At 62.1% G+C, this 56520-nt stretch carries 57 protein-coding genes (2 of these 57 only partly in view); 13 read left to right on the top strand and 44 right to left on the bottom strand.

Annotated features, from left to right (window positions below):
* Positions 1–295: the 5' portion of an ATP-binding cassette domain-containing protein gene (locus LQK84_RS10330; RefSeq protein WP_230828610.1), read on the bottom strand. 593 nt of this gene lie to the left of the window's left edge; 295 of the gene's 888 nt are visible here — the first part of the coding sequence; it begins with the start codon at positions 293–295; its stop codon lies beyond the left edge, outside the window.
* Positions 296–384: 89 nt separating this feature from the next.
* Here LQK84_RS10330 and LQK84_RS10325 point away from each other — a divergent pair, with 89 nt between their 5' ends.
* On the top strand, positions 385–1347 hold the full coding sequence (locus LQK84_RS10325) for a zinc ABC transporter substrate-binding protein (protein ID WP_330166405.1): 963 nt from the start codon (positions 385–387) through the stop codon (positions 1345–1347).
* Positions 1348–1446: 99 nt separating this feature from the next.
* Positions 1447–3372 carry an O-linked N-acetylglucosamine transferase, SPINDLY family protein gene (locus LQK84_RS10320; protein ID WP_230828609.1) on the top strand — a complete coding sequence of 642 codons (1926 nt, stop codon included), beginning with the start codon at positions 1447–1449 and terminating at the stop codon, positions 3370–3372.
* A gap of 167 nt (positions 3373–3539) precedes the next feature.
* Here the strand turns inward: LQK84_RS10320 and LQK84_RS10315 are convergent, their stop codons facing one another.
* From LQK84_RS10315 to LQK84_RS10275, 9 genes are all read right to left on the bottom strand, one after another.
* The gene (locus tag LQK84_RS10315) at positions 3540–5156 is read right to left on the bottom strand and encodes a glycoside hydrolase family 43 protein (protein WP_230828608.1); all 1617 of its coding nucleotides are present in this window, start codon (positions 5154–5156) and stop codon (positions 3540–3542) included.
* On the bottom strand, positions 5153–6205 hold the full coding sequence (mgrA, locus tag LQK84_RS10310) for an L-glyceraldehyde 3-phosphate reductase (protein ID WP_230828607.1): 1053 nt from the start codon (positions 6203–6205) through the stop codon (positions 5153–5155). The genes LQK84_RS10315 and mgrA overlap by 4 nt, the downstream gene beginning before the upstream one ends.
* A gap of 74 nt (positions 6206–6279) precedes the next feature.
* Positions 6280–7419, bottom strand: coding sequence for a Gfo/Idh/MocA family protein (locus LQK84_RS10305; RefSeq protein ID WP_230828606.1), 1140 nt, complete (start codon positions 7417–7419; stop codon positions 6280–6282).
* Positions 7420–7429: 10 nt separating this feature from the next.
* Positions 7430–8194 (bottom strand): sugar phosphate isomerase/epimerase family protein, encoded by a 765-nt coding sequence (locus LQK84_RS10300; protein WP_230828605.1) that lies wholly within the window; start codon positions 8192–8194, stop codon positions 7430–7432.
* A 91-nt stretch (positions 8195–8285) separates the two neighbouring features.
* Complete coding sequence (locus tag LQK84_RS10295; RefSeq protein WP_230828604.1) at positions 8286–10748, bottom strand: beta-mannosidase; 2463 nt, start codon at positions 10746–10748, stop codon at positions 8286–8288.
* Between the two features lie 70 nt (positions 10749–10818).
* Positions 10819–11904, bottom strand: coding sequence for an ABC transporter ATP-binding protein (locus tag LQK84_RS10290; protein ID WP_230828603.1), 1086 nt, complete (start codon positions 11902–11904; stop codon positions 10819–10821).
* Between the two features lie 4 nt (positions 11905–11908).
* A complete protein-coding gene (locus LQK84_RS10285; RefSeq protein WP_230828602.1) occupies positions 11909–12850 on the bottom strand; it encodes a carbohydrate ABC transporter permease in 942 nt (313 codons plus the stop codon).
* Positions 12843–13745: a carbohydrate ABC transporter permease gene (locus LQK84_RS10280; protein ID WP_230828601.1), complete on the bottom strand. Its 903-nt coding sequence runs from the start codon at positions 13743–13745 to the stop codon at positions 12843–12845. Before LQK84_RS10280 ends, LQK84_RS10285 begins: the two co-directional genes overlap by 8 nt.
* A 154-nt stretch (positions 13746–13899) precedes the next feature.
* Positions 13900–15135 (bottom strand): ABC transporter substrate-binding protein, encoded by a 1236-nt coding sequence (locus LQK84_RS10275; RefSeq protein WP_230828600.1) that lies wholly within the window; start codon positions 15133–15135, stop codon positions 13900–13902.
* Between the two features lie 436 nt (positions 15136–15571).
* Here LQK84_RS10275 and LQK84_RS10270 point away from each other — a divergent pair, with 436 nt between their 5' ends.
* Positions 15572–16624, top strand: coding sequence for a LacI family transcriptional regulator (locus LQK84_RS10270; protein ID WP_442966945.1), 1053 nt, complete (start codon positions 15572–15574; stop codon positions 16622–16624).
* A gap of 4 nt (positions 16625–16628) precedes the next feature.
* Here the strand turns inward: LQK84_RS10270 and LQK84_RS10265 are convergent, their stop codons facing one another.
* The 10 genes from LQK84_RS10265 to ccoN form a co-directional block, all read right to left on the bottom strand.
* A complete protein-coding gene (locus tag LQK84_RS10265) occupies positions 16629–17480 on the bottom strand; it encodes an MBL fold metallo-hydrolase (RefSeq protein WP_230828598.1) in 852 nt (283 codons plus the stop codon).
* Positions 17473–18894, bottom strand: coding sequence for an NADP-dependent phosphogluconate dehydrogenase (gene gndA, locus LQK84_RS10260; RefSeq protein ID WP_230828597.1), 1422 nt, complete (start codon positions 18892–18894; stop codon positions 17473–17475). The genes LQK84_RS10265 and gndA overlap by 8 nt, the downstream gene beginning before the upstream one ends.
* Before the next feature lie 76 nt (positions 18895–18970).
* Positions 18971–19126 (bottom strand): cbb3-type cytochrome oxidase assembly protein CcoS, encoded by a 156-nt coding sequence (gene ccoS / locus LQK84_RS10255; protein ID WP_230828596.1) that lies wholly within the window; start codon positions 19124–19126, stop codon positions 18971–18973.
* Complete coding sequence (locus tag LQK84_RS10250) at positions 19123–21414, bottom strand: cation-translocating P-type ATPase (protein WP_230828595.1); 2292 nt, start codon at positions 21412–21414, stop codon at positions 19123–19125. Before LQK84_RS10250 ends, ccoS begins: the two co-directional genes overlap by 4 nt.
* A 24-nt stretch (positions 21415–21438) precedes the next feature.
* Positions 21439–21936 carry a FixH family protein gene (locus tag LQK84_RS10245; protein WP_230828594.1) on the bottom strand — a complete coding sequence of 166 codons (498 nt, stop codon included), beginning with the start codon at positions 21934–21936 and terminating at the stop codon, positions 21439–21441.
* Positions 21936–23552, bottom strand: a complete 1617-nt coding sequence (ccoG, locus tag LQK84_RS10240) for a cytochrome c oxidase accessory protein CcoG (protein ID WP_230828593.1) — start codon at positions 23550–23552, stop codon at positions 21936–21938. The genes LQK84_RS10245 and ccoG overlap by 1 nt, the downstream gene beginning before the upstream one ends.
* 212 nt (positions 23553–23764) lie before the next feature.
* A complete protein-coding gene (ccoP, locus tag LQK84_RS10235) occupies positions 23765–24628 on the bottom strand; it encodes a cytochrome-c oxidase, cbb3-type subunit III (RefSeq protein ID WP_230828592.1) in 864 nt (287 codons plus the stop codon).
* Between the two features lie 3 nt (positions 24629–24631).
* A complete protein-coding gene (locus LQK84_RS10230; RefSeq protein WP_230828591.1) occupies positions 24632–24784 on the bottom strand; it encodes a cbb3-type cytochrome c oxidase subunit 3 in 153 nt (50 codons plus the stop codon).
* 12 nt (positions 24785–24796) lie between these two features.
* A complete protein-coding gene (ccoO, locus tag LQK84_RS10225) occupies positions 24797–25528 on the bottom strand; it encodes a cytochrome-c oxidase, cbb3-type subunit II (RefSeq protein WP_230828590.1) in 732 nt (243 codons plus the stop codon).
* A gap of 12 nt (positions 25529–25540) precedes the next feature.
* Positions 25541–27163: a cytochrome-c oxidase, cbb3-type subunit I gene (gene ccoN, locus LQK84_RS10220; protein ID WP_230828589.1), complete on the bottom strand. Its 1623-nt coding sequence runs from the start codon at positions 27161–27163 to the stop codon at positions 25541–25543.
* 195 nt (positions 27164–27358) lie between these two features.
* Here ccoN and LQK84_RS10215 point away from each other — a divergent pair, with 195 nt between their 5' ends.
* The 3 genes from LQK84_RS10215 to LQK84_RS10205 all read left to right on the top strand — a co-directional run bounded on the left by LQK84_RS10215 (position 27359) and on the right by LQK84_RS10205 (position 28622).
* A complete protein-coding gene (locus LQK84_RS10215; RefSeq protein WP_230828588.1) occupies positions 27359–27859 on the top strand; it encodes a hemerythrin domain-containing protein in 501 nt (166 codons plus the stop codon).
* Between the two features lie 98 nt (positions 27860–27957).
* Positions 27958–28296: a type II toxin-antitoxin system RelE/ParE family toxin gene (locus LQK84_RS10210; protein WP_230828587.1), complete on the top strand. Its 339-nt coding sequence runs from the start codon at positions 27958–27960 to the stop codon at positions 28294–28296.
* 44 nt (positions 28297–28340) lie between these two features.
* Positions 28341–28622, top strand: coding sequence for an addiction module antidote protein (locus LQK84_RS10205; RefSeq protein WP_230828586.1), 282 nt, complete (start codon positions 28341–28343; stop codon positions 28620–28622).
* 43 nt (positions 28623–28665) lie between these two features.
* Here the strand turns inward: LQK84_RS10205 and LQK84_RS10200 are convergent, their stop codons facing one another.
* From LQK84_RS10200 to hemN, 8 genes are all read right to left on the bottom strand, one after another.
* Entirely contained in the window at positions 28666–29604 is a 939-nt protein-coding gene (locus tag LQK84_RS10200) for a glutaminase (protein ID WP_230828585.1), read from the bottom strand.
* Positions 29605–29740: 136 nt separating this feature from the next.
* Positions 29741–30691, bottom strand: a complete 951-nt coding sequence (locus LQK84_RS10195; RefSeq protein WP_230828584.1) for a lipid A biosynthesis lauroyl acyltransferase — start codon at positions 30689–30691, stop codon at positions 29741–29743.
* A 4-nt stretch (positions 30692–30695) separates the two neighbouring features.
* Positions 30696–31724, bottom strand: a complete 1029-nt coding sequence (locus LQK84_RS10190; protein WP_230828583.1) for a zinc-binding dehydrogenase — start codon at positions 31722–31724, stop codon at positions 30696–30698.
* A gap of 52 nt (positions 31725–31776) precedes the next feature.
* Positions 31777–33060: a beta-ketoacyl-ACP synthase gene (locus LQK84_RS10185; protein ID WP_230828582.1), complete on the bottom strand. Its 1284-nt coding sequence runs from the start codon at positions 33058–33060 to the stop codon at positions 31777–31779.
* 12 nt (positions 33061–33072) lie between these two features.
* Positions 33073–34263: a beta-ketoacyl-ACP synthase gene (locus LQK84_RS10180; protein WP_230828581.1), complete on the bottom strand. Its 1191-nt coding sequence runs from the start codon at positions 34261–34263 to the stop codon at positions 33073–33075.
* Between the two features lie 11 nt (positions 34264–34274).
* On the bottom strand, positions 34275–34751 hold the full coding sequence (locus tag LQK84_RS10175; RefSeq protein ID WP_230828580.1) for a 3-hydroxyacyl-ACP dehydratase FabZ family protein: 477 nt from the start codon (positions 34749–34751) through the stop codon (positions 34275–34277).
* 58 nt (positions 34752–34809) lie between these two features.
* A complete protein-coding gene (locus tag LQK84_RS10170) occupies positions 34810–35094 on the bottom strand; it encodes an acyl carrier protein (RefSeq protein ID WP_181366801.1) in 285 nt (94 codons plus the stop codon).
* Between the two features lie 106 nt (positions 35095–35200).
* Positions 35201–36550: an oxygen-independent coproporphyrinogen III oxidase gene (hemN, locus tag LQK84_RS10165; RefSeq protein ID WP_230828579.1), complete on the bottom strand. Its 1350-nt coding sequence runs from the start codon at positions 36548–36550 to the stop codon at positions 35201–35203.
* A 218-nt stretch (positions 36551–36768) separates the two neighbouring features.
* On the opposite strand from hemN, the gene LQK84_RS10160 reads away from it, so the two are divergent.
* Complete coding sequence (locus LQK84_RS10160; RefSeq protein WP_230828644.1) at positions 36769–37494, top strand: Crp/Fnr family transcriptional regulator; 726 nt, start codon at positions 36769–36771, stop codon at positions 37492–37494.
* 34 nt (positions 37495–37528) lie between these two features.
* Here LQK84_RS10160 and LQK84_RS10155 read toward each other — a convergent pair whose 3' ends face one another.
* The 5 genes from LQK84_RS10155 to cobA form a co-directional block, all read right to left on the bottom strand.
* The gene (locus tag LQK84_RS10155) at positions 37529–37960 is read right to left on the bottom strand and encodes a L,D-transpeptidase (RefSeq protein ID WP_230828578.1); all 432 of its coding nucleotides are present in this window, start codon (positions 37958–37960) and stop codon (positions 37529–37531) included.
* Positions 37961–38085: 125 nt separating this feature from the next.
* Positions 38086–39066, bottom strand: coding sequence for an adenosylcobinamide-phosphate synthase CbiB (gene cbiB / locus LQK84_RS10150; RefSeq protein WP_230828577.1), 981 nt, complete (start codon positions 39064–39066; stop codon positions 38086–38088).
* Positions 39063–40061 carry a threonine-phosphate decarboxylase CobD gene (gene cobD / locus LQK84_RS10145; protein ID WP_230828576.1) on the bottom strand — a complete coding sequence of 333 codons (999 nt, stop codon included), beginning with the start codon at positions 40059–40061 and terminating at the stop codon, positions 39063–39065. The genes cbiB and cobD overlap by 4 nt, the downstream gene beginning before the upstream one ends.
* Complete coding sequence (locus LQK84_RS10140) at positions 40058–41359, bottom strand: cobyrinate a,c-diamide synthase (RefSeq protein ID WP_230828575.1); 1302 nt, start codon at positions 41357–41359, stop codon at positions 40058–40060. Before LQK84_RS10140 ends, cobD begins: the two co-directional genes overlap by 4 nt.
* The gene (cobA, locus tag LQK84_RS10135; protein ID WP_230828574.1) at positions 41356–42195 is read right to left on the bottom strand and encodes a uroporphyrinogen-III C-methyltransferase; all 840 of its coding nucleotides are present in this window, start codon (positions 42193–42195) and stop codon (positions 41356–41358) included. The genes LQK84_RS10140 and cobA overlap by 4 nt, the downstream gene beginning before the upstream one ends.
* 92 nt (positions 42196–42287) lie before the next feature.
* On the opposite strand from cobA, the gene LQK84_RS10130 reads away from it, so the two are divergent.
* The 3 genes from LQK84_RS10130 to LQK84_RS10120 all read left to right on the top strand — a co-directional run bounded on the left by LQK84_RS10130 (position 42288) and on the right by LQK84_RS10120 (position 44733).
* Positions 42288–43391: a cobalt-precorrin-5B (C(1))-methyltransferase gene (locus LQK84_RS10130; protein ID WP_230828573.1), complete on the top strand. Its 1104-nt coding sequence runs from the start codon at positions 42288–42290 to the stop codon at positions 43389–43391.
* Positions 43381–44073: a cobalt-precorrin-6A reductase gene (locus LQK84_RS10125; RefSeq protein WP_230828572.1), complete on the top strand. Its 693-nt coding sequence runs from the start codon at positions 43381–43383 to the stop codon at positions 44071–44073. The genes LQK84_RS10130 and LQK84_RS10125 overlap by 11 nt, the downstream gene beginning before the upstream one ends.
* 144 nt (positions 44074–44217) lie before the next feature.
* Entirely contained in the window at positions 44218–44733 is a 516-nt protein-coding gene (locus LQK84_RS10120; protein WP_230828571.1) for a hypothetical protein, read from the top strand.
* Between the two features lie 519 nt (positions 44734–45252).
* Here the strand turns inward: LQK84_RS10120 and LQK84_RS10115 are convergent.
* From LQK84_RS10115 to LQK84_RS10065, 11 genes are all read right to left on the bottom strand, one after another.
* On the bottom strand, positions 45253–45567 hold the full coding sequence (locus LQK84_RS10115; RefSeq protein WP_230828570.1) for a BrnA antitoxin family protein: 315 nt from the start codon (positions 45565–45567) through the stop codon (positions 45253–45255).
* The gene (locus LQK84_RS10110; RefSeq protein WP_230828569.1) at positions 45548–45811 is read right to left on the bottom strand and encodes a BrnT family toxin; all 264 of its coding nucleotides are present in this window, start codon (positions 45809–45811) and stop codon (positions 45548–45550) included. The genes LQK84_RS10115 and LQK84_RS10110 overlap by 20 nt, the downstream gene beginning before the upstream one ends.
* Positions 45812–45869: 58 nt before the next feature.
* Positions 45870–46829, bottom strand: coding sequence for a nucleoside hydrolase (locus LQK84_RS10105; protein WP_230828568.1), 960 nt, complete (start codon positions 46827–46829; stop codon positions 45870–45872).
* A 36-nt stretch (positions 46830–46865) separates the two neighbouring features.
* Positions 46866–47105: a DUF1905 domain-containing protein gene (locus tag LQK84_RS10100; protein WP_230828567.1), complete on the bottom strand. Its 240-nt coding sequence runs from the start codon at positions 47103–47105 to the stop codon at positions 46866–46868.
* Entirely contained in the window at positions 47086–47541 is a 456-nt protein-coding gene (locus tag LQK84_RS10095) for a GFA family protein (protein WP_230828566.1), read from the bottom strand. Before LQK84_RS10095 ends, LQK84_RS10100 begins: the two co-directional genes overlap by 20 nt.
* Before the next feature lie 36 nt (positions 47542–47577).
* The gene (gene cobM / locus LQK84_RS10090) at positions 47578–48363 is read right to left on the bottom strand and encodes a precorrin-4 C(11)-methyltransferase (protein ID WP_230828565.1); all 786 of its coding nucleotides are present in this window, start codon (positions 48361–48363) and stop codon (positions 47578–47580) included.
* A gap of 244 nt (positions 48364–48607) precedes the next feature.
* Positions 48608–50590 carry a precorrin-3B C(17)-methyltransferase gene (gene cobJ / locus LQK84_RS10085; RefSeq protein ID WP_230828564.1) on the bottom strand — a complete coding sequence of 661 codons (1983 nt, stop codon included), beginning with the start codon at positions 50588–50590 and terminating at the stop codon, positions 48608–48610.
* Positions 50587–51327: a precorrin-2 C(20)-methyltransferase gene (gene cobI, locus LQK84_RS10080; RefSeq protein ID WP_230828563.1), complete on the bottom strand. Its 741-nt coding sequence runs from the start codon at positions 51325–51327 to the stop codon at positions 50587–50589. The genes cobJ and cobI overlap by 4 nt, the downstream gene beginning before the upstream one ends.
* Positions 51328–51573: 246 nt before the next feature.
* Positions 51574–52815, bottom strand: coding sequence for a precorrin-6y C5,15-methyltransferase (decarboxylating) subunit CbiE (cbiE, locus tag LQK84_RS10075; protein ID WP_230828562.1), 1242 nt, complete (start codon positions 52813–52815; stop codon positions 51574–51576).
* Positions 52808–53452, bottom strand: a complete 645-nt coding sequence (locus LQK84_RS10070) for a precorrin-8X methylmutase (protein ID WP_230828561.1) — start codon at positions 53450–53452, stop codon at positions 52808–52810. The genes cbiE and LQK84_RS10070 overlap by 8 nt, the downstream gene beginning before the upstream one ends.
* Positions 53453–53653: 201 nt before the next feature.
* Complete coding sequence (locus LQK84_RS10065) at positions 53654–55045, bottom strand: sirohydrochlorin chelatase (protein ID WP_230828560.1); 1392 nt, start codon at positions 55043–55045, stop codon at positions 53654–53656.
* Positions 55046–55379: 334 nt separating this feature from the next.
* Here LQK84_RS10065 and LQK84_RS10060 point away from each other — a divergent pair, with 334 nt between their 5' ends.
* The 3 genes from LQK84_RS10060 to LQK84_RS10050 form a co-directional block, all read left to right on the top strand.
* A complete protein-coding gene (locus tag LQK84_RS10060; protein ID WP_230828559.1) occupies positions 55380–56165 on the top strand; it encodes a TSUP family transporter in 786 nt (261 codons plus the stop codon).
* Positions 56166–56227: 62 nt separating this feature from the next.
* Positions 56228–56467, top strand: coding sequence for a CopG family ribbon-helix-helix protein (locus tag LQK84_RS10055; RefSeq protein WP_269071961.1), 240 nt, complete (start codon positions 56228–56230; stop codon positions 56465–56467).
* Positions 56468–56469: 2 nt separating this feature from the next.
* Positions 56470–56520: the 5' portion of a type II toxin-antitoxin system RelE/ParE family toxin gene (locus LQK84_RS10050; RefSeq protein ID WP_230828557.1), read on the top strand. 243 nt of this gene lie beyond the right edge of the window; 51 of the gene's 294 nt are visible here — the first part of the coding sequence; its start codon is at positions 56470–56472; the stop codon falls past the right edge of the window.

Raw genomic sequence — 56520 nt, 5'->3', positions numbered from 1 at the left:
GCGTCATCAGCCGTTCGACGGTCAGCGGCATGGTCCAGTCGATCGCAAGCTTCTGCGGCACATAGCCGACCCTCAGACCCGCACGGCGCAAGACATCGCCTTCGGAAGGCTTGAGAACCCCCGTCGCCATCTTCGCCGTGGTGGATTTGCCGGAGCCGTTCGGTCCGATCAGCGTGACGATCTCTCCGGGAGAAACGGAGAAGTCGACGCCGCGCACGAGCCAGCGTCCGCCGCGCAAGACCCCTGCCCCGCGAAGCGTCACAAGCGCCTCTGCGCCATCGCCCTGATGCAACATTCGATCCGTCATCCCGCCTTGTCAGGCCTTATCGCACACGTTATATCGTGACACAAGTTTGTAACAGTATAACATATCTGAGGTTATCGATGCGCATTTGCAAGACCATGCCCAGCCTGGCCGCGGCTCTCGTTCTCGGCTCTGCAGGCCTTGTCGCCCTACCGGCTGCGGCGGACGACCTGCATGTCGTCGTGTCGATCAAGCCGATCCATTCTCTGGTCGCCTCCGTCATGCAGGGCGTCGGCGAACCGAGCCTGATCGTGAAGGGTGCCGCCTCGCCGCACACCTATACGATGAAGCCGTCAGACGCGGCAGCGCTTGCGAAGGCGGATGTCGTCTTCTGGACCGGCCACGACATGGAAAAGTTCATGGAAAAGCCGCTCGCCTCGCTGTCCGGCAAGGCAACGTCCGTTGCCCTGCTCGAAACACCGGCGATTGCCACGCTCAAGCCGCGCGAGGGCGGAACGTTCGAGCCGCATGAACACGAAGGCGAAGCAGCCCATGCGGACCATGACCACGACCATGAGGAAGAGACCGATCCGCATTTCTGGCTCGACCCGGAAAATGCCCGCGCCGCCGTCAAGGTGATCGCCGCCACGCTTTCGGCAGCCGACCCGGCACATGCGACCGCCTATTCCGAAAATGCGGCCCGCACGGATGCCGATCTCGCTGCGCTCGAAACGAAGATCGCGACCGAACTTGCGCCCTACAAGGGCAAGCCCTTCATCGTCTTCCACGACGCCTATCAGTATTTCGAGAAGCGCTTTGGCCTGAGCGCCACCGGATCGGTGACGATCAGCCCGGAAGTCCAGCCGGGTGCGGCCCGCATTGCCGAGATCGAGAAGAAGATCAAGACGCTCGGCGCGGTCTGCATCTTCTCCGAGCCGCAATTCGAACCGAAGCTCATGGACACGATCGCCGCCGGCACGAAAACCTTCCGCGGCGAACTCGATCCGGAAGGCGCAAGCCTGACGGAAGGGGCAGACCTTTACCCCCGTCTCCTGCAGTCGCTGGCCGACAATCTCAAGGATTGCCTGAGCAAGGAGGCCTGAACGGCTGGCAAGAGGGTATTCGAGGCCCCGCGCCACTTGCCCGCGCCATTTTAGTCTTGCAAGAATTGCGGATCGATTCGCAGACCGGAGTCCGCAATTTTGACTGAGCCCACGCTGCAGGCCGCCATGGCCGCCTTCGAGGCCGGCGACCTCGACAGGACGTTCATCATCCTCAACTCCCTGATGACCGCAGGTGGCGCCGGCGACATCAACGTCCTGTCCCTGCTCGCCCGCACCTTCCAGAAGGCCGGCATGCCGACCGAGGCTGCGGAAGTGCTGGAGCGTGCCGCCCAGCGCGAGACGCCGCATGCCTCCGCCTTTCTGCTCAATGCCATGCAGCTTTACGAGGAAGCCGGGCAGCGCGAGAAGGCGTTCCTGCTTGCCCTGCAGCTCAACAAGGTCATCCCGGAACACCAGGACGTCGTCTATATCCTGATCAAGGGCTTCATGGAGCGCGGCGAGAAGGAACTCGTCGATGCGCACAAGGGCCGGCTGATCAACTCGACCAATCCGGAGCATCTGGCGCTCGCCTCGCGCCTTGTCGGCAGTGCCGAACTCACGGAAGACCATCTGACGCTCTACAAGAAGCTCTATGCGATTGCCCCGGACCAGGGGCCCATCCTCTTCTCGCTGATGGAACTGGCTGCCACCTTCCACGATTTCGATACGCTGAACGCACTTGAAACGCGCCTGAAGGGCGATTTCGCCGCCGGCAGCACCGACATCTTCAAGGGCGACATGCCGCGCCACAGCCTGCTCTGGAGCGAGAGCGAGGCGATCAACCTGCTGGCGGAAAACGCCAGCGACATGCCCGACAAGCCCGATGGTCTCGACATGATCCGCCGCATCCAGGCGCATGACTGGTCAGATCGCATCAAGGTCGGTTATGTCTCGGACGACTTCACCGACTACAGCCCGGCGATGAACCTCATTCGCGGCGTGCTGAACACCCATGACGCCGACCGCTTCGACATCTATCTCGTTGACGCCACGCCGCCGGAAAAGGTCGGCTTCAACAATCGCGCCCGCTACGGCACGGTCATCCCGATCCACGATCTCGACATCACCGCCGCCGCCCGAGCCGTTTCCAATGCAGGCATCGACATTCTGGTCGACTTGAAGGGCTATAACGGCGGCGCGAGGCCCAGCCTGTTCAACCAGCTGGCAGCGCCCGTGCAGGTGTCCTGGCTCGGCTTCCCCGGCACGCTCGTCAATCTCGACATCGACTACGTGATCGGCGATCCGACCGTGCTGCCGGAAAGCTCGAAGCCCTTCTATTCGGAAAAGTTCTGCCGCCTGCCGGAGAGCTTCATGCCGAACGATCCGGTCCGCCGGCCGCTGCCCGAGCCGCGCGCGCGCCGCGATCTGGCGCTTCCCGAAAGCAAGTTCGTCTTCTCGGTCTTCACCCCGCCCGACAAGATTTCCGCGGAAGCCTTCAGCCTCTGGATCGCGATCATGAAGAAGGTGCCGGACAGCGTGCTCTGGATGGCCGAGACCTCGACACTGGCGCGCCAGAACCTGACGCGCTTCGCGCTCCTGCAGGGCGTGATGCCGAACCGTCTCGTCTTCGCACCCAACGTCTCCTACGAGGACCACCTCGCCCGCATCCAGGCCGCAGACCTCGCGCTCGACACGTTTCCCTATAACGGCCACCTCGAAAGCTCCGACCTGCTATGGGCCGGTGTGCCGGTCGTGACCCGCAGGGGCAGCCATTTCGCCTCGCGGATCACCGAGAGCCTGCTGAACGCCATCGGTGCGCCCGAGCTCGTCGCCGCCGACAATGCCGCCTATGTGGACCTTGCCGTGGCGCTGGCCACCGACCGTCACCGCCTGGGGACGATCCGCGAAAAGCTCGCCACCAACCGTTTTCGCGCGCCGCTCTTCGACGCCGAACGCTTCTGTCGTCATCTGGAGGCAGGCTATGTGGCGATGGTGGAACGGGCAAAGGCGGGGCTCGACCCCGAACATATCGACATCCCGGCCCTGCCCGCCCGCGACGGCAGCTTCCTGCCGCCGTCACCGTAATAGCCGCACCAGTTTCCCGTCATCCCGGACCTGATCCGGGATCCGGTCAGCCCGCGTCCGCGGGCTGAAGGGACTTTGCGGTAGACAATTAATACAGGGAGTGTTGTGCGCGCTGGACGGCGCGCACTGGATGCCGGATCAGGTCCGGGATGACGGAGTGTTCGTTTTCACAAAACCCGATAGGTAAACCCGTCGAAATCCGCCGGCTTTCCGTGGCCGGTGATGTCGAAGGTGAACATGGCGGCAAAGGCGCCGGTGAAGGAGCCGTGCTCGTTGAGCCCGCCGCCTTCGTCCGAGATGACGCTGGCGTCGAGCACCGGGCCGACGGCCTGCCACTCGCCCTGACCCGCAGGCCTCCAGAAGAATTGCAGGTCGTTGTCCCGCACCTCCATCGCCAGATCGAGCGGGCCTTCCGGCACCGAAACGCCCATGCCGATCGGATATTCGAGCTTGCCGCTCGGATAGGCGCCGGGGCAGGACAGGATGATCAGCGATGCGCCCAGCTCCTCGTCCCAGGAAAGACCCAACGCATGGAACTTGAAGCGGCCGTAGTAATGCGTCAGCCCCGCCACATGCTGATAGGTCTCGGCCTTGTAGTCGAGCGTGGTCTCGGCGCGGAAGGCATGATGCTCCTGCCGGCGGCCGACAAGCCCCTGCTCGAACCAGTTGCCGATGCTCTGCCGGCCGAAGATGCGCAAGAAGCCGGGCCGCTCGGTGAGCGAGAAGATGCGCTCCGGATGCGGCGTGCGCAGCCACTGGAATTCCACCGGCAGCTTGGCCTCGTCGAAGGTGCGGACGATCTCGACGGGCTCGGGGTTCTTCACCGCACCGGTCGGTGACGGCACCTCGACGGCAGGCACCTGTCCGCCTTGCGTGAGATAAAGCCAGCCATCGCGCCACTCGACCTTCTGGATCGAGGTCTCGCGGCCCAGCGTGCAGCGGCGGTTGGGCGCCAGCGGACGGCCGCAGAGATGCGTGTGATAGAACTGCCCATCCGGCGTCTCGACATATTGCCCATGGCCGGCGCGCTGCAGGGCCGCATTCGGGCTGTCCTTCGACGTGATCACATAGAGGTCCGGATGATCCTCATACGGCCCCTCGATATTGTGCGAACGCGCCATGGCAACGGCATGCGTATAGCCCGTGCCGCCTTCCGCGCAGGTGAGATAATACCAGCCGTCGCGCTTGAAGAGATGCGGCCCCTCGACCAGTCCCAGCGGCGTGCCGGAATAGATGTTGCGCACCGGCCCGACCAGCTTGCCGGCCTTGGCATCATATTCCTGCAGCACGATGCCATCGAAGGCCACATGGCCCTTGGAATGGCGGGCCTCCGGCCGGTGGTTCCATTGCTGGTTCACGAACCACTTGCGCCCGTCATCGTCATGGAAGAGCGACGGATCGAAGCCGGAGGAATTGACGAAGACCGGATCGGACCATTCGCCCTCGATGGTCGGCGAGGTCACGATATAGTTCGGCGCATCCTTGAACGAGCCTTCGAAACGCTTCACATCCGTATAGACCAGCCAGAACTGCCCGTCGGCATAGGTGAGGCATGGCGCCCAGATGCCGCAGCTATCGGGATTGCCGAGCATATTCAGTTGGCTCGGTCGCTCCAGCGGCCGGCGGATGAGCGTCCAGTTCACCAGATCGCGCGAATGGTGGATCTGCACGCCGGGAAACCACTCGAAGGTCGAGGTGGCGATGTAATAGTCGTCGCCGACGCGGCAGATCGACGGGTCCGGATTGAAGCCGGGAAGGATCGGGTTCTGGATCATGGCGGTCACTTCTTCTTGCGCGGCGGGCCCTTGCGCTCGGCAGAGGCGGCCCAGAGGTTGATATCGGCTTCGCGGGCATGGACGTCGATTTCGGCAAGCTCCGCATCGGTGAAGTCAGGGTTTTCGAGAGCGGCAACACAATCGACGACCTGCGAGGCGCGGCTGGCACCGATCAGCGCCGAGGTGATGCGGCCCTTGCGCAGCACCCAGGCAATGGCCATCTGCGCCAGCGTCTGGCCGCGCTTTTCCGCAATGCGGTTCAGCGCACGGATATTCTCGATATTCTTCTCGTTGAGGAAGTCCGGGTTCAGCGACTTGTCCTGCGCAGCCCGGCTCGCATCCGGAATGCCGTTCAGATATTTGGACGTCAGCATGCCCTGCGCCAGCGGCGAGAAGACGATGGAGCCAACGCCGAGTTCTTCCAGCGTATCGACCAGCCCATCCTCCTCGATCCAGCGATTGATCATTGAATAGCTGGGCTGATGGATGAGGCACGGCGTGCCGAGATCCTTCAGGAACGCCACGGCCTCACGCGTCCGCTTCGAATTGTAGGAGGAGATGCCGACATACTGCGCCCGGCCCGAGCGCACGATATGATCGAGCGCGCCGCAGGTTTCTTCGAGCGGCGTATCGGGGTCGAAGCGGTGCGAATAGAAGATGTCAACATAGTCGAGGCCCAGCCGCTTCAGCGACTGGTCGCAGGAGGCAATCACATATTTGCGGCTACCCCATTCGCCATAAGGCCCCGGCCACATGCCGTAGCCGGCCTTGGAGGAGATGATCAATTCGTCGCGATAGCCGGCGAAATCCGTCTTCAGGATATCACCGAAGGCCGTTTCGGCGCTGCCGGGCGGCGGGCCGTAATTGTTGGCGAGATCGAAATGCGTGATGCCGAGATCGAAGGCCGTGCGGCAGATGTCGCGCTTGGTGGCCATCGGCGTATCCTCGCCGAAATTGTGCCAGAGGCCGAGCGAGATCGCCGGCAGCTTCAGGCCGCTCTTGCCACAGCGGTTATATTTCATCGTCTCGTAGCGGTTTTCAGCAGGCTGCCAGGCCATGGAATTCTCCTCGCGTCATAACGGGCAAAGCCGCGCCTTTTAGGGGCGCGGCTCGAAAGATGGAAATCTGGGCCTCAGCGCATCAGCGCAGCTGCCACGTCCATGGTGAAGGGCGCGGGCTGGGTGCATTTCGTGCCGATATCGACCGAACGCTTCTCCTCCGCCGACTTGAGGATCGAAAGCAGCACGTCCACGACATGCAGCGCGCGATCCAGCGAGCAGCGATGCTCGCGTCCCTCCTCATGCGCCGCCATCATGTCAGAAAGACCGGCAGCGCGATAGTTGGCGAGCATGCGCCCGTCCTGCGTCTGGAACTTCGCTTGCGTCAGCGGATGGTCCCAAAGCTCGACGGCTTCAAAGCCCGCACCGCCGCGCTTGGCCATCTCCACCGTGCCGCCGAAGAAATTCGGGTCCGGCACATGCAGCGCGCCGTCAACGCCGTAAAGCTCCATGTTGGTGTGCTTGTTGGCAATGACGTCCCAGCTGCCCATCAGCGCGATATGCGCCCCGTTCTCGAATTCGAGAATGGCATGGATGTTGGTGGGCGTCGTGACCGGCACAGCCTCGCCATTGCGTGGCCCGTTTCCGATGACGCGCTCCGTGCGTGCCATGTTGGCCATCGCCATCACCCGCTTGACCGGCCCGACGAGGTTGACGAGGTTCGTCACATAATAAGGCCCCATGTCGAGGATCGGCCCGCCGCCCGGACGGAAGAAGAAGTCCGGGTTCGGGTGCCAGGCTTCCATGCCCGCACCCAGCACATGCGCCGTGCCGGACATAACCTTGCCGATCGCGCCATCGTCGATCAGCTTGCGGGCAAACTGATGCGCGCCGCCGAGGAACGTATCCGGCGCCGAACCGACGCGAAGGCCCTTGGCGTCGGCGAGCTTGCGGAGCTCTTCGCCCTCTTCGACGGAAAGCACGAAGGGCTTTTCCGAATAGACATGCTTGCCGGATTCCAACGCCCGCTTCGACATGGCGAAATGCGCTTCCGGGATCGTCAGATTGACGATGACGTCAACCTGCGGGTCGGCGAAGAGCGCATCGACACTTTCCGCCCGCACACCGAATTCGGCAGCGCGAGCCTCCGCAGCAGCCGGATTGATATCGGCGCAGGCGACAGCCTTCAGGTTCTTGAACAGCGGGATCAGCTTGAAATAGGCGGCGGAAATGTTTCCGCAGCCCAGAACCCCAACTCCATATTCACGCGACATTTGGTTATCCTCAGAGCGTCTTGAACGAAGCGATGGAGCGGCTGACCATCCGCTTCAGATCGTTCGGGTTGTCATGTTCGGCGATGAAATACTTCGCCTTGGTGTTCTCGCGGATGAAGGGCATGATCTTCGTCCACGGCACCACGCCATGGCCGACATCGGACCAGCCGCCCTCGTCCGTCGCTTCGCCGGCCGGCGCAATGTCCTTCACATGCACGGCGACGACCTTGTTCCTGTACTTTTCGATCCAGGCGAAGGGATCGGCCTTGCCGCGGACGATCCAGGCAATATCGGCCTCCCAGTCGAGATCCGGTGCGCCTTCAAAGATGCGGTCGAGCACGACGGAGCCGTCTTCCAGCGCTGCAAATTCGAAATCGTGGTTATGCCAGGCATAGCCGAAGCCGGCGGCGCGATAAGGCTGACCGGCCTTCTGCAGGCGGCGGCCGAAATCCGTCCAGCCCTCGACCGAATTGGGTCGCTGATCGGGCATGATATAGGGGCAGACGATAAGCTCGATGCCCACAGCCTTTGCAAAGGCGATCACCTTGTCCGGGTTCTGCTCCAGCGCGTCGACGGAAAAATGCCCGGTCGGCATGGCCAGACCATTGGCGTCGAGCTGCGCCCGCAGCGCCTTGCCGGCCGCCTCGTCGGCCTCGCCATAGACGCCGCCGAAACCTTCGGCATAGGCATAGCCATTTGCGGCCAGAAGCTTGAAGACGTCCTCAAGCGGCGGATAGTTGCGCGAGCTGAAAAGCTGAAAGCTGAACTTTTCCATGGGGTAACTCCTCCTCGTTGTTTGTTTCCGTAACGTCAGCCGGCATCCTTGGGTGATGCCGCCTTGCGGGCGAGACTTGCGCCCGCAAGGATCAGCCGGCGTAACAGCTGTGAAGATCCAGCACCGTGAACTGCGGCGCGACGGCCGAACGTTTCCCGGGCGTGAAAATGACGGTCTTGGTTTCTCCGGCCGTGAGGTCGAACGCGTTGTCGGAATAGCGCCCCTCGCAATCGGCCTCCAGCATGACATGCAGCGCCAGTCCCTTCGCGGTGACGCGAACCTCAAAGACGCCGCCGGCAAAGGACTGAACATCGAGCTGAAGGCCCGATGGCTTGAGGTCCAGCGTCTTGTAGGTGACGGGCGCATGATGCCCCTCGCCCGTCATGCCATTGGCAGCCGTGAAGGACCAGAAAAGCAGCATATTGTCCGGAATGTCGGAGCGCGCAATCACCGCCGCCGTCACCGCCCGGTCGGCAGGTGCTGCGGCTTCGAACGAGCGGAACGGACGCCGCTTGCCGGCAAGATCGACCAGCCATGTCTCGATCTTCACGACCGTGTCGTCGAGCGTATCGTTGACGACGGAAAGCGCGATTTCGCTCTCGTCCTCGGACGGGATCGCAGCCACCGCCACCTGCTGGAAATAGCGGCGCGCCATGTAGTGCATCGCCTTCCACCCGCCGCCGTAATCAAGGCTCGCCCAGGAAGCGACCGGCCATGTGTCGTTGAGCTGCCAGTAGAGCGTGCCCATGCAATGGGGCTTCAGCGAGCGCCAGAAATCCACCGCCGTGCGGATGGCCAGTCCCTGCTGGATCTGGCTGAGATAGACGAAGGACGGAAAGTCCTTGGGGAAGCGGAAATAACGGAACATCGTGCCCGCAATCCGCTCGTTGCCACCGGCGTTCTTTTGGTGCGATTCCATCACCGGCGAGGCAATGTTCATGTCCCCCGCATCGGCAAACTGCCGGATGACGGGCATCGACGTATAGGACTGGAAACCGAATTCCGAGCAGAAGCGCGGGCGCACGGTCCGGTAATTGTCGAACGACTTGTTCTCGTGCCAGACCGACCAGTAATGCATGTCGCCCGAGCCATCGGCATGCCAGGCATCGCCGAAGTCGAGATAGCCCGATGCCGGGCTCGACGGCCACCAGATCAAATCCGGCCCCGCTTCCTTCAACGCCACTTCGATCGTCCGGTTGAGACGGTCATAGGAGACCAGATAACGGTCGCGATTGTTGCGCGTGATTTCGAACCAGTTGAGCGCGCCGATCAGTTCATTGTCGCCACACCAGAGCACGATCGACGCATGCGAGGAGAGCCGGCGCACCTGATAGAGCACTTCCTCGCGCACTTCGGCCAGGAAATCCTCGGTCGAGGGATAGATGTTGCAGGCGAACATGAAGTCCTGCCAGACCATCAGGCCCTTGGCATCGCAGAGATCGTAGAACCAGTCCTGCTCGTAAAACCCGCCGCCCCAGACGCGGATCATGTTCATGTTGGCGTCCACCGCCGACTGCAGCAGGTCCTCGGTCTTCGCGGGACTGCTCTTCGAGAAGAGCGCATCCGCCGGGATCCAGTTGGCGCCGCGGCTGAAGATCTCACGCCCATTGATGCGGAAGGCAAACCGGCTGCCTGCCTCGTCCTTGTCGGTCAGAAGCTCGACCTTGCGGATGCCTATCTTGCGGGAAACCCGCTCGCGCGTTGTTTCGACGGAAAGATCATAAAGCGCCTGCTCGCCCGAACCCGCCGGCCACCAGAGCCGGGGCTTCTCGATGCGATAGACCTGCGTGACCTTCGTCAACCCCTCGCCGACCGAACAATCCAGCCGCTCGCGCTCGCCGTCAAAGGTCAGATAGAGCGGCACGACGCCAGGCTCGAAGGCATGAAGCGTCACGGTGACGGTGAGGTCCACCGCTCCATTGTCATGATGCGTCTGCCGCGCCTCGACATGCTCGATCCGGGCCGGCTCCATGCGCTTGAGCGCGACCGTGCCGTAGAGCCCGAGTGGTGCCAGCGCAATGTTCCAGTCCCAGCCGAAATCGCACTGCGCCTTGCGCAGGAGATTGCCGTTGGCGATCGGCGAGTTGGCCTCCTGGCGCGGAACGTAGAAGGGCTGCAGCGCCTGCCGCCGCGCGCCCTCGGTCACCGAGGAGTGAATGAGGATGCGGATCTCGTTGCGGCCGGTCTTCAGCGCATGGCTAACATCGGGACGATAGCGCCGGAAGACGTTCTGCGCCTCCAGCACGACGATATCATTGATGGAAACGGTGGCGACCGTGTCGAGATAGTCGATATCGAGATACCAGCCGCCAAGACCGGCATTGTCGCCGATGTCGAAGCTGCGGGTCAGAACCCAGTCCTTCTCGGCGAGATGCCGGAGCTTGTATTCGTTGCGCCCGTAGTAAGGGTCGGGGATCAGGCCTGCGCCCTGCAGCGCCGAATGAACATCACCCGGCACCGTCATGTCGACCGGCGGAAACCCCTCCGATGAAACATGCCATTCACCCGCAAGATCAACGCAATCCTTGTCCGCCCCGATCCATTTAACCGGCATCGCACTCACCCTGTCACATTGTCAGATTGGCTGGCGGGCCGGAGGTCCGCCGCCCAACTCAGATCGAACTTCAGATACGAAGCTCGCTCTCGGCGTCGAAGAGCGAAGCGACGCTCATGTCGTAGGCGAGCTTCACCTGCGCACCCGGATTGTAGCGCCGGCTGCCGCCAATGCGCACGGACATCGACTGGCCCGCATGCTTCAGCCAGATCAGGTTGTCGGCGCCCATCGGTTCTTCGATTTCGACCACGGCCTGATGCGTATCCGCCGTTTCCGGCCCGTCGACGCTGATATGCTCGGGGCGCAGGCCCAGAATGGCCTTCGTGCCCGGACGCAACGGCCCCTTGGCCTTGTAGCCGTCGAGCATGAAGGTCACGCCATTGGTCGCAAAAGCAGGGCGGCCGTCAGCCGTCGTGATCTCGCCCTTGAAGAAGTTCATCGCCGGCGAGCCGATGAAGCCCGCGACATAGAGGTTCTTCGGCTCGTTGTAGATCGTCATCGGATCATCGAGCTGCTGGATCAGGCCGCCGCGCATGATGGCGATGCGGTCGGCTAGCGTCAGGGCCTCGATCTGGTCATGCGTGACATAGATCATCGTGTTCTTGAGGTTCTGGTGCAGGCGCTTGATTTCCACGCGCAGCTCCGAACGGAGCTTGGCATCGAGGTTCGACAGCGGTTCGTCGAACAGGAACACGTCCACATCGCGCACCAGCGCACGACCGATGGCAACACGCTGGCGCTGGCCGCCGGATAGGGCTGCCGGCTTGCGCTGCAGGAGCGGACCGATCTGCAGGATTTCGGAAGCGCGGGCCACCCGCTTGTCGATTTCCGCCTTGTCCATGCCGGCAATGCGCAGGCCGAAGGAGAGGTTTTTCTCCACCGTCATCTGCGGATAGAGCGCATAGGACTGGAACACCATGCCGATGCCGCGGTCCTTCGGTTCTTCCCAGGTGACGTTGCGATCCTTGATGAAGATCTGCCCATCCGTCGGCTCGAGAAGGCCGGCAATGCAGTTGAGCAGCGTGGACTTGCCGCAGCCGGACGAACCGAGGAGAACGAGAAACTCGCCGTCCTTGATGTCCAGATTGAGCTTGTCCAGCACGGTAACAGCGCCGAATTTCAGCGTAAGGTCCTTGACCGAAACACTCGAGTTCATTCGATTATCCCTTTACAGCGCCGGCGGCGATGCCGCGCACGAACAGTTTGCCCGAGACGAAATAGACGATGAGCGGCACGAGCCCCGTCAGAATGGTCGCGGCCATGTTGACGTTGTATTCCTTGACCCCCTGAACGGAGTTCACGATGTTGTTGAGCTGCACCGTCATCGGGTAATATTCCGGACGGGTGAAGACGACACCGAAGAGGAAGTCGTTCCAGATGCCGGTGATCTGAATGATCATGGCGACGACGAAGATAGGCAGCGACATGGGCAGCATGATCCGGAAATAGATGTTCCAGAACCCTGCCCCGTCGACACGCGCCGCCTTGAACAGTTCCTCCGGCAGCGATGCGAAATAGTTGCGGAAGAGCAGCGTCAGGATCGGCATGCCGAAGATCGTATGCACGATGATCAGGCCCGAAAGCGTTCCGTAAATGCCGAGTTCCCGCAGCACGATCACGATCGGATAGATCATCACCTGGTAGGGAATGAAGGCGCCGACCACCAGAACGGTGAAGAAGGTTTCCATGCCCTTGAAGCGCCAGTTGGCGAGCGCATAGCCATTGATCGAGGCGATCAGGATCGAGATGATCACCGAGGGGACGGTGATGCGCACGGAATTGTAGAACCCGCGCGAAAGGCCGTCGCAGTTCAGACCCGTGCAGGCCTGCGCCCAGGCCTTGACCCAGGGCTCGAAGGTGATTTCCACCGGCGGCGAGAAGATATTGCCCATGCGGATTTCCGGCATGGTCTTCAACGAGGTCACGACCATCACATAAAGCGGGATCAGGTAATAGATCGCCGCCAGCGTCAGCGTACCGTAGAGCACGATGTTGCGGGTGGAGAAAATGGGACGCGGACGCTTGCCGCTCGGGCCGGATCTGGAGCCGGACGAGGCCGCCGATGCAGCGCCCGCCGTGTTGAGTGTTGCCTGATCAGCCACGCTTCTTGCCTCCGAATTCGAGATAGGCCCAGGGAATGATGATGATCGAGATGGTGATCAGCATCATGGTGGAGGCGGCAAAGCCCTGCCCCAGGTTCTGCGCCTGGAACATGTAGTCGTAGACATATTTTGCCGGCACTTCGGAGGCGATGCCCGGCCCGCCGCTGGTCTGCGCCACGACGAGGTCGTAGACCTTGACGATGCCGCTGGCGACGATGACGAGCGTGGTGATGAAGACCGGCCGCATCATCGGAATGATGATCAGCAGATAGGTCTTGACCATTGGAATGCCGTCGACGCGCGATGCCTTCCAGATGTCCTCGTCAATGCCGCGAAGACCGGCCAGCATCAGCACCATGACAAGGCCCGTGCCCTGCCAGAGCGCGGCAATCAGGATGCCGTAGATGACGATGGATTGCGTGTAGAGCGGATTGAACGTGAAGCCGACCCAGCCGAGCGAGCGCACGACGTGCTGCACACCGAAATCCGGGTTCAGAAGCCACTGCCACACAAGTCCGGTCACGATGAAGGACAGCGCGAACGGATAGAGAAAGATCGTCCGGAACACGTTCTCGAGCCGGATCTTCTGATCCATGAAGGCCGCCAGCACGAAGCCGATGACGAAGCTGAAAATCAGCGCGAAAACCCCGAAGATCGCGAGATTCTGGATAGAGACGATCCAGCGCTCCGACGCCCAGAGACGCTCATACTGATCGAAGCCGACGAATGTCGTCCTCGGCAGGAGCTTGGAATTGGTGAAGGAATAAAACACCGTCCAGACAGTGCCCCCCAGAAAGACGACCATCGCCGTCACGATCATGGGAATGGAGGCAATCTTTGAATTGAGATTGCGAAATAGCGTATTTGGCCGACGTGCGACCTGATAATCGGTCATGACTGCAACTCCCCTGTCGCAAACCTGAGACGGGAGAGCACGCACTGCACCTTCCCCTCACGCTTCGAATGGAGCCGCGACATGAGCCGCGGCCCGGTTCGAACATGACCGGGCAAGGCAGTCAGACTGCCGGCACCCGGTCACGTCTGCAACATCAGTCAGCCTTCGAGATGATCTCGGCGAACTTCTTCTGAGCAGCTTCCGGCGTGATCGACGGATCGGCGAAGAACTGCGAGAACAGGTCTTCCTTCTGCTTCTGGCTGTCGGCCGAAAGCAGCTGGTCGGTGGACTCGATCACATTGCCCTTGGCAAGGATGTCGAGCCCCTTCTTCATGCAGTCGTTGGCAGCAGCAAGGTCAACGTCGCCACGAACGGGGAGCGAGCCCTTCTTCAGGTTGAAGGCAACCTGCGTAGCCGGAGCCAGCAGCGTTTCGGCCAGAGCGGCCTGTGCCTTCGACTTGTCGGCGTCCTTCAGCTTCGGGAAGTAGAACGCGTCACCACCCGTGGAGATGATCGGGTTCACACCGAGGCCCGGAAGGCAGGTGTAGTCCTTGCCAGCAACCTTGCCAGCAACGGCGAATTCACCCTGCGCCCAGTCGCCCATGATCTGGCCGCCGGCCTTGCCGGTGATGACCAGGTTGGTCGCCTGGTTCCAGTCCTGAACGTTGGAGCCCTTGGACATGCGGCGCGCGTCGTCGGCAGCCTTGAAGACCTTGGCGATCTCGGGGCCTGCGGCGACCTTGGCGTCCTTGTCCTTGAACACCTTGTGGAAGGTATCCTTGCCGGCAATGGCAACCATCAGCACGTCGAACGCGCCGGCTGCCTGCCACGGCTGGCCACCGACGGCGAGCGGAATGATGCCGGCCTTCTCGAGCGCCGGTGCAGCCTTCACAAATTCGTCCCAGTTCTTCGGAACATCCACGCCAGCCTTCTTGAAGGCGTCGTTGGAGAGCCACAGCCACTGCCAGGAGTGGATGTTGACCGGAGCGCAATAGATGTGGCCATCGATCGTGCAGCTGGCGAGCAGGCTGGCCGGACGGATGATTTCCTTCCACTTGCCCTTCGCAGCAACCTCATCGAGGTTCTGCATCAGACCGGACTGAACAAGCTCTTCAGCCTGACGACCGTGGTTGAACTGCGTGGCGCCCATCGGGTCACCGCCGGTGATGCGGCTGACCATGATCGGACGGGCGGTGCCGCCCGAGCCGGCGATCGCGCCGTCGACCCACTTGTTGCCCGTTGCATTGAATGCCTTGGCAAGCTCGGCGACCGCGGCAGCCTCCCCGCCGGATGTCCACCAATGCGTGACTTCAAGATCGGTTGCCTGAGCTGCACCAAAAGAAAGCGTCACCGATGCTGCGAGTGCAGCAGCCAGAGAACGAATATTCATGAGTTCCTCCCTCACTGAAACGTTACCGGAAAAACTTATGACAAAGCCCTGAAACACGCAACCGGCTCCGCAAAAAATTTTTTTCTTCCCCAAAAATAATCCTTATGCGTGCACTCGTCACGCAGCGTCGCGCCAGGCTGATTTCGCATGCCGAAACGGCACAAACGTCTTACGTCATTGTTTTTATTTGATTTATTACTCTGTGAAATCGATTTTACTTTGCAACGCGAATTCGCGGCGCAACACAAAATTGTTGCCACGCAAAACTCGCTCGAAAACACGAAGGGCCGTATCAGGCGAAAATATCTCCTCGACTTTCGACCTGTAACGTTACAGATTTGTCGCCCTGCAATTGATCGGGCTAGGCATTGACCGGGCGGGGCAGACCGATAAAACTCCTGTGAGTGAAAAAATGGCGGCGCGAAGGAGCGGAATGGTGTCGGGAACGGATCGGGTGAGCGCCGGAAAGGCGCACGCGCCGCAAATTCTGGATGGCGAACGTCCGACCCTGAAGACCATCGCCTACCTGACGGGCCTTGGCGTCACGACGGTGTCGCGTGCGCTGAAGGATGCGCCCGACATCGGCGCGGAGACCAAGGAGCGCGTACGCCTTGTCGCGCGCCAGCTCGGCTACCAGCCGAACCGTGCGGGCGTTCGCCTGCGCACCGGCAAGACGAATGTGATTGCGCTCGTCCTTGGCATGGACGCGGAGATCATGTCGATGACGGGCCGCATGGTCTATGGCATTTCCGACGTTTTGACCGGCACGCCCTATCACCTCGTGGTGACCCCGCATATCAACAGCGCCGATCCCATGGTGCCGGTGCGCTACATCGCCGAAACGGGTTCGGCCGATGGCGTCATCCTGTCACGCACCGAGCCGGACGACCCGCGCATCCGCTTCCTTGCCGAGCGCAATATCCCGTTTGTCACGCATGGCCGCACGGATATGGGCTTTATCCATCCCTATCACGATTTCGACAACGAGGCCTTTGCCTACCAGGCCGTACAGCGGCTGGCAGCGCGCGGTCGCAAGCGCATCGCGCTCCTGCGCCCGCCGACACAACTGACCTATGCCGGCCATACCCTGGCGGGCTTCCATCGGGGCTTGAAGGATTTCGGGCTCACGGAGGCGCCATTCGACTGGATCAACGTGGAGACACCGGCAGCCGAAATGAAGGATGGCGTGGAGGCCTTGATGCGTTCCGCGGATGCACCCGACGGCCTTGTCTGTTGCTCCGGAAGCTCGGCCATTGCCGCCGCGGCCGGCATTGCCGCGGCCGGCAAGACCATCGGGCGCGAGGTGGACATGGCTGCCAAGGAAGCCGCCGGCGTCCTGCCCTGGTTCCAGCCGCAGATCATCGCGATGAACGAGGATTTCACCAGCGCCGGACGCGAACTTGCCCGCGCGCTCATCGCCCGCATCGCCGGACACGATCCGGCAACGCTGCAAAGCATCGCCGTCTCCGACTGGGCAGACAAAGGCTGATCGGCTAAAGCCGGATCTCCAGCCCATCGCGCCCGACGATCAGGTCGCCGGAATAGGTCTCCGACACCGCTGCATGCCAATGCGCCTCGGTGAAATCCGGATCGTCGGCGGGGATCATGTGATTGAGCGCAAGCCGCTTCACGCCTGCCATCGTGGCGATCCGCCCGACATCGGCGGCGAATGTATGCGAGGCGACCAGATGCTCGCGCAGTCGCGTGCCGTTGCCCGTGCGCCGGATGATGCTTTCCAGCCCCTCCGGCAACATCGCCTCATGGATAAGGAGATCGGCCCCCTTGGCGAAGTCGGCCAGCGGCGGATGGAAAGCCGTGTCGCCGGAAAACACGACGACACCGGACGTCATCTCGACCCGGAAGGCAAAGCAATCGGCGAGCGGCGGATGCGGCACGCGAAGCGCGGTGACGCGCAAGCCCGGCTCCTCGAGCACCACGCCCGCGTCAATCTCCGCCACCGTGACGAGATCGGCCAGCACCGGCCGCCCCTCGTCAACAATGCGTGTCGAGATATCGACAACCAGCGAGGCGAGAAACGCCTGCCAGAGCGCCACGACACCCTTCGGTCCATAGACCTTGACGGGCGTCGCGAGGCCGGACGTCCAGGCGGTATGGATCAACCCGCCCAGTTCCAGCACATGGTCGGAATGAAGATGTGTCACCAGGACATGACTGAGCCCCTTCAGCGACACACCGGCATTGACGATGCCGCGCGAGACGCCGAGCGCGCAATCGACCGCGATGACACGCCCGCCTGTCTCGATCAGGCTCGATGTCGGCGAAGGACCGCCCGGCCGGATCGCCGGGCCGCCCTTGGTGCCGAGAAGAACAATGCGTTCATTCATTCAGGCCGCTGCCCCACGGGCCGTGATGGAAGTCCTTGCCGTCGAGACGGTCAAAGCCATGTGCGCCAAAGAAGTCGCGCTGCGCCTGGATGAGGTTGGCGGTGCCGCGTGCCTGACGGTAGCTGTCGAAATAGGACAGCGCCGAAGAGAGCGCTGGAACCGGCAGCCCGGCTGTAACCGCAGCCGCGACGACGCGGCGAAGCGACGGCAGCGCCTCCTTGACCATGGCCGAGAAGGCCGGTGTCATGATCAGGTTTTCCGCATCCGGCATGGCCGTGAATGCGCTGGTGATCTCGTCGAGGAACTGCGAGCGGATGATGCAGCCAGCGCGCCAGATCTTGGCAATGACCGGCATGGGCAGCGACCAGCCGAACTCCTTCGACGCTTCACCCATGACCGCGAACCCTTGCGCATAGGCGCCGATCTTAGCGGCGAAGAGTGCCAGTTCCAGATCGTTGAGACCGGCGCTGCCGGCATCGATCTTGCCGGGTGCCGAACCGAAGATCTTCTCGGCGGCAACGCGCTGCGTCTTCATCGAGGAAAGCACGCGCGCGGCCACAGCCGCCTCGATCGCCGTTGCCGGCACGCTCAGCTGCTGCGCCTCGATGACGGACCACTTGCCTGTGCCCTTCTGGCCGGCCTGGTCGAGGATCATGTCGACCATCGGCCCATCGCCGTGGGGGTCGCGAGCGGCCAGAACCTTCTCGGTGATTTCGATGAGATAGGAGTTGAGGCGGCCCTTGTTCCAGCCGCCGAAGATGTTGCCGATCTCGCTTGCCGACTTGCCCGAGCCATCGCGCAGCAGGCCGTAGATTTCGCCGATCATCTGCATGTCGGCATATTCGATGCCGTTATGGATCGTCTTGACGAAATGACCGGCGCCATCGGCACCCAGCCACGCGCAGCAATCCTCATTGTTGAACTTGGCGGAGATCGAGGTCAGAACCTTCTCGACCCGCGCATAGCTTTCCGGCGTGCCACCAACCATGATCGAAGGCCCGTGGCGTGCGCCCTCCTCGCCACCCGAGACGCCCATGCCGATGAAGGTGAGCCCCGTACCGTCCAGTTCCTTGAAGCGGCGGCGCGTGTCGTGGAAGTTGGCGTTGCCGGCATCGATGACGATATCACCACCGGTGAGATACGGCCGCAGATGCTCGATCTGATCGTCCACCGGCTGGCCGGCCTTGATCATGATGATGATCGGGCGCGGCGGGCGGATCGCCGCGATGAACTCTTCCATCGTGTGGCAGGGAATGATGCGTTCCGCCAGCGCGCCGGCCTCCGCGAAGAACTCGTCGGTCTTCTCGGTCGTGCGGTTGAAAACCGCAATCCGGTTGCCCTTCTCGGCGATGTTGAGAGCGAGATTCGCCCCCATCACACCCAAACCGATGAGACCGATTTCTGCCTTTTCCATGGGGTCGCTCCAATGCTTTTATTGGAGCCTTTTTTGGCACTCGGCACGCGCATGGGCAAGAGCAAATCGATTAAGTTTATGTGTCAGGCCTGTCGTCGCCGTCGTCGAGTACCCGCCAGGACGAACCCTCGAGATCGTCATACTGGCCGCTCTTCAGCGACCAGAGGAAGGTCACGAGGCCAAGCCCGCCCATCGCCAGCGCAATGGGGATCAGATAGATCAGCACATTCATGAGGCAACCGCCGGTGTCATCGGGACCTCCTGATCTTCAGCCTTGGCGACCTTGCCGGAACCGAGCGTCAGCCGCATTGCATTGGCCACGACAATGATCGACGAGGTCGACATGGCAATGGCTGCAACCAGCGGCGAGGCATAACCGAGAAGCGCCAGCGGCACGAAGACGACGTTATAGGCAATCGCCAGAGCGAAGTTCTCCAGGATCAGCCGCCCTGCCCGCTTGGAAACATCGATCGCCAGCGACACCGCCACCAGGCTCTCATGCAGGAAGACGAAGTCGGCGGCCTGCCGACCGACATCCGAGGCGGTTGCCGGGGCCATCGAGACATGCGCGGCGGCAAGTGCCGGCGCGTCGTTGATGCCATCGCCCACCATCAGCACCTTGTGGCCATGGGCCGATGCCGTGCCGATCTCGTCGACCTTGCCCTTGGGCGTCAGCGCCGAGCGCCAGAAGCCGATCCCGAGGCGGCGTGCCAGTGCGGCAACGACGCCCTCGCGGTCGCCCGACAGGATCGCGGTCTTGAAGCCGCGCGCCGTCAGGCTTGCAATCAGCCCCTGCGCATCGCGCCGTGTCTGGTCCTCGAACCGGAAGACCGCAACGAGCTTGCCGTCGAGAGAGAGAACCGTTTCCGGTCCCGCTGCGTCGTCGTCTGCGCCGGCATCGGTCGCATTCAGCGCAAAACCCCGATGGCCAAGCCGCCAGAGGCCTTCGCCATCCCGAGCCTCGATGCCGGCACCCGGAATTTCGCTGACCGTCCCGAACCGCGTCACGTCACCACTACCGGCCTCGGCCAGCGCTGCCGACAGCGGATGGCGCGAATGCAGCGCCAGAGACGCCGCCGTTTCCAGCGCCTTGGGCGAAACCGCGCCCTTGTTGACGAGGCGCGGCCTGCCGAGCGTCAGCGTGCCGGTCTTGTCGAAGATCACCGTGTCGATTTCCGTCAGCCGCTCCATGGCCGAGCCATCCTTGACCATGATCCCGTCGCGGAAGAGCCGTCCGGCGGCCACCACCTGCACCACCGGCACGGCAAGGCCGAGTGCGCAGGGGCATGTGATGATCAGGACCGCAATGGCAATCGTCAGCGCATGCTTCCAGTCGCCACCGTAGACGCCCCAGAAGAGGAAAGCCGCAAGCGCCAGGATATGGACCGCCGGCGCATAGATTTCCGCAGCACGGTCGGCAATCCGCCGATAGCGCGCCTTGCCGCCTTCGGCAGCCTCCATGAGGCCGATGATCTCGGCGACGAAGGAATTACGCGCCGCAGCCATCGCCTGAACCGTCAGGGCACCTGTCAGATTGAGACCACCCGCCTGCAAGGCCGAGCCCTTGGCTGCGGCGACCGGCAGGCTTTCGCCGCTGACGATGGAGAGATCGAGTTCGCTCGCGCCCGACATGACGACACAATCGACCGGAACGCGCTCGCCTGCGGCAACCAGAAGCCGGTCGCCGGGCACGATCTCGTCGATATTGCGATATTCGCGCCCGCCGTCGGGCGTCAGCACGGTCGCACCGCGGGGGCTCAAGCGTGCCAGACCGCTGATCGCCGAGCGCGCACGGTCGCGCATGATGTGATCGAGGGTGCGGCCGATCAGCAGGAAGAAGAGCAGCGACACGGAGGCATCGAAATAGGCCTCCTGCCCGTGGTTCATCGTCTCGTAGAGCGACATGGCATAGGAGAGCGAAATGGCGAGCGCGATCGGCACGTCCATGTTCATCCGCCCGTGGCGCAGTGCGTTATAGGCCGACATGTAGAAGGGACGGCCGGAATAGATCAGGGTCGGCCCGGCAATCGCTGCCGAAATCCAGTGGAACATGTCGCGCGTTGCCGCATCCGCTCCCGACCAGACCGAGACTGAAAGCAGCATGATGTTCATCGCTGCAAATCCGGCAACTGCCATGGCGCGGATCAACCCGTTGCGCGTGGCGTCCTGTTCGTCGGCCGAGATGGAGAAGAGATGGGATTCGTAACCTGCCGCCTCGATCGCCTTGGCAATCACCGACGGATCGGTGCGGCGGCCATCCACCTCTTCCTTCCAGACACAGGTAACCCTGCGGGTGGAAAGGTTGACGCGGGCGCGCTCGACTTCCGGCAGAGCCTTCAGCGCCTTTTCGAGCGTGGTGATGCAGGCGCCGCAGTGAACGCCGGGCACGGCAAGATCGGTCTGGCGCAGCCCGCCGTCGAGTTGGCGGCTCGCCAGCCACAGTTCGTCGGTCGGCGGCAGATCGTGGAGCGCCTTTTCTGCGTCCAGCGCCGCTTCGGTTCCTGCTGCACAGCAACTCATGACATTACCCTTACGTTTCAGGCCTTATCGATTGGCGAAGACATGCACGCGGATTGCCTCGTGATAGACGATCTCGCCATTGTCGTTGGTCTTCAGGTCAACGATCCACTCGCCCACCGGAACTTCGTGATTGGTGGTGAAGACCCCGTCTCCCTCATGCTTCAGCGTGACGGTGAAATCCTGCTTGGTGCCGACCGGACGGTGGAACTCGGCCACGACTTCATCCGCCGGAACCGGCCCACGCTCGGGATGCGTCAGCACGTAGCGAATACCTTCGTGATTGGCGACGAGTTCGCCCCGAATGCCGGTCGCCGCCATCTGCCGCATATGCTCGGCCTTGCCGTTGAACTGCTGGCTGGCGACGAATGTATTCTCGGCCACCAGCCCGCTCCAGGAATGGGTGGCATACCAGGCCATGGTGAAGTTGACGGCAATCACCGTTCCGAAGAAGGCGATCAGGATTGCCAGGAAGTGCCAGCCGGTAAAGATGAAGCCGCTGGACTTGTCGGAAGCCGTAGCCATCAGTGATGTTCCTTGTTGACGGCGCCTGCCGGCGCATTGAAGACCGCCTTGTAGACGTCATGTTCGTTGCTGGACTTGTCTTCGGCGATGAAGCGGAAATGCTCCTCGTCGTCGTGAATGCGATCGCGCGGGACGGTCACATAGACCTTCAGCGTCACCGCCTTGTCGGGATCGGCCGCAATGTCGAAGCTGCGGCTGTCGGGCTGATCCATGCCGTTGATCTTCATCGTGGCCCCTTCCAGTCCTTCGAGCGACAGCACGATGACGCGTGGCTCGGGGATCATGTTGAGGATGCGCACGGTGAAGCCGTTGCGGATCGAGCCGTCCGATTCCAGCACATATTGCGGATTGCGGTCATGCAGCACATTGACCTCCAGCCGGTCCCGCGACAGCAGCGCGACAAGCAGGCCAATACCTACGGCGGCCCAGACGCCCATATAGAGCAGCGTGCGGGCGCGGAAGATGATCTTCCAGTTGAAGTGCTTGACCTTGTTGTGGAAATGCCCATCCGCATCGCGCACGATATTGGGATTGATGTCATGCGCGCCATTGCCGGTCGCCAGCGCCATGTTGGCATTGTAATCGGCCAGCGTCGCATAGGAGATCAGCCCCTTGTCGCGACCGAGCTTGTCCATCACGCCGTCGCAGGCGTCGATGCAAAGCGCGCAGGTAATGCATTCGAGCTGCTGGCCATCGCGAATGTCGATGCCCATCGGACAGACGACGACGCAGGCATTGCAATCGACGCAATCGCCGGCAACCTTGCCTTCGGCCGCAGCCTTCTTGGTGCCATGCGTGCGCGGCTCGCCGCGCCAGTCGTTATAGGTGACGGTCAGCGAGCTTTCGTCCAGCATCGCGCCCTGAATACGCGGCCAGGGGCACATATAGGTGCAGACCTGCTCGCGCATCAGCCCGCCGAAAATATAGGTCGTGGCGGTCAGGATGCCGATCGTGGCATAGGCGACGAAGGGCGCCTGGAAGGTCCAGAGGTCGAGGAGCAGCTGCGGCGCATCGGCAAAATAGAAGATCCATGCACCACCGGTCGACACGCCGATGGCAATCCAGACTGCATGCTTGGACACCCGCTTCCAGATCTTCTCGAAGCTCCACGGCGCCTTGTCGAGCTTCATGCGCGCGTTGCGGTCGCCTTCGATGAAGCGCTCGACAACGAGGAACAGATCGACCCAGACCGTCTGCGGACAGGTGTAGCCGCACCAGGCGCGGCCGACGGCCGAGGTGATGAGGAACAGGCCGAACCCGGCCATGACGAGCAGGCCGGCGACGAAGAAGAATTCCTGCGGCCAGATCTCGATGAAGAAGAAATAGAAACGACGATGCGCCAGGTCGATCAGGATCGCCTGATCCGGCGCAAACGGACCGCGGTCCCAGCGGATCCAGGGACCGAGATAGTAGATGCCGAGCGTGACCAGCATCACGATCCACTTGAACTGCCGGAACCGCCCTTCCGCCCGCTTGGGGAAGATCTTCTTGCGCGCCTCGTAGAGCGGCTTCCTGACCTTCGCGGAATTGACCGGCTCGGCGTCGTGACGAACAACGTCTGCGGTTTGCGCGTTGGAGGCCTCCTTCTTGGGCTCGTCGGCAGTGTAGATGTTCATCGCTGGAAATCCCGATTCTGATATGTGCCTTTTCCCACCCGGGGCCGAAAACAACCTTGACTTAAGTCAAGCATGGACAAACTGCCGCATCGTTTGCTCACCCCGGAAACGAAAAAGCCGCGCCTCATCAAAAGGCGCGGCAAGTGGCATGACAAGCAAGTTATCATGCTGGAGAGATCGTGCGCCGCCGGGATGAACCCGGCGACGAAACCTTATTCGCCGCCGCCGAGCGAATGGACGAAGACGGCCAGTTCCTTGACGGTCGTGTCGCCGAGACGCGCAGTCCAAGCCGGCATGACGCCATGCTTGGGCTTCGTCACCTGGGCAATGATGGCAGCCTCGCCAGAGCCCTTCAGCCAGATGGCATCCGACAGGTTCGGAGCGCCGAGGTCGCGATTGCCCTGCGCCTGATCGCCATGGCAGGCGACACAGTTCGTGGCAAAGACTTCCTTGCCGGCAGCGGGATTACCGCTGGTGACCGGCTGCTTGGACAGGTCAGCCACATAAGCCGCAACGTTCAGGATTTCCTCCGGCTTCAGGATGTCCCCGAAGGCCGGCATTTCCGAAACGCGGGTCGCGGGATCCTGCGGGTCGCGAATGCCATGGGCAATCGTCGTGTAGATCTGGTCGGCGGAACCGCCCCACAGCCAGTCATTGTCGTTGAGGTTCGGGTAACCGACACTCCCCTGTGCGCCCGAGCCGTGGCAGGGCGTGCAGTTGACCTTGAAGGCGGCGGCACCGGCAGCGGCCGCGAATTCGTTCAAGGACTTGTCCTTGATGATATCGGCGACCGGCATGGCGGCGATCTTGTCCACGAAGACCTTCTGACCGCCGCTGGCCGCGGTCAGTTCGTCCTTGAGGACTGCACGGTTGGTCACGTTCCAGATACCCTTGGTGTTTGTCGTGAGCAGCGGCCAGGCCGGGTAGAAGATCGTATAGGCGAAGGCCCAGACGATGCAGGCATAGAATGTCCATACCCACCATCTCGGCAGCGGATTGTTGAGCTCGCGAATACCGTCCCAGACGTGGCCGGTGGTCTCGACGCCGCTCAGTTCGTCAACATGTTTGTCTGCCATTTTTCAATCCTCCTTGAGAGGTATGGATGCGGCCTCGTCGGCCATCTTTTTCGAGCCGGGCCGGAGCGCGAAAATGATCGCGCCCACGAAGAAGAGGGTGAAGCCAAGAAGGCCCCAACTGTCGGCGAATTGCCGCATCATGGTGTAGGTTTCCATGGGTTCCCCTCCTCACCGGTAGCCGGATGCGTCGTCATAGGTCGAGAAATCGACCAGCGTGCCGAGCATCTGGAGATAGGCGACCAGCGCATCCATTTCGGTGACCTTCGTCGGATCACCGTCAAAGTCGCCGACCTTGGCCTTCGGATAGCGCTTGACCAGATCGGTCGTATCCGCATTCGGATCGGACTGCGCCATCAGATCCTTCTGCGCACTCGCGATATCGGCATCCGTGTAGGGCACGCCGACCATGCGGTTGGCCTTGAGATGGCCTTCCACGTTCTCGATCTTGAGCGGCGTGTTCTTCAGGTAGGCGTAGGTCGGCATGACCGACTCCGGAACCACCGAGCGCGGATTGCTGAGGTGCTGGACGTGCCACTCGTTCGAGTAGCGGCCGCCGACACGGGCCAGATCCGGCCCCGTGCGCTTGGAGCCCCACTGGAACGGATGGTCGAACATCGATTCAGCTGCCAGCGAGTAATGGCCGTAGCGTTCCACTTCGTCGCGGAACGGACGGATCATCTGGCTGTGGCAGAGATAACACCCTTCGCGGATGTAGATGTTGCGGCCAGCCAGTTCGAGCGGGGTGTAGGGGCGCATACCCTCCACCTTTTCGATCGTGTTCTGCAGGTAGAAGAGCGGCGCGATTTCCACGATGCCGCCGATGGTGACGACAAGCAGCGAACCCACAAGCAGGAGCGACGCGTTCTTCTCGAGCAATTCGTGTTTTGCAAGAATGGACATGTTTGCCTCTCCTTATTCTGCCGGCTGGAGCTGCGGGACAGCACCACCGATGGGAGCTTCGTTCCGCTGGTGGCCAAGGATGGTCATCGTGACGTTGTAGGCCATGACGAGACCGCCAAGGAGGTACATGCCGCCGCCGACTGCACGCAGGACGTAGTAGGGGAACATGGCCCGGACTGCTTCTGCGAACGAGTAGACTAGGAAGCCCTGCTCGTCATATTCGCGCCACATCAGACCCTGCTGGATACCAGCAACCCACATGACGGCGGCGTAGACGACGATGCCAAGCGTTGCGAGCCAGAAGTGCCAGTTGACCAGACGCAGCGAGTAGAGACGATCCCTGCCCCAGAGCCTGGGCGTCAGATAGTAGATGGCGCCGAAGGAGATCATGCCGACCCAACCGAGCGCGCCTGAGTGAACGTGACCGATGGTCCAGTCCGTGTAGTGGCTGAGCGAGTTGACCGTCTTGATCGACATCATCGGGCCTTCGAAGGTCGACATGCCGTAAAAGGCGATTGCCATGACCATCATGCGGATGATCGGGTCGGTGCGGATCTTGTCCCATGCGCCCGAAAGCGTCATCAGGCCGTTGATCATGCCGCCCCACGAGGGCATCCAGAGCATGATGGAGAAGACCATGCCGAGCGTCTGTGCCCAGTCCGGCAGAGCCGTGTAGTGCAGGTGGTGCGGACCAGCCCAGATGTAGAGGAAGATCAGCGCCCAGAAGTGGATGATCGACAGACGGTAGGAGTAGATCGGACGACCGGCCTGCTTCGGAACGAAGTAGTACATCATGCCGAGGAAGGCTGCCGTCAGGAAGAAGCCCACGGCGTTATGGCCGTACCACCACTGCGTCATGGCATCCTGAACGCCCGAGAAGGCCGAATAGCTCTTCACGCCGAGGAACGAGACCGGCACGGCCATGTTGTTGACCAGATGCAGCATGGCCACCGTGACGATGAAGGACAGGAAGAACCAGTTCGCCACGTAGATGTGGGTTTCCTTGCGCGTCATGATCGTGCCGAGGAAGACCAGCAGATAGGCGACCCAGACGATCGTCAGCCAGATATCGACATACCATTCCGGCTCGGCATATTCGCGCCCCTGCGTAATGCCAAGGAGATAACCGGTTGCGGCCATGACGATGAACAGCTGATAGCCCCAGAAGACGAACCAGGCGAGATCACCGCCGAACAGACGCACGCGCGACGTGCGCTGGACCGAATAGAAGGACGACATCAGAAGCGCATTGCCGCCGAAGGCGAAGATCACAGCCGAGGTGTGCAGCGGACGCATGCGGCCGAAGTTGAACCACGGCTCGATGTTGAACTGCGGAAATGCAAGCTGGAGGGCAATGACGACCCCGACCAGGAAGCCGACGACGCCCCAGAACACCGTGGCGATGAGAGCATAGCGGACGACTTCATCGAAATATTCGGACTTGCGCTGCTCGGCCGAAACGGTCGCTGCCGGCGCAAAGGACACGCGACGGATCATTGCCACGCTGAAAATGAGAAGGACGGCGAACAGGACCCACATATGGGCCTTGAACAGGCTGTCCTGGGCAAAGGCTGCCCCGAGCAAGGCGAGGAAGGCGAAAAGCCCAACACCCACCGTTTGTGAAATTTTCGTCATTGTTGGTTTCCCCCAACGATTGCTGATCATGCGGCAAGCAGAATCGGAATCGTCGCCCGACCGTCTTGCGGCTGACGCAGCAATCGCATTTGGGGGGCACACCATCCTTGATATAGATCAATGCAAAATCGCGCATTCCACGCGACAAATGGCCCTACGATGGGGCTCCATACCCTGCAGTCAGACAGGTGAAGAATGAAGACGCTGGACACGCATGACCGGGAGGAATTCGAGAAGCGCTATCGGCCGCCACAGGGGGTCAGCGCCGTCGACTGGCTGAGGAAAATCCATGGTGAGCAGCTTGAGCTGTGCCGCGAACTCGAAGAGATCGCCGACAGCCTGCCGGCCGAAGTCAACCGCCAGAAATGCATCTATGCCGCCAAGGCCATCGGCCCGCTGACCATGGGCGCGCATCGCTTCGAGGAAGACATCCTCTTCCCCTGGGTCGAACAGAACGTCACCGGCCATCCGGAACTCAAGGCCACCCTCGAACGGCTGAAATTCGAGCATTTCGAAGACGAATGCTTCATTGAAGAACTGATCGACGCCCTGCTCCGCCTCGGCGCTGCCGACGCTTCGCTCAACGCCGAAACCATCGGCTACATGCTGCGCGGCTACTTCGTCAGCATGCGCCGGCACATCGCATTCGAACAGGAGCATTTGCTGGCGATGGTGGGCGAACGAAAGGCGGCGTGACGGCTGAGCCGGTCCCGTTTGCTCCCACAGCGTCCCGCACCAAGAGCGCACACGTTTTTGGCTTGCCAAATGTGTAGGTTTTAACCTACACTACTTCCATGAAGCGTTACGAGATTGAAATCTATCTGACGGAGGCAGGACACTGCCCTTTTGAGGAATGGAACCAGTCTCTCAAGGACGCGAAAGCCAGGCTTGCCATCATGGCCCGCATCCAGCGGGCGGCAACGGGTGACTTCGGCGACTGGAAGAGCATCACAGGCGCAAAAGGCGTCTTCGAGATGCGTATCCACTATGCGCAAGGCTACCGCCTCTTTTACACCATCGTCGGCACCAAGATCGTCTTGCTCCTCGCTGGTTCGACCAAAAAGGAGCAGGACAGAACCATCGCGAAGGCGAAGGACTATCTTGCAGACTATAACAGCAGGGCAAAGATATGAGCCGTCTCAGCAAGCCATTTGACTTTGGAGAGCGCAACGAACTGTTGCGTGATCCTGAAAACGCGGCCTTCTATCTGGAACAGATCCTTGAGGGCGGCAATATGGAACTTTTCCAGGAAGCTCTTCGCGCCGTCGCCAAGGCACAGGAAGGCGGCGTAAAGGGTGTGGCGGCCAAGGCCAATGTCAGCCGGGAAAACCTTTACGATGCCTTGTCCGTGAAGGGAAAGCCGAAGATGGAAACCATCACGAAGATGATGGCGGCGCTGGGTCTGCGTCTCGCGGTCGTGCCCGCCAATCAGCCGTCTTCGGGAGCAGATCTCCCGTAAGCTGGTCTGACAGCAATCGCTCTGCGACGGATGGGGACACCCCTCACCCGAAGACAGACCAGCCGGTCTTCTTGGCAAACAGTTCCAGCGCCCGTGTGCCCGTCGCCGAGTTGCCGTTGGCGTTGAGACCAGGCGACCAGACGGCGATCGAGGCCTTGCCCGGCGCGATGGCGAGGATGCCGCCACCAACGCCGCTCTTGCCCGGCAGGCCGACGCGGAAGGCGAAGTCGCCTGAGGCATCGTAATGCCCGCAGGTGATCATCAGCGCGTTGATGCGCCGCGCCCGCTCGCGCGTCACCACCGTTTGCCCGGACACCGGATTGCGCCCGCCATTGGCGAGGAACAGGCCGGCCTTGGCCAGCTGCTCGCAGCTCATCGCCAGAGAACACTGGTGGTAATAGACGCCGAGCGTCTTTTCGACGGGATTGTGGATATTGCCGAAGGCGCGCATGTAATTGGCAAGGGCGGCATTGCGGAAGCCGGTCGCCTGTTCGGAGCGCGCCACGTCCTCGTCGATATAGACGCTGTCGTCACCTGAGAGATAGCGGAAGAACTGCAGGATTTCACCCAGCGTCTCGCGCGGCTGATGGCCGGCAAGCAGCACGTCGGCAACGACGATGGCACCCGCATTGATGAAGGGGTTGCGGGGTATCCCGTGCTCATGCTCAAGTTGGACGATCGAGTTGAAGGCGGTCCCGGACGGTTCGCGCCCGACGCGCGACCAGAGCCCGGCGCCGATCCGGCCCAGGGCCAGCGTCAGCGTGAAGACCTTCGACACGCTCTGGATGGAGAACGGCTCGACCGCATCGCCCACGGTGAAGACTTCGCCCTCCGCCGTCACCACAGCCATGCCGAATTTCTTTGCGTCAACCCGGGCGAGTGCCGGGATGTAGTCGGCCACCTTGCCTTCACCGATATGCGGCTGCATCTCGTGATAGACCTCGTGGAGGATCTCCTGAACCTGCAGAGATGCGACTGGCATGAGGTCTCCTGTCATTGACGCTCGATCGGCCGGTCGCGATGCAGCAACCGGACCCCTCAGGGTTTCCTATGCGTTGTGAGGACGTTTTTGAAGGGCCGAAAACGAATTGCCGCTGTGCAAATCCGGCAAATCGCGATCAGGAGACGAAATTCCGGTACTCTTCCGAAAACTTGATGTCCCAGCGGTCGTGATACCAGAGCCACTGGCCCGGAAATTCCCGCACCCAGCGCTCGACCGTATCGTTGAGCAATTGCGCGGTGGCGTTCACATCCACTTCGCCCCCGGCCTTGCGCGGGATTGCCAGCGCCGGCTCCAGCTCCAGCCGGTAGCGGTTGCCGGGAAGCCGGATGCAGCGCGCCGGATAGACCGGACAGTTGAACTGCCGAACGAGCTTGGCCAGCAGCGGATTGGTCTTGACCGGCACGCCGAAGAGCGTCGTATCCGCGCCCTTGGAGAACTTCTGGTCGACCAGAACGCCAACGCCGCCGCCCTTTTCCAGCTGCCGCGCCAGTGCGAAGGACGAGCCCGCATGAGACGGCACGAGCGAGCCCATGCGGCTTGCCCGGAAATCATGGATCATCTCGGCCATGTAGGGATTGTTCGGCGGCCGGAAGAGAACGGTCACGTCGAGCCCGAAGGCGTTGCCTGCGACCGGCAGCATCTCGAAATTCGCCGTATGCGCCGTAAAGACGATGAACGGCCCCTTGAGGTCGCGGATCTCGAGGAAAAGCGGGATGCCGGATACCTCGACCCTGCCCTTGCCTTCGCGCGCCGGGTCGAAATCGAACAGCTTGTCGAGATAGACATATTCAGCGGCCATGCGGCCCATCGATCCCCATGAATCCATGGCGATCTTCAGCCGCTCCGCTTCCGTCATCTCGGGAAAGGCCCGCCGAAGATTGTAGAGCATCATCTTGTGACGCTTCTGCTTCGGTCCGAGCCAGCGCACGATCCTGTCCATGAGGTTCAGCGCAAAATCAGCCGGCAGCAGCTTCAGCAGCGTCAGGCCGAACAGCACCAGCTTGGCCAGCAGCCAGGGCCAGACCTTGCGCAGGTTCGCGCCGATGCGGAGCGCAAGGCCCTTCATCGCCTCAATCCATCCTGAGAATGATCTTGCCGAAGATCGACCGGTCTTCCATCCGCTTCAGCGCCTTGTCGATCTCGCCGAAGCCGACTTCCGTGTCGATGACCGGATGCACGATGCCCTGTGCCATCTTCTGCATGGCATTCGCCATGTTCTCCATGCGGCAACCGAAGGAGCCGAGCAGCTTCAGCTGCTGCTGGAAGAGCATCATCAGGTTCATTTCGGTCGAAACGCCGGAGGTCGAACCGCAGGTCACGAGACGACCGCCGCGCTTCATGGAGAGCATGGAGCCGGCCCAGGTGTCCTTGCCGACATGTTCGAAGACGACATCAACGCCCTTCTTCTTCGTCAGCTTGCGCACCACGCCCTCGAAACGGTCGACGCGATAGTTGATGACGTGATCGGCGCCCAGCGCCTTCGCCTTCTCGATCTTGTCGTCCGAACCAACGGTCGTGATGACCGTGCAGCCCATGCGCTTGGCAAGCTGGATCGCCGCCGAACCGATGCCCGAACCGCCGGCATGAACGAGGATCGTCTCGCCCGGCTGGAGCTTGGCATTGTCGAACAGCATGTGCTCGACCGTCCCGAAGGTTACGGGTGCCAGTGCCGCGGCCACAGCATCGATACCGGGCGGTGCCACCACGAGCTGACGGGCCGGAATGTTGATCTTTTCCTGCGCGAAACCGTCGAGATGGAAGCCATGCACACCGCCGACATGTTCGCAGAGGTTCTCACGGCCTTCGCGACAGGCCTTGCAGTAACCGCAGACCCGCGCGCCGTAGATCGATACGAGCTGGCCCGGCAGCACGTTGCCAACACCCGGACCGATCGCCTCAACAACGCCGGAAGCTTCTGCACCGATGGTCAGAGGCATCTTGCGCTTGGCAAAGGCCATGCCGCGCCAGCCCCAGACGTCGATATGGTTGAGCGCCACCGCCTTGACGCGCAGCGTCACCTCGCCGGGAGCCGGTGCTTCCGGCTCGGGAAGCTCGACGGCTTCAAGTCTGCGGTCTTCGATGAGTTGCAATGCGCGCATGGGCCAACCTTCCGCTTTCGCGGCTCAAATCTGTGTTCGTCTTGTCTGCGGTTTACTGGGGTTCCGCCGCCAGCACAAGGCTGGCATTCTGCCCGCCGAAGCCGAAGGAGTTGGACAGCACGGCCGAAACCTGCTGCGCCCGCTTCACATTCGGCACGACATCGAGTTCGATGCTCGGGTCGGGGTTCTGGTAGTTGATCGTCGGCGGCAGCGTGCCCGTCAGGATCGTCTGCAGCGAGAACACCGCCTCGACCGCACCCGCCGCCGTCAGCGTATGGCCGATCATCGACTTGTTGGACGAAACCGGAATGGACTTCAGCCGCTCGCCGAAGACGGAGAGCATGGCGCCATATTCCATCTTGTCGTTTTCCGGCGTCGACGTGCCATGGGCATTGATATAGCCGATCGCGTCTTCGCCCATGCCTGCATCTTCAAGGGCTGCGTGGATCGTCGCAATCGCCGGCCCGCCATCGGGCGAGGACCGCGTGCGGTGGAAGGAGTCAGCCTTCTCGCCGCAGCCCTTCACGATGCCATAGACCTTCGCGCCGCGCGCAATCGCCGATTCCAGCGATTCGAGCACCAGCGTCGCCGCACCTTCGGCAATCACGAACCCGTCGCGATCCTTGGTGAAGGGCTTGGAGGCCTTTTCCGGCGGATCGTTCTGGGTGGAGAGCGCCGAGAGAAGCGCGAAGCGAATGAGGGACTCAGCCGAAACCGAACCGTCGGTCGCAACCGTCAGCGCACGCTCCGTGCGACCCTGGCGGATCGCCTCGACGCCGAGCTGGATCGCCGTCGCACCCGACGCACAGGCCGTCGACAGCGTCACGGGAAGCCCGCGCGTGCCGAACCGGTCGGCCAGACGCTCCGAAATCGAGCCGAAGAGAACCGCTTCATGGAAGGCCGGATCGGGACGTTCGCGCATGGCAGCGAGGAAGCGATCATAGGCATCTGCCGGCTTTTCCGCCGGACCGGCGCGGTCAGCGAGTTCAAATCGCGCCGACCATTCCGGCTCAACCGGCGGTGCGGCGAGGAAAAGCGGGCCGTTGAAATCGCCCGAAAGCCCGGCCTGTGCCAGCGCTTCCAGCGTGGTTTCGCGCGCCATTGCATAGGAGCGCTCGACGGAATTCGCGACCGGCAGATCGATGAAATCGACCGTGCCGGCAATCCGCGTCGACAGCTCGTTGACCGGGAAGCGCGTGATGTTGTGAATGCCAGAACGGCCGCCGCTCAGCGCCGCCCAGTTGTCCTCAAGCCCCTGGCCGAGCGAGGTGATGACACCCATGCCGGTCACCGCAACGATGGGCCTGCCGAGATGATCGCGAAACTTGTTGCTCATGACCTTGTCGCCTCACGCATTGGCGGCAAGAAGGGCAACCCCCTCGCCGCGCTGATGGCCGATAGTGGTGACGAGCGCGGTCGCTGCCGGCTTCGTCATCGCCTTCTCATGATCCTTGTCGAACGGCGCAACCGGCTTGGCAGCACCGAGCGCCATGGCCGCAAGACCGATGCCGGTGGTGAACTGCGCCTCGACCGAATGGCCGATCAGCCCGCCGAACCCACGGATCGCAGCCTCCGGGAACTTCGCCTGGAAGAAGGCCTTTTCGCGGGCAGCGAGATCGTGGAAGCCCGTCGTGCCGGACATGACAAGCTCGGGCTTCGCACCCTCGACCATCCGCTCCAGCCGCTTTTCAAGCTTGCCATCGGCGCGATTGCCGCGGTCGCCTTCAACCTGTTCGATCGTCGCATAGATGCGTGCGCCCCGCGCTTCGGCATGCCCGCGCGATTCGAGGACGAGGAATGCGCCGACCGATCCCATGATCATGCCGCCGCCGTGGTCCTTGTCGCGGGCCCAGATCGACGACCATTCGCCGGTCTGATGCCCCTTGATAGCCTCAACCATCAGAATGATGTCGAGACGCTCGGCAATGAAGGCACCGCCAACCAGCGCATGCGTCGACTGGCCGGCGCGGATGCGCGCAGCAGCCGTTTCGACCGCCGAAACGCCAGCGCCCTCTTCGCCCATGAAGGTGCGCGAGGAGCCCGTGACCTTGTGAACGATGGAGATATTGCCGGCGAGAAGATTGGAGAGCTGGGCAAGAAACAGCGTCGGACGCAGTTCCGTCGTCAGCTTCTCGTTCAGCAGCGCCTCGCGATCGTTGCGCTTCAGCGCCTCGTCCACGATGATCGAATCGACATTGATGTCCCGCTCGCCGCCACCGGCCGCCACGATCATGTCCATCGAAGCGCAGGCGTCCGCATCATCCTTGAAGCCGGCATCGTCCAGCGCAAGGCCGGCGGCAAATACGCCGAGCCGCTGCCAGTTTTCCATCTGGCGCTGGTCGCCGCGCTTCGGGATCTGCTGCGACCAGTCGATCGCCGGCAGCGGATGCACCGGATAGGGCGCGAAACGCTCGGTATCGACAATCGGAGCCGGCGCGCTATCGCCGAGGATCAGCGCCTCGTGCGCCTCACGTCCGACGCCCAGCGACGAGACGAGCCCGATGCCGGTAATCACCACATCCTTGTCAGACTTGGCCATGATTTCAGTCCTTATGACACGTTGGCCGCGATTGCGTCGTGAAGCCCGATCTCGCGGGCGCGGTTCTTCACGATATCGCCGATGGGAACCTGGTCGAAGGGAATTGTGCGCAGCTTCAGCTGAGCGTCGCAGACCTTCTTGCCGCCAGATGTGATCTTCGCCTTCGTCACCGCATAGCCGGAGCCGAGATGCACGAGATCGGCCTCGACATCGAGCTCGGCAAGCGGCTCGACAAAGGTCCGAAGCTTCGCCTCATCCACCGCCATCAAGAGCGGCATGGAGGCAAACTCGTTGACCGCCAAAACCATCAGGCCCGAAGCCTGCGCCATCGTCTCGATGAGCAGGACGCCGGGCACCAGCGGCATGCCGGGAAAATGCCCTTCGAAAACCGGGCTTTTCTCGGGAACGACGGAACGCGCGACGAGATGCCCCGACTTGAGGTCGAGGCCCGTCACGCGGTCGATCATCTGGAAATATTCAAGCAGCATACGATCGCACCTGTCGCACGGAGCCGCGGGATACGGCCCCGGAGAAAGCCGTCAGGCCTCAGCCCTTGGCGGCGCGCAGTTCGTCGATCTTGGCGCAGAGGTTCTTGAGAACGAAATATTCGTCCGTCGCGACCTTGCCGTCGTTGACTTCCTGGGTCCACTTTTCGAGCGGGATCTTGATGCCGAATTCCTTGTCGATCGCGAAAACGATGTCGAGGAAGTCCAGGCTGTCGATGCCGAGATCGTCAATCGTGTGGCTCTCAGGCGTAATCTTCTCGCGGTCGATTTCGCTGGTTTCAGAAATAATGTCGGCTACCTTATCAAACGTCGTCGTCACGCCGATACCTCTCAATGTCAAAGCTGTTGCGCGATGCTATAGGCAAATCGATTTCAAAAGCCAATGGCTTGCAACAGGCAAATGACAGAATTGGCGGCCATCTGTTGCGCGTTTACACTGCTATCGAATGCCGCCCCTTGCCGTTTCCGAGATAGGCATCGAACTGCGATGCGACCGTGCGGGCGAAAAGCCGCCCGGTTTGCGTGAGCCGGAAGCGGCCATCGACAATCTCGGCGAGCCCGTCCGTGTTCTGCCCGACAAAGAACTTCGCCTCGGCAATGACGGCGTCCGCCGCTTGGCCGAATCGTTCCCTGAGGTCGGCAAAGGAGAAGGCAAAGTCGCACATGACCTTCTCGATCGCATAGCCGCGAAGGCGGTCCTCGTCGCTGAAGGCAAGGCCGCGAACAACCGTCAGCCCCTCCGCCTCCGTCATCCGCTGATATTCGCCTGTCGCCACCATGTTCTGTACGAAACCCTGGCGGAACTGGCCGATGGAGGAGGCCCCGAAGCCGATCAGCGTTTCGGCGGCATCATCCGTATAGCCCTGGAAATTGCGCCGAAGCCGCCCTTCCCTGTCCGCAATCGCCATCGAGTCGCCCGGCTTGGCGAAGTGGTCGATGCCGATCTGCTGATAGCCGGCGGCAATCAGCATGGCCGCCGCCATCCGCGACTGGTCGAAGCGCGCATTCACATCCGGCAGCACGTCTTCCTTGATCATCGTCTGGTGCTTCTTCATCCACGGCACATGCGCATAGCCGAAGAGTGCGATGCGATCCGGATCGAGCGTCAGGATCTGGTTGACGGTCGCGGCCAACGTTTCCAGCGTCTGGTGCGGCAGGCCGTAAAGCAGGTCGCAATTGACCGAGTGGACGCCGCGCGCCCTCACCGCATCGACCACCGACTTCGTCTGCTCGAAAGTCTGGATGCGATTGATCGCCTTCTGCACTTCCGGCTGGAAATCCTGTACGCCAAGGCTTGCCCGCGTCATGCCAATATCGGCCAGCGCGTCATAGCGCGCCTCGTCCATGTCGTTCGGGTCCATCTCGACGCTGATTTCGGCGTCGGGCGCGAAATTGAAGGCCTCGCGGAAAAGTGCGCCGATTCGACGGATATCCTCCGGCTTCATCAGCGTCGGCGAGCCGCCGCCGAAATGCAGGGCCGTCACGATCGCCTTGGGGCTCACCAGCTTTGCCACGGCCCGAACTTCGCGCGTCAATGCATCGAGATAATCGGCCACCGGCTCGTAACGCAGCGTATGTTTCGTATGGCAGGCACAGAACCAGCAGAGGCGGTCGCAATAGGGCACATGGACGTACAGCGACAGCTTGTCACCCTCCCCAAGGGCTTGCAGCCATTGGCTGTATTCCGTATTCGTAATATTCGAACCGAAGTGAGGCGCTGTCGGATAGCTCGTATAGCGCGGTACGGGAGCGGAATATTTGCCTGTCAATGTCTTGTGCATGGGGGTTCTCCTGCCGGAATTGCATAAAGGCAAAAATAGGCCCCGTGCTTGATCTTGATCAAACAGTGGGTGTCAAATCTTTGCGACACTCCAAACGTTGACGATTGCCAAGTCGCTCAATGAAGACAAACGTTGCGTAGACGGCCGGGGGACTTCCGGGTAGAGGTCGGGAGTAAAGGGACATGCAAGTCATTCAATTCAGCCAAGCCAGGGCCTCGATGGAACCGCAACGCAAGGACATTCACAACTCGGAAATTCCTGCGGTTTGCGTCTCCTGCGAAGCAAGGCATGGCGGAATTTGCGGCGTGCTTTCGGCGTCTCAGCTGACGGAACTCAGCCGCCACACCAAGCGCCGCAAGGTCACCGGCGGCTCCGAAGTCATCGGCCAGGGCGAGCAGCTGAATGCCTACTCGAACATCCTGAGCGGGGTCGTGAAGCTGTCGAAGATGATGGCGGACGGCCGCCAGCAGATCGTCGGCCTGCAATTCGCGCCCGACTTCATGGGTCGCCCCTTCCTGCGCGAAAGCCAGGTGGCCGCTGAAGCGGCTGTGGATATCGAAGTCTGCTCCATGCCGAAGGCCATCATCGACCGGATGATCGCCGATACGCCCGAACTTGAGCACAAGATTCACGAGCAGACGCTGAAGGAACTCGACGAAGCGCGCGACTGGATGCTGACGCTCGGCCGCAAGACCGCACAGGAGAAGGTCGCGAGCTTCCTGCACATGATCGCCATGCATATCGATCCGGAAAGTGCCGACAAGCGCAGCTTCGACCTGCCGCTGACGCGCGCCGACATTGCGGACTTCCTGGGCCTCACGATCGAGACGGTCAGCCGTCAGATGACGAAGCTTCGCCGCGACGGCATCATCCGCATCGAAAACAATCGCCATGTCACCTGCCCCGACATGGAAAGGCTCCGCCGCGCCGCCGGCAACGACTGACGGCGCGGGCTCAGTCTTTAAAGCCGAAACCGCATCACTGCGAAATCACGATCCGCGTATTGGAAAGGCCGGCATTCTTCACCAGCGAGAAGAAGGTGGCGGCGTTCTGCGGGTGCAGGCGGACGCAGCCATGCGAGGCCGGACGGCCGAGATTGCGCACCTCGGTCGTGCCATGCACGGCATAGCCCCCCTTGAAGAACACCGAATAGGGCATGGGCGCATTGTGGTACTTGCGCGAGCGATGATCGATGTCGAGCGACTTCGCCGAATAGCTCCCGACCGGGGTGGAGTAGCCGCGACGCGCGGTGGAGACCTTCCACTGGTAGCGCACGGACCCGTTCTCGGAAATGGTCATGGTCTGATTGGAAAGATCGATCTGGGCTACCAGGCTCGAAGCCTGCGACGCCGTTGCGGATGCTGCGAAAGAAGCAGCCAGCGCAATGCCTGCGAGAATATAGGTTTTCATGAAATCGTCCCCACGTTAATTCGGAATGTCCCCACTCCGCTGGTATATGAGGATATTCGAATTTCTGTGGATTAAAAGCGTCCCGCCAAAAAACCGTTGCGCATCGTTAAAAAGCCGCAATTGGTTCAGGCAATCTGCAGCGCAAGGAGCGCGCAGACGAAGCCCGCAAGCCAGTAGCAGGCATGGTCGAAGACCCTGATCGCGCGTCGGATATCCGAGGAGCTCGCATGCCTCCGCCCGCCGATATTGAGCATTTCCTCGTTGACCAGCTCACCATGATAGACGCGAGGTCCCGCCAGCTGGACATTGATGGCTCCCGCCATCGCAGCCTCCGGCCACCCCGAATTGGGGGAGCGATGCTTGCCGTGATCGACGATCGCCGTGCGCAGCGACCGCTTCATCGCGGCAAAGCCCTCCGCCGTCCAGGCGGCAAGCGCGATGAAGACCGCGGAAGCCCGCGCCGGCAGCAGATTGACCAGATCGTCCCACCGCGCCGATGCCCAGCCGAAATAGAGATATTTCTCGGACTTGTGGCCAATCATGGAATCGGCCGTGTTGATCATCTTGTAGGCGAACAGGCCGGGCAGCCCGAGAAGCATGTACCAGAAGGCGGGTGCGACGACGCCGTCGGAATAGTTTTCGGCGAGGCTCTCGATCGCCGCGCGGCTGACGCCTGCGGCATCGAGCGTCTGCGGATCACGGCCAACGATCATCGCAACCTCGCGACGGCCGCCGGTCAGCCCCTCCTCGTTCAGCGCAAAGGCAACCGCACCGACATGATCGGCCAGGCTCTTCTGGGCCAGCAAGATGGCAACCACGCAGACCTCCATGAAGAGGCCGATCGCCCAGAGCCCGGAAAAGACAGCCGAGATCAGAACCCCGCAGGCAAGGGCCAGCACCGTGAGCAGCACGGCGGCCAGAATGCCCCGCGACCTCGCTGCAGCCGGCGGAAGCCCCGGCACGTTCAACCGACGGTCTGCCGCCGCCACCGCCTTGCCGAAGAGCACGACAGGATGCGGAACACGCGCCCAGAGACGCGGCGGATCGCCAACTGCCTTGTCGATCAGAAGCGCCAGAAACAGGATCGCCAGACGAAACCAAATCATGCCTCATTCCAGTCCTGCAGTGCCAGCGCCAGCCGATCGAGTTCGCCCTGATCGGCGGGGAGGCCGATGCGCATCCAGTCACTCCCGTAATCAAAGATTCGTGTCAGAATTCCGTGATGGCCGAGATGATCGAACAACGATGCAGCATCCGGCGTCTCGATCAGCAGGAAAAGTCCCGCATTGGCCCGGACCCGCAGCCCCGCGCCCGCGATCACGATCTCAAGCCCGGCGGCCCGTTGCCAAATCTCACGCCGGATCTCCTGCGCATCGAGCCCGAAGCAATGCCGCGCCAGCGCCAGCGCCGGTCCGGAAACCGGCCAGGGGCCGAGCCCCGCCTCAAGCGGGCCAGCATGACGATCCCCGGCAATCGCAAACGAGAGCCTGGCGCCCGCAAACCCGAAAAACTTGCCGAAGGATTTCAGCACGACGAGATGCGGATGATGCGCGACAACACCGGCAAGGCTCGCCTCCGGATGCATCTCCCCGAAAGCCTCGTCAACGACGAGTGTCGCGCCACGCTCCGCGAGATCGAGTGATAGCGCCAGGAGGTCCGCACGCGAATAAAGCCGCCCGTCCGGATTGTTCGGGTTGACGACGACGACAGCCTGATGATCGGCCGTGACCGCTGCGAGCGTTGCAATCTCATCGACATGATGACCCGCCGCGGAGAAGACGGCGCGATACTCGCCATAGGTCGGCGAGAGGATGGCAACCCTGCCCTTCCCCAAGTTGCTGGCAAGCAGGCGGATCAGCGGCTGGGTGCCGGCCGCAGCGATCGGCAAAACCTCACCGCTGCCGTAGAACCGCCCGGCGGCCCGGCGGACATCATCATGCAGATCGGCATCCGGCAACCGATGGAACAACTGCGGATCGAAAGCCGGCAAGGCTGGCGGGACGGGATTGATGCCCGTCGACAGATCGAGCCAGTTTTCGGGCGCGATCCCGAAGGCCCGCGCGGCAGCGGACACGCCGCCGCCATGGAAGACACCACTCATGACCGGTCACCGTCGAGATCGATCAGATGCAGGTATGACCCGGCAACCCGCCCGCGCTTCATCCCCATGGGCCCGAGATCGGCACCCAGCGCATCCTCGACGCGGAACAGCGGCTCGGCCTTGCCGGCCTGAACGACGCTCGAATAGTGGAATTCATGGGCGCGCAGCGGCGCCTGAAAGATCGAATCGTCTGCCGGACGCGCAACACGCAGGCCCAGATGCCGCTTCCGGGTCTCAAAGGATGTGGTGACCGGCAACAGGCCCAGCATCGCATGCGCGCTCCCCGCAGCATCGATCAGCGCCTCGCCAAGCACCATGTAGCCGCCGCATTCCCCGTAGACCAGCGCGCCGCGCTTCACCGCATCCCGCATGCCGGCAAAGAAAGTCTCCGCATCAGCGATCCGGCCGGCCTGAAGTTCCGGGTACCCGCCCGGCAGATAGACCGCATCGGCGCGCGCGTTCGGCGCTTCGCCGGCAAGTGGCGAGAAGAAACTGAGTTCCGCCCCCTGCCCGCGCCAGCCCTGCAGCAGATGCGGATAGGAAAAAGCGAAGGCCTCGTCACGGGCAACCGCAATGGTCTGCCCGAGTGGCGGCAAAAGCACCGGAACCTCCAGCGCATCCGCTTCGTCCCTGCGCGCAAGCTTCGCCAGTGCCGCAACATCGCAATGCGTCTCGACCCGCGCTGCGGCATGCTCGATGAAATCCTCCAGCGCCTCATGCTCGGCCGCCTGTACCAACCCGAGATGCCGCGCTGGCAGCTTCAATGCCTCATCGGTCGGCAGCGCACCGAAAATGGTGAAACCAACACGCTCCAGCGAAACACGCAGCATGGCCTCATGCCGCACGCTGCCAACGCGGTTGAGAATGACGCCGGCAACGCGCACATCCTTGCGGAAATCGCGGTAGCCGGATGCCAGCGCCGCCACCGAATGCGACATGCGCGCGCAATCGATGACCAGCACGACGGAGAGATCGAGCTGGGCTGCAAGATCTGCCGGCGAACCGGACCCGTCGCTTGCGCCATCGAACAGCCCCATCATGGCTTCCACGACAAAATGCCGCCCGCCGCCATGGCCTGCGGCCATGACATTCAAAAGTTCTGGCCGCATGCCCCAGGGATCGAAATTGAAGCAGACCTCGCCGGAGGCGGCCGTGTGAAAGGCCGGGTCGATGTAATCCGGCCCCGCCTTGCCCGGCGCGATCTTCAGCCCGGCATTCTTCAGCGCCCGCAACAGGCCGAGCGTGACGGTCGTCTTGCCCGAACCGGACGACGGCGCTGCGATCAGCAATCCACTCATTCGGCAGCCTTCGCGTAGTCCGGCATCAAGCCGTCGGTGTCGAGTTGCCGGCCGGAAAGCGCCCCGAGCCAGTCCATGCCCTTGCGGAAGCGCACCACCTCGCCGATGACCACGATCGCAGGCGGCTGGAGGCCGGACGCCTCGACATCGGCCTCGGCACGCGCCAGTGTCGTCTCCAGGACCTGCTGCTCGGGCGTGGCCGCATTACAGACAAAGGCAACCAGTTCGTCCGGGGAGCGTCCCGCAGCAATGAGATTGGCGGAAATCTGCCCGATATGCTTCATCGCCATATACATGACGATGACCGGCGAACCGCGCCCCAGCGCCTCCCAGTCGATCCGGTCCGGCACGATGCCGGACGAATCATGGCCGGTGAGAAAGGTCACGGCGTGATTGATCTCGCGATGCGTCACCGGAATGCCGGCATAGGCGAGCCCGCCGATCCCCGCCGTAATCCCCGGCACGATGCGGAAGGGAATGCCATGCTGAACCAGCGTCAGCGCCTCTTCGCCGCCGCGCCCGAAGACGAACGGATCGCCCCCCTTCAGTCGCAACACGCGATGGCCCTCACGCGCCAGATCGACGAGGCGCAGCGAAATATCGCGCTGCTTGACGGAGGGCTTGCCGCCGCGCTTGCCGGCATATTCGAGGATTGCGTCAGGCCGCGCGAGCTTCAGGCACTCATCGTTGACCAGAGCGTCATAGACGATGACATCCGCCTCGCCGAGCGCCTTGGCGACGAGCAGCGTCAACAGACCCGGATCGCCGGGTCCTGCGCCGGCGAGCCAGACGCTTCCCTTCTCGATCTCGGGCAGTTTCGCGAAAAGCATGTCCATAACAAATGTCCTATGAGCGGCGCTCGAAAAATGCAACGGCGGAATGAATTGCCGCCTTTCCTGCCCCCGTCCGCAGCCCTATAATCCGCACCATGACAGATACCCCCGAAACCGCCCGCATCGACAAGCCGGACGCCGCCTTGCGAACGGGCTGGACAACGGGCGCCTGCGCCACGGCCGCGACCAAGGCGGCGCTGACCGCGCTGATCACCGGCGACTTCCCCGACCCGGTCGAAATCACGCTGCCGCGCGGCGAAACCCCGGCCTTCGCGCTCGCCTTTGAAACACTCGGCGACGGCTACGCCATGGCCGGCATCGTCAAGGATGCGGGCGATGACCCCGACGTGACCCATGGCGCGACTGTAGTCGCCGCCATCCGCCCGCTCCCGCCTGAAAGCGGCATCCGCTTCCGCGCCGGCGAAGGCGTGGGCACCGTCACCAAGCCCGGCCTGCCGGTCGAGGTCGGCGAGCCGGCCATCAACCCCGTGCCACGCTCGATGATGATGGCGGAGGCGGTCGCGCTTTGCGAGGAGGCCGGCCTGCCCGCCGATCTCGAAATCACCATTTCCATTCCCGGCGGCGCAGCACTGGCCGAGAAAACCTGGAACCCGCGCCTCGGCATTGTCGGCGGGCTCTCCATCCTCGGTACGACGGGCATCGTGCATCCCTTTTCCTGCGCCGCCTGGATCCACTCCATCCATCGCGGCATCGATGTCGCCCGCGCCGAAGGGCTGACGCATCTCCTCGGCGCCACCGGTTCGACATCGGAAAAGGCGGGCCAAGACTTCCATCGCCTGCCGCTCGGCGCGCTGATCGACATGGGCGATTTTGCCGGCGCGCTTCTCAAATATCTCCGCGCCCACCCCGTTGAGCGCCTGACGATCGCCGGCGGCTTTGCCAAGATGACGAAGCTCGCGCAAGGCGCGCTCGACCTCCATTCCGGCCGCAGCCAGGTGGATATGGATTTCTACCTGTCGCTCCTGCCGGGGATCGACAGCGCGCTCGCCAACCGGATTCAATCTGCGAACACCGCGATGGAAGTCCTCGAAACGACTCGTGAAACCGGCATCGACCTCGCCGGCTTGATCGCCACCCGCGCCCGCGAAAAGGCGCTGGAAACGCTGCGTGGCGCGCCCATCAAGATCGACATCCTGATCACCGACCGGCAGGGAACCATCATCGCCCATGCCGAATGATGCACCGCCCGGAAGCCCCGAAAAAATCCTGATCCTCGGCGGCACGAAAGAGGCCGCAGAATTGGCGCGCGAACTTGTAGCCAAAGGTCTCGACGTCACCACCTCGCTTGCCGGCCGCACCAGGGAACCCGCGCCCCTCGACGGCAAGGTCCGCATCGGCGGCTTCGGCGGCGCCGAAGGCCTCGCCGCCTACCTGACAGCCGAAGGCTTCACCCGCGTCATCGACGCCACGCATCCCTTCGCCAGAACCATCTCCGCCAATGCTGTCAAAGCCTGCGAGATCGCTGCGAGACCGCTCGACATCCGCACCCGCGCACCGTGGCAGAAGCAACCGGGCGATATCTGGATCGAAGTCCCCACACTAGAAGACGCAGCCGCCGCCCTGCCCGCAAACACCCGCGTTCTCCTCGCACTCGGCCGCCAATATCTCGACGCCTTCTCAGCGCGCTCGGACTGCCACTTCGTGATCCGCATGGTCGATCCACCCGAAAGCCCGCTGGCATTCGCAAGCCACACCATCCTCACCGCCAAACCATCACCCAACCCGGACGAGGAAGCCGCCCTTCTGCGCACCCACGCCATCACCCACCTCGTCTGCCGCAACTCCGGCGGCGACGGGGCCTATGCGAAGATCGTGGCGGCGAGAACGATGGGATTGCCGGTGGTGATGGTGGGGCGTTAGCTCTGAGCCACCCGACAGACCCGCGCACAAGGGTTGCATTGCAGCCATTAGTTTACGCAATTTGATACGAAACGCCGCTAAGCTGCATGCATGAAACCCGTGCGAACAGGCCGGGACAGATCAGCGGTCTTCAAGAGGTTGCGCATGGCTGACGAACAGTATCAAACCCATTTCATCATCAGCGTCTTCGACGTCGAGCTCTGGTGCCCTGTACTGGAAACACGGTTCGCGGTCGACGATATCCAGGCCCTACGGGCAATTGCCGAATCCGACGCTGAGCAGGACCCAGATTTCGATTGGCACTATTCCCTCGATGCTGCAGACTTAACGGCCATCGCCGAACGATTTGGCGTGGCATTCGAGATACCCGAAAGCGACTTCCCGGAATGCGACCTTTGGCTGAAACGCGAGAAAACGAACGATGCCCTCGCGGAAGCGCCCTATCTGATCCATACAAATTTCGAATTGCCGCTGTTGTTGGAGGGCCGAAAAAAGCTTGCCCGGTTTACAAATATCTACCCACCAGAGGCCGAGCAAGCATTCGACAAATGGGTGATGGAAGGCCTCCTGCACAAGCACGTCATTGAAAGGCCCGTCCCTGAGTTCTTGATGCCCTTTGCGATCGACCCAGATCATAAGGTTGATCGCGACGTCTATTAAACGCTGAAAGGTGAGGAATGGCGCATCCCGGCAATGGAGTTGCTTTGGCAAAGCGCCAACGCCGGCGATGGCTGGACCGAGCAACATGAGCGGCTTCAGGGAATGCTGTTCGGCTACGAAGACTGGCAGAATAACTGGTGGCTTGAGCGGTGCAACCGCGTCAACGGAGGTGTCGGCGGCATGCCCTTATGCTGCGCGGTCGACGCTGAAGGCTTCGAATGGATCAAGTCGTCCGGTTTCGGCGCACTGCCGCCAATCGGCTCGGAAGAGTTGGAAGTCCGATATTGCTACCAAAACGATGAGCCCGGCGACCTGGAAGCCATGCTGACGGGCACAGCCAATATTGCCGTGATCCGCTTCAAAGTGTCTTATGCCTTGCGACAAGAACTCTTTCCAATAGGACGTGAGAAGACCGGGCCGTTTCGGATCAAGCGCAGCCAGATTCCGAGGATCAACAGCCATCTGAAGAGGCACGTCGACGTCTTGCTGAAAAAGTGGCCGTCAGTCAAGGCGGCGAGGTCAGCCGCCAGACGCCTTTCGAAGTGCTTCGCTCATCCGGGAACGCCAATCCTTGCCCTGCTGCTGAAACCGTTCGATCACATCAGGATCGAGACGCAAAGTCACGGCCTGCTTGGGCTTTTCGACACGCGGACGCCCGGCTTTTCGCGCCTCGTTGAGCCCTTCAAAGAAGCTTTCCGGCAAGACTTCTCGGGCCGGTTTCATCCGGGCGAAATCATCCGCCGTGAATTCGGGGCTATCGACAGCGTCCCAGTCGGCGTGCGTATAGCCACGCCCGGCCTGAAAGGTCTTGGGTCTATTCGGTTTTACGGTCACGAAACAGTCTCCTTTCCGACTGGCCGGCAGGGCGGAAACTGATGACGGACATGGCCTCCACACCCAACAGGGCGTAGATGACCACCGCCGTTCCATCGTCAAGGCGGCCAACCGCCTTGTAGCGTCCGTCTCGGGCCGTCAGGATGAGCGCGTCCTCCCAGCCAAAATGAATGACATCGGCGAAATCGAGGCCGTGCTTATCCAGATTGGCGAGGCGTTTCGGCTCATCCCAGACAATTTTCATGGCAATAAATGTACACGAAAATTCAGCTCGCAACCAGTCGAAAGATCAAGCAGTCCGCTCAGTCCTCGTTCACCGACACGATCGTGTCGTGGATCAGCTTCAGCACGGCCTTGTCGTCGATGCCGACGGCGATCTTCTGGCTCGGCAGGTTATCCCAATCGGACGGGCCGAAGCCGCGACCATCGGGCTTCTGCTGGGTCTTGCCATCGGCGATCCCGCCGCAGACGACGCGGACGGTGCCGGAGCGCGTGGTGAAGAGTTCCGGTGCCACGACATAGGCGCAGGCGCAGCTGTCATGGACGACCATGCCGTCATCGACGAGGCCTTCGTAGAAGTCGATATAGAATTGCGACAGATCGAAGAGCAGCTTGCCGCGACGGCCGGCGGCGTCGGCGATATCCTTGAGCTGCGCGCGCGTCATCACGGTCTGCATGGTGACATCGAGACCGATGAAGACGACCGGCCAGGTCGCCGTCGCAATGATATCGGCGGCTTCCGGGTCGCCATGGATATTGGCCTCGGCGGCGGGCGTCACATTGCCCGGCACTTCGAAGGCGCCGCCCATGATGACGACTTCCTTGACCAGCGAGACGATCTCCGGATCCTGCTTCAGCGCATTGGCAAGGTTGGTCATGCGACCGACGGCGACCAGCGTCACCTCGCCCGGATACTTGCGCACCATGTCGATGATGAACTGCGCGGCCGGACGCGGATCGGTCTCGATATCCACCGTTTCCGGCACGCCGATATTGCCGAGGCCGTCGGCGCCATGAATATGCTTCGGCGGCTCATGCGTCACGCGATGCGGGATGAAGGTCTCGCCGGCACCCTTGACGACGGGCGCATCGATCTTCCATTCGCGCTTCAGGAACAGCGCATTGCGCGTCGTCACCTCGATCCGGGCATTGCCGAAAACGGTCGTGATGCCCAGAAGATCGATGTCGGGATGATGATGCAGGAAGAGAAGCGCCATGGCGTCGTCAACGCCGGGATCGGTGTCAAAAATGACCTTATGCATGAAGTTTGTACCTTTTTATAATCGAAATCTTGGCGCTCAGGCGATGACATCAAGTCTTATCCGGATAATGTCGCCCACTGCAACCCTTGCCGCCTTGCGCACCGACGCCTTCAACGGAAGAAGATAACTGGCGGAATTCTTGTCGGGAAAGATCGAGGTCTCGACGCTCGTTTCATGGATGGTCGCGCGCACCTTCACCATGCCCCAACCGATTTCCAGATTTCGGCCTCGAATTCCATCCGTTCCAGATCCGCCATCAGAAATCGGATGCGGCATAGGCCGCAAGCAGCTCCGGGAAGCGCTCCATCGGCGCGAACGTTTCGAAACTGTGTTCCGCCGCCGTTTTTGCCCAGGGCAGCATCTCGGATGTGTAAGTCTCGATGAACGGCTTGTAGCCTCGGCTGTCGTCAATCAGCGTCGAGCGCACATTGACATGTGGGCCCATCATGTCGGCGCGGGTAAACATCCAGCTCTTGCAATCGGGGCAGAAATGATGATTCAGCGCCTGCTGAAGACCGCCAAGCACCGTCTCGCCCTGAACGAGTTCGAAATTCTCCAGTGCGTAGAACGAACTCAGCGAAAAGGCACTTGCCGTCATCTTCTGACAGCCGGTGCAATGGCAGGCCATGGTGATCATCGGCCGCCCCTTCACCCGGAACCGCACCGCGCCGCAACGGCAACCGCCGTCGCGATAATCGTCATTCGTCGTCATGCTCAAACTCCCTTTGAGGGAGAGCTTAGCAACGGATCATGACGCTTCAACCGAACTTTTCTTCTTTCCCTTGTTTCGCAGCACATGGCTGAACGAAGCATTGTAGAGATCGCTGTCGCGGAACTCGACTTCGCCGAAGACCTTGCCGACGAAGATCAGCGTGGTGCGCGTCAGCTTCGCCTTGCGCACCTCTTCCTTCATGCCGGCAAGCGTCGTGCGGATATATTGCTCGTCGGGCCAGGTGGCGCGATAGGCGATGACGACCGGGCAATCCTCACCGTAATAGGGCACGAGCGCGTCGTGCACATAGGTCAGATTGCGGATCGACAGGTGGATGGCGAGTGTCGCCCGCGACTGCCCGAGAATTTCCAGCGTCTCGAATTCCGGCATCGAAGACGCCTTCATGCCGGTGCGGGTGATGATGATCGTCTGGGCGATTTCCGGCAGCGTCAGCTCCGCCTTCATCTTCGCCGCCGCTGCAGCAAAGGCCGGCACCCCCGGCACGACCTCATACGGGATGCCGAGCGCATCGAGCCTACGCATCTGCTCGGCAATCGCCCCATAGATCGACGGATCGCCGGAATGGACGCGGGCGACATCCTTGCCTTGGTTATGCGCCGCCTTCATGTCGGCCACGATCTCATCGAGATGCATGGGCGCGGTGTCCTTGACGATGGCGCCTTCGGGCGCGCATTTCACCGTCTCTTCAGGAACCAGTGAACCCGCATAGAGGCAGACCGGGCAGCTTTCGATCAGACGAAGCCCGCGCACGGTGATGAGATCAGGCGCGCCGGGACCGGCGCCGATGAAATAGACAGTCATGTTGCTTTCCTTGGCAAATGGCTTTGCACTCGGCTTGCGGCTGCGCCATCAGCGCAAAGGGAGCCGACAAACGGGCGAAATCGGGCAGTCTGGTCCCTCTTCTCCCCTTGGGGAGAAGGTGGCCCAAAGGGCCGGATGAGGGGTACCCACAGCGAGAAGAGATGGGAACCCCTCATCGCCTCACTCCGTTCGGCACTTCTCCCCAAGGGGAGAAGAGGTCGCCGCCGATACAAGCTCTGCCCCATCACGTCCGTCCCATCCCGGAATCCGACTTTCCGGAATAGCCGCGTGGCGTATAGACCCAGGTCTTGCCGTCGCCGGTCGTGACCGTCCGGCTTTCCGACGAACCAACGACAACCACCGTCAACATATCGACCTCCTCGATATTCAACGCACCGAGCGGAACCGTGCGCACCGTTTCGCCCGGTCGGCCGAGATTGGTGGCGAGCACGACTGGCGTCGAGGCCGGGCGATATTTCAGCAGCTCGTCGCGGGCGTAAGCCAGCTGCGTTCGCCGCTTCATCGAGACGGGATTGTAGAAGGCTATGACGAAATCGCCCTCGCCCGCCGCCTTGACGCGTCGCTGGATATGCTCCCATGGCGTCAGGAGATCCGAGAGCGAAATGGTGCAGAAATCATGTCCCAATGGCGCGCCGATGCGGGCGGCAGCCCCTTGCAGCGCCGAAATGCCGGGCGAGCATTGGACCTCGATGCGCGAGGCCGCATCCGAAATGCCGCCCTTGTCGAAAAGCTCGAAGACCAGCGTCGCCATGGCGTAAATGCCGGCATCCCCGGAGCAGACCAGCGCCACATCGCGGCCTTGCCCCGCAAGCTCCATGGCATGGACGACACGCGCCTCTTCCTTGCCAAGATCGAAATCATGCCGAACCTTGCCCTTGGTGAGCGAGCCCAGCAGATCGAGATAGAGCGAATAGCCGACGAGATCGGTCGAGGCTGCCACCATCTCCGTCACCTCCGGAGAGCGCCAGCCCTCCGAACCCGGCCCGATGCCGACGACGAAGAGCCGACCACGCGCCCGGCCGATCTGAGCCGGATCGATGATATCAGCGGCACGCGCAATCGCCGCCGTCGCCCCCTTGGACTTGATCTTCGGGAAAACCAGCGCGCCCGCAGCACCCACCGCCGCCAGCGCCGCGCCCTCGGCCACGCCATGGCAGCCGACTTCGGCAAAGACGACATCGGACGGGTTCTTCAAACGCGGCGTCTCCCGCTCCAGCGTCGCGGCATCGAAGAACCGCGCCGGCACGCCAAGATGCGCCGCCACTGCATGGATCGCCGTTTCATCCGCCTTCAGATCCAGCGACACGACGGCCGCAATGGACTGTCGGGCAAAACCACTCTCGGCAATCGCCTTCTCCGCCAGCGCAATCGCCTCGCTTACATCGCAGCCGCGCTCGCAACCCATGCCGAGCGCCAGCGTGGCGGGGTGATAGATGAGTTCGAGAGGGCCTGCGGCGTGGGGCTGGTCGGTGATGGTCAGGGTGACGTTTCCGCCTTCGGCAAAGGGTAGCTTGGAATTGGTGAGCCAGCCGCTTGCTCCAATCTCCCCCCTTGAGGGGGAGATGTCGGCGCAGCCGACAGAGGGGGGTACGGCAGATGCAGGAGCAAGCGGCTTACCCCCCTCTGCCCTGCCGGCGTTCGTCACTGCAATCGATTCACCGGATCGATTGCTTCGCTGCGCGAACCGCTCCTCACCCCCCTCAAGGGGGGAGATTGGCAGAAGGGTTGCCCCCGCCACAAGCTCCGCCATCACAGCCTTCGCCGCGTCCGGGTTCGCCAGCTTCAACCCCGTCGGCGGCGCATCCAGCGCAATGCCAAACCGCAGATCCCCCGCCGTCGTAATCGCAGCACTCCCCGCAACCGCAGCCGCAATCCCGCGCGCCAGATCGTTCGCCCCATGATGCCCGCCGAGAAGCGGCACGACGGACGAGCCGTCTTCGGCAACCGCAATCACCGGCGGTTCCGTCATCTTGTCGGCAAGCAGCGGCGCAACGAGCCGGATCAGTGCGCCCGATGCCATGACGGCAACGATGGGGCGGCCGGCGGAAAACAGCGCCTGAACCTCCACCCGCGCCTCATCGAACAGCCGGTCGGCTATAGTCACGCGCGCCCGCGCACCGACAAGCTCGCCGCCAAGGACGTCCGCGATGGCGCGGCCGAGCGCGGCTGCCTGTTCGCTCAGGATGATGACGGCAGGTCTGGTCATGCGGAATGGTCTTTCGTGAGAATGGGCAGACGGGAAATCCAGTCCTCCTGCCCCTTGTAGATCAGGATCAGCGAAAAATAGGGCGCGGCATCCTCAAGCACATCGGCAAGCGGAAACACCCGCTCATTGGCAAGCGAAACGCGCTCCAGATAGCCGGCGCAGTCGATCAGCCCCATTTCGGCAATGAGATCGCGGATACGGGAAAAATGCCGCCCGACCTTCATGATCGCCACCGCATCGGAGGCTTCAATGCGCGCACGCATCACCGCCGTTTCGAGCGGCCCGGGGATCACCGTCAGGATATCGTTGCGCGCCGTCAGCGGCCGCCTCAGCGCCGCAGCCCCCGCCATGATGGAGGAGACACCCGGCACGATCTCCACCTCATAGCGTGCTTCAAGACGCTCGAAGAGATACATGAAGGAGCCAAAGAAAAACGGATCGCCCTCGCACAGAACCGCGACATCGCGCCCAGCATCAAGATGCGCGGCAATATCGCGCGCTGCTGCATCATAGACGTCCTGTGCCGGATAGCGCTCCACCCGCATCGGCATGACGATGGGTATCTCGACCTGTTCGGGCTTGAGATACTGCTCGGCAATCTGCCGCGCGAAACTGGGGCCAGTATCGGGAGCCGGATAGGCTATGACGGGTGCCGACGTCATGATCCGATGCGCCTTCAACGTGATCAGTTCGGGATCGCCGGGACCGAGGCCGAGGCCATAGAGTTTACCAGCCATGCACCCTCCCGTCCTCTCCCCTTGTGGGAGAGGATAGTAAGCCCGCGCGAGCCAAAGGCGAGTGCCTGGGCGCACTTGGTGAGGGGTTACGTGGGCGGCGCCTCAGTCGATCTCCCCCCTTGAGGGGGAGATGGCCGGCAGGCCAGAGGGGGGTACCGGCAACCGCCTGAGGGTGTGAAACACCCCCCTCTGTCGGCTGCGCCGACATCTCCCCCTCAAGGGGGGAGATTGGAGCAAGCATCGCCATCATTCCCACCCCTTCTGCACCGACCACAGCGTCACCGGCATCATCGGCTTGAACGCCGAGAACCGCCCCACCGGCTCGGCGCGCGACACCGCCATGCGCACGAGATCTCCACCCAGTTGCGCCTGAAGCGAGATCAGCGCCATCTCGCCCTCGACCGTCACGGCATTGGCCACCAGCCGGCCGCCGGGCTTCAGCGCCGCCCAGCAGGCCTCGAACACGCCCTCGCCCGTCACGCCGCCGCCGATGAAGATCGCGTCCGGCGCTTTCAGGCCTTCAAGCGCCGCAGGAGCCTCGCCCTCGACAATCTGCAAGCCCGGCACGCCAAGCTCGGCGGCATTTTGCTGGATCGTCTCGACGCGCTCCGGCTTTTGCTCGATGGCAACCGCCCGCCCGCCGGCGCGCATCCATTCGACCGAAACCGAGCCGGAACCCGCGCCGACATCCCAGAGCAGCGCATTGCGATAGGGCATGAGATGAGCCAGCGTCACCGCCCGGATTTCCCGCTTGGTGATCTGCCCGTCATGCACGAAGGCATCGTCAGAAAGCCCCGGCACCAGCGGCAGGAAAGCTGCCGCACGGACGAGATGAATGCCGATCGTGTTGAAATCGGCGAAGTCCGGCGCACCGTCCAGAATGTCCTCGACGGTCAGAAGGCTGACCCGCTCGCGCTCGCCGCCCATATGCTCCAGCACATGGATATGCGAGCCGGCATAGCCGCGCGCGACAATCAGTTCGGCCACCTCGCGGATCGTCGCCGCATTGGAGGTTAGCGCCAGAATGCGCGCCGCCGGCTGCAAATGGCGGATCAGCGTTTCGACCGGCCGGCCATGCAGCGATATCTGCTCGACATCCTGAAGCGCCCAGCCCAGCCGGGCTGCGGCCAGCGAAAAGGCGGACGGATACGGGATGACGCGCATTTCCTGCGGATCGAACTGCCGGCGCAGCGTCGAGCCGATACCGAAATGCATCGGATCGCCCGTGGCAATGATCGTCACCTGCGTGCCGCGCAGCGCAGCTATCCGGTCCATCACATCGCGATAGCCCTCGGCCCAGTTGATCACCGTCTTCGGCGGCAGGCCTTCGAGAACGGTGTCGAGCCGTTCGGCGACGACAATCGTCTCCGCCTGCCAGATATAGGACAGCGCCTCCGGCGTGATGCTGGAAAGCCCGTTATCCCCGATGCCGACAATGGTGAGCCAGGGCTCATCACCAGGCTCAGTCCCCTCAATATCCTCAGTCATTCGCCCCCAATCCCCCGGCAAGCGCATTCACTGCCGCCGCCGCCATGGCCGATCCGCCACGACGCCCCCGAACCGCAATGAAAGGAATGCGTGAACTGTCTCCGATAAGTGACTCTTTTGATTCAGCTGCCCCGACAAAACCGACCGGAAAACCGAGAATGATCGCGGGCTTCGGTCCACCCGCCGCGATCAGTTCCAGCAGCCGGAACAGCGCCGTCGGCGCATTGCCGATCGCGACCACCGCCCCCTCCAGCCGATCGCCCCAGAGATCGACCTGAGCGGCCGAACGCGTATTGCCGATCTCGCTCGCCAACGGGCGCACGCGCGGATCGTTAAGCAGGCAGACGACTTCGTTATCCTTGGGCAAGAGCCGGCGAATGATCCCATGCGCCACCATTTCCGCATCCACGAAAACCGGCGCGCCAGAGGCAAGTGCAGCCTGCCCCGCGTCAAAAGCGCCAGCAGAAAACGCGATATCGCCGGCCAGATCGACCATGCCGCAGGCATGAATCAACCTCACAGCCAGCGCATCCATCCCCTTGGGAAACCGCGACAAATCCGCTTCGGAACGGATGGTTTCGAAGGACTTCGCGTAGATGGCGGCGGGGTCGCGGATGTAGGAGAGGTCAGCGGACAAGGATACCCCCCTCTGCCTTGCCAGGCATCTCCCCCGCAAGGGGGGAGATTGGATGGAGGAACCGCCCCGCTCTAACCAAGAACTTTTCCGCCCGGCTCAAACGCCAAAGTGCGGAATAGTGCGCGCGCAACCAGTCAATCTCCCCCCTTGAGGGGGAGATGTCCGGCAGGACAGAGGGGGGTAAGCCAAGGCACACGCCCATCACCCCTTCTTCAGGCTCTTCGGACCGAGCGGATGATCGGCATGAGGATAAGGCGCATGGTGGTGATCGTGGTCGTGGCTGTGGCCATGGTCATGACCGTGATCATGATGCCCGTGGTCATGTGCGTGATCATGGGAATGCCCATGATCGTGGTCATGATGGTGGTGTCCGTGATCATGGTGATCATGCCCATGGTGCTCATGGTGGCCATGATCGTGATGATCATGCACGTGGTCATGCCCGCAGCCGCAATCCGGACCATGGACATGGCCGGTGCGCTCATAATCCGCTTCGTCCAGCTGATCCGCCACGACATGCTCCAGCTTGGCATATTTGCCGCCGAGCGTGATCGAGGGCGCGTAGTCGAAGGCGGGTTCGAGCGGTGCCGGGCTGGCGTGGCTGTGCACCGGCGTCCACGGCAGGCCGTGCTTGCGGCAGAAGGCTTCCTCGCGGCAGGAGGCATCGCAATCGCCGTTGCACGGACAGTTTTCCAACCCGCCGCCAATGCCTTCGACGTGATGGTGATGGCTTTCCTGCGGCTGGCCGACAGAGGCCTCGAAGCCGAGCGCCTGTTCGCGATACTTGCACATCTGGCAATTCATCAGCGCCTGGCCTTCAAGGATTTCCGTGACGCGATCCTGGAAGGCATCGAGCACAAGCGGATGGTCGTTGAGATAAGGCGCCTTGACGAACTGGATCTCGGGATGGCGGGCCGCCACCTCATCGGTGGAGGAATAGATGCGCTTCACCAGAACGCCGGTGAAGAGGAAATACGGGAAGACGATGATGCGCTTGTAGCCAAGGCGCGACACATGCTCCAGCGCCGGCTCGACCAGCGGGAAGGTGACGCCCGAATAGGCCGTCTCGCCCCAGCCGAAGCCCATGCCTTCCCAAAGCATGCGCATGACCTTGGCGACATTTGAATTGGCGTCCGGATCAGAGGCCCCGCGCCCGACGACCACCAGCATCGTGTCATGCAACGACATTTCGCCATGTTCGCGGTTTGCCGCATCGACCGCTTCCTTGATGCGATCGCCGGCCGCGCGGATCATCTTGAGATCAATGCCAAGCTCGCGCCCGTAATTGACCGTCACGCCGGGGTTCTGCGCCGCCCAGGTGTTGAGCACGGAGGGAATATCGTTCTTGGCGTGGCCGGCGGCAAACAGCATGCCGGGAACGGCGAGAATGCGCGTCACGCCGGCATCGCGCAGCTTGTCGAGGCCGTGGGAGAGAACCGGATTGCAGAATTCGAGATAGCCATACTCGACCGGCAGATCGGGATAGCGCTTGCGCAGCTCTTCCGCGATCACGGAGAACTCGCGCGCCGCGTTCTGGTTTCGGCTCCCATGGCCGCAAACCATGATTCCAAGCTTTTCCGTATGCTGAAGCATGACAGTCTCCCGTTTCGCGTTATCCCAATGCACGAAACGGCGCGAGCGCTTGCGCATGGCAACGCCCCACCTCCCCGACAGCCCCGGATCCAAGCCCCCGAATTGGGTCAGCCGCACCGGATTTGCTTCAGTCCTGAAAAGGACGCCGCCGTACATCTTGAACGATCGGTGTTAGCCGAAGCACGCGCCTGGGTCAAACCGGATTGCGCCTGCCAAAGGTGCGTTTGCGCCAAGCCTGTTCTTGTCACAGGAATTGCGACGGAGACCAAATGGCATTTGCGTTTTTCGCCCGCCGGTGCGACATGTCGGCCCTCGTCCCCGCGAAAGCCTGCCCGTGCTCGAAATCACCCTGCATCTCCTCGTCTTCCTTTTCATCGCAGCCTTCGTTGCCGGCTTCATCGATTCCATTGCTGGCGGCGGCGGGCTGATCACGGTTCCAGCCCTGCTGATCGCCGGTGTCCCGCCGCTCGAAACGCTCGGCACCAACAAGCTGCAATCCCTGTTCGGCGCGGGCTCGGCGACGCTCGCCTATGCCGCCAAGGGGCATGTTCGGCTGAAAGAACAGCTGCCGATGGCGCTCATGTCCATGCTGGGTGCAATGATCGGCGCAAAGGTCACGACCTATATTCCCGGCGATGTACTGAAAGCCTTCCTGCCGCTTCTGCTGATCGCAGTCGCGCTCTATTTCGGCCTGAGGCGCGACATGGGCGACGATGACCGCCATGCCCGGATCCGCCCCTTCGTCTTCGGCCTGACCTTCGTGCCGATCATCGGCTTTTATGACGGCATGTTCGGCCCCGGAACGGGCTCCTTCTTCATGCTCGCCTTCGTCACCATGGCCGGCTTCGGCATGCTGAAGGCGACCGCGCATACGAAACTTCTCAACTTCGCCTCCAATATCGGCGGCTTCATCATCTTCAGCATCTCGGGCGTGATCCTCTGGAAGGTCGGCCTCACCATGGCCGTCGGCCAGTTTCTCGGCGCCCAGACCGGCTCGCGGCTTGCCATGCGCAATGGCGCAAAAATTATCCGCCCGCTGCTGGTCGTCACCTGCATGGCGCTGGCGGTGAAGCTGCTGGCCGATCCGGCCAACCCCGTGCGGGTGTGGCTGGGGATGTGATTGCGGCAACCTTGCCCTTCTACTATATTGAACTTCCACAGGAGCGGTAGAAGGAAACATGGATGTCTGCCCTTACCATTAGCCTGTCCGACGAAACGGTGGAAAAGCTCGACACGCTCGCTCAGGTTCAGGAGAGCTCGCGATCTTCGCTTGTCTCACGCGCCATAGAAGAGTTCATCGCGAAGGAAAATTGGCAAATCGCCGAAATCCAGGCCGGCCTCGATGAAGCCGAGAAAGGCGATTTCGCGAGCGACGATGATTTGAAGATCATCATCGACCGATATCGCGCATCTGGACGCTAATCTTGGTGGTCCGGAAAATCCGCTGGACCCGCCGAGCCCTACGCCGACTGGAT

Origin of the sequence: Rhizobium sp. C4 (assembly GCF_021026315.1) — a bacterium.
Classification (GTDB): Bacteria; Pseudomonadota; Alphaproteobacteria; order Rhizobiales; family Rhizobiaceae; genus Ensifer_A.
The sequence above is the reverse complement of the archived record's forward strand: the minus strand, read 5'-3'. Positions and strand labels throughout refer to the sequence as shown.

Coding starts and splice junctions, on each gene's coding strand:
- LQK84_RS10325 (WP_330166405.1), top strand. CDS start 385: ATGCGCATTTGCAAGACCATGCCCAGCCTGGCCGCGGCTCTCGTTCTC.
- mgrA (WP_230828607.1), bottom strand. CDS start 6,205: ATGGCCTGGCAGCCTGCTGAAAACCGCTACGAGACGATGAAATATAAC.
- LQK84_RS10305 (WP_230828606.1), bottom strand. CDS start 7,419: ATGTCGCGTGAATATGGAGTTGGGGTTCTGGGCTGCGGAAACATTTCC.
- LQK84_RS10300 (WP_230828605.1), bottom strand. CDS start 8,194: ATGGAAAAGTTCAGCTTTCAGCTTTTCAGCTCGCGCAACTATCCGCCG.
- LQK84_RS10295 (WP_230828604.1), bottom strand. CDS start 10,748: ATGCCGGTTAAATGGATCGGGGCGGACAAGGATTGCGTTGATCTTGCG.
- LQK84_RS10290 (WP_230828603.1), bottom strand. CDS start 11,904: ATGAACTCGAGTGTTTCGGTCAAGGACCTTACGCTGAAATTCGGCGCT.
- LQK84_RS10280 (WP_230828601.1), bottom strand. CDS start 13,745: ATGACCGATTATCAGGTCGCACGTCGGCCAAATACGCTATTTCGCAAT.
- LQK84_RS10275 (WP_230828600.1), bottom strand. CDS start 15,135: ATGAATATTCGTTCTCTGGCTGCTGCACTCGCAGCATCGGTGACGCTT.
- LQK84_RS10265 (WP_230828598.1), bottom strand. CDS start 17,480: ATGAATGAACGCATTGTTCTTCTCGGCACCAAGGGCGGCCCGGCGATC.
- gndA (WP_230828597.1), bottom strand. CDS start 18,894: ATGGAAAAGGCAGAAATCGGTCTCATCGGTTTGGGTGTGATGGGGGCG.
- ccoS (WP_230828596.1), bottom strand. CDS start 19,126: ATGAATGTGCTGATCTATCTGATCCCCATTGCGCTGGCGATGGGCGGG.
- LQK84_RS10250 (WP_230828595.1), bottom strand. CDS start 21,414: ATGAGTTGCTGTGCAGCAGGAACCGAAGCGGCGCTGGACGCAGAAAAG.
- LQK84_RS10245 (WP_230828594.1), bottom strand. CDS start 21,936: ATGGCTACGGCTTCCGACAAGTCCAGCGGCTTCATCTTTACCGGCTGG.
- ccoG (WP_230828593.1), bottom strand. CDS start 23,552: ATGAACATCTACACTGCCGACGAGCCCAAGAAGGAGGCCTCCAACGCG.
- ccoP (WP_230828592.1), bottom strand. CDS start 24,628: ATGGCAGACAAACATGTTGACGAACTGAGCGGCGTCGAGACCACCGGC.
- LQK84_RS10230 (WP_230828591.1), bottom strand. CDS start 24,784: ATGGAAACCTACACCATGATGCGGCAATTCGCCGACAGTTGGGGCCTT.
- ccoO (WP_230828590.1), bottom strand. CDS start 25,528: ATGTCCATTCTTGCAAAACACGAATTGCTCGAGAAGAACGCGTCGCTC.
- ccoN (WP_230828589.1), bottom strand. CDS start 27,163: ATGACGAAAATTTCACAAACGGTGGGTGTTGGGCTTTTCGCCTTCCTC.
- LQK84_RS10215 (WP_230828588.1), top strand. CDS start 27,359: ATGAAGACGCTGGACACGCATGACCGGGAGGAATTCGAGAAGCGCTAT.
- LQK84_RS10210 (WP_230828587.1), top strand. CDS start 27,958: ATGAAGCGTTACGAGATTGAAATCTATCTGACGGAGGCAGGACACTGC.
- LQK84_RS10200 (WP_230828585.1), bottom strand. CDS start 29,604: ATGCCAGTCGCATCTCTGCAGGTTCAGGAGATCCTCCACGAGGTCTAT.
- LQK84_RS10195 (WP_230828584.1), bottom strand. CDS start 30,691: ATGAAGGGCCTTGCGCTCCGCATCGGCGCGAACCTGCGCAAGGTCTGG.
- LQK84_RS10190 (WP_230828583.1), bottom strand. CDS start 31,724: ATGCGCGCATTGCAACTCATCGAAGACCGCAGACTTGAAGCCGTCGAG.
- LQK84_RS10185 (WP_230828582.1), bottom strand. CDS start 33,060: ATGAGCAACAAGTTTCGCGATCATCTCGGCAGGCCCATCGTTGCGGTG.
- LQK84_RS10180 (WP_230828581.1), bottom strand. CDS start 34,263: ATGGCCAAGTCTGACAAGGATGTGGTGATTACCGGCATCGGGCTCGTC.
- LQK84_RS10175 (WP_230828580.1), bottom strand. CDS start 34,751: ATGCTGCTTGAATATTTCCAGATGATCGACCGCGTGACGGGCCTCGAC.
- hemN (WP_230828579.1), bottom strand. CDS start 36,550: ATGCACAAGACATTGACAGGCAAATATTCCGCTCCCGTACCGCGCTAT.
- LQK84_RS10160 (WP_230828644.1), top strand. CDS start 36,769: ATGGAACCGCAACGCAAGGACATTCACAACTCGGAAATTCCTGCGGTT.
- LQK84_RS10155 (WP_230828578.1), bottom strand. CDS start 37,960: ATGAAAACCTATATTCTCGCAGGCATTGCGCTGGCTGCTTCTTTCGCA.
- cbiB (WP_230828577.1), bottom strand. CDS start 39,066: ATGATTTGGTTTCGTCTGGCGATCCTGTTTCTGGCGCTTCTGATCGAC.
- cobD (WP_230828576.1), bottom strand. CDS start 40,061: ATGAGTGGTGTCTTCCATGGCGGCGGCGTGTCCGCTGCCGCGCGGGCC.
- LQK84_RS10140 (WP_230828575.1), bottom strand. CDS start 41,359: ATGAGTGGATTGCTGATCGCAGCGCCGTCGTCCGGTTCGGGCAAGACG.
- cobA (WP_230828574.1), bottom strand. CDS start 42,195: ATGGACATGCTTTTCGCGAAACTGCCCGAGATCGAGAAGGGAAGCGTC.
- LQK84_RS10130 (WP_230828573.1), top strand. CDS start 42,288: ATGACAGATACCCCCGAAACCGCCCGCATCGACAAGCCGGACGCCGCC.
- LQK84_RS10125 (WP_230828572.1), top strand. CDS start 43,381: ATGCCGAATGATGCACCGCCCGGAAGCCCCGAAAAAATCCTGATCCTC.
- LQK84_RS10120 (WP_230828571.1), top strand. CDS start 44,218: ATGGCTGACGAACAGTATCAAACCCATTTCATCATCAGCGTCTTCGAC.
- LQK84_RS10110 (WP_230828569.1), bottom strand. CDS start 45,811: ATGAAAATTGTCTGGGATGAGCCGAAACGCCTCGCCAATCTGGATAAG.
- LQK84_RS10105 (WP_230828568.1), bottom strand. CDS start 46,829: ATGCATAAGGTCATTTTTGACACCGATCCCGGCGTTGACGACGCCATG.
- LQK84_RS10100 (WP_230828567.1), bottom strand. CDS start 47,105: ATGCCGCATCCGATTTCTGATGGCGGATCTGGAACGGATGGAATTCGA.
- LQK84_RS10095 (WP_230828566.1), bottom strand. CDS start 47,541: ATGACGACGAATGACGATTATCGCGACGGCGGTTGCCGTTGCGGCGCG.
- cobM (WP_230828565.1), bottom strand. CDS start 48,363: ATGACTGTCTATTTCATCGGCGCCGGTCCCGGCGCGCCTGATCTCATC.
- cobJ (WP_230828564.1), bottom strand. CDS start 50,590: ATGACCAGACCTGCCGTCATCATCCTGAGCGAACAGGCAGCCGCGCTC.
- cobI (WP_230828563.1), bottom strand. CDS start 51,327: ATGGCTGGTAAACTCTATGGCCTCGGCCTCGGTCCCGGCGATCCCGAA.
- cbiE (WP_230828562.1), bottom strand. CDS start 52,815: ATGACTGAGGATATTGAGGGGACTGAGCCTGGTGATGAGCCCTGGCTC.
- LQK84_RS10065 (WP_230828560.1), bottom strand. CDS start 55,045: ATGCTTCAGCATACGGAAAAGCTTGGAATCATGGTTTGCGGCCATGGG.
- LQK84_RS10055 (WP_269071961.1), top strand. CDS start 56,228: ATGTCTGCCCTTACCATTAGCCTGTCCGACGAAACGGTGGAAAAGCTC.